Below are 57,414 nucleotides of genomic sequence, written 5' to 3' on the forward strand. Positions count from 1 at the left end.
GGGGGGGGGGGGGGGGGGGGGGGGGGGGGCGGGGGGGGGGGGGGGGGGGCGCCGGGGGGGGGGGGGGGGCGCGGGGGGGGGGGCGGGGCCGGGCCCCCCGCCCCCCCCCCCCCCGCGGCCGCCTCGCTCCGGTCCCGGCGGCCGTCGACGCCGACGCCGCCACCGCCACCGGGCGGGGCCCCGGTACCGCCAAGGCCGACGCCGCCACCGGCACCGGCACCGGTACCGCCACCGGCACCGGCCCCGGCACCGGACGGGGCCCCGGTACCGCCAAGGCCGGCGCCATCGCCACCGCCACCGGTACCGACACCGCCACCGCCACCGACACCGAGCGGGGCACCGGTACCGGGCGGGGCACCGTACCCGCGGCCGCGGCCCGGTCGGCGGCTGCACCGGCCCGCCGCCCCTCCCCGGCGGACCGGCTGCGGGCGTGGGCGGAACTGCTCCGCGTCCCGGCCGTGTTCACCGTGCCCGGGGACGCGCTCGCCGGTGCGGCGGCCGCGGCGGTGCGGCCCGGCCGCCGCACCGGTCTGGCCGTCGCCGCCTCCCTGTGCCTGTACGAGGCGGGCATGGCCCTCAACGACTGGGCCGACCGCGAAGAGGACGCCGTCGCCCGCCCGCACCGCCCGCTGCCCTCGGGGCGCATCCGCCCCGGGGCCGCACTCGCCGCCGCCGGCGCGCTCACCGCGGCCGGCCTCGCCCTGGCGGCCCGGGCCGGCCGGCCCGCCCTGGCCGTCGCCGCGCCGCTGGCCGTGACCGTGTGGGCGTACGACCTCAAGCTCAAGCACACCCCGGCAGGCCCCGCGGCCATGGCCGCCGCCCGCTCCCTGGACCTGCTGCTCGGCGCGGCCGCCTCGGCGGGCACCGTACGTCCCGCCCTGCGCCCGGCGTTGCTGCTCGGCGGGCACACGTACGCCGTCACCCAGGTCTCCCGCCGCGAGGCCGAGGGCGGTTCCACCGCCGCCCCCCTCGCCGCACTGGCCGCCACCACGGTGCTGGGCGCCCTGCTGGGCCGTGGCCCTGGCCCTCGTCGGACGCAGGCCGCCGCCACGCAGGCCGCCGGCACGATGGCCGCTGCCACCTCGGCGATCGCTCCCACCCCCGCTCCGACGGCCCACGCGCAGACCTCGGTCGCGCGGACTCCGATGCACGCCGCGCAGGTCGCGTCGGCTACCGGACGGACCGCGCCGGCCTCCGCGCAGACGTCGGTTCCCGCACCGACCCCGACGCCCGCCCCGCAGGCCGTGCCGGATCCCGTGTCGGCCCCGGTGGGCGCCGGGCGCGGGCCGCAGGGGGAGCCGGTACGGGTGACGGGCCGTCGGTTCGGTGCGGGCGACCGCCCGGGCGGGTCCGGCCCGCTCCGCCCAGCGGCCGGCGACCTCATACGCGTCGGACTGGCGGCCGCCTACTGGCGCGGGTTCGCGAGGCCGCTCGGGCACGCCGTGCTCAACCCGTCGCCCGTGCTCACCCAGCGGGCCGTCGGAGGCGGCATCCGGGCGATGATCCCGCTCCAGGGAGCGCTCATGGCGGGAGCCGGGGCGCCCCTCGCGGGAGTCGCCACCATCGCGCTCGCGCCCTTCGCCGCGCGGCTCGCCCGGAAGGTGAGCACCACGTGACGCACGGACTCCGACTCGGCTACGGCACCAACGGGCTGACCGACCTGCGCCTGGAGGACGCCCTCGCCCTCCTCGCCGACCTCGGCTACGACGGCGTCGGGCTGACCCTCGACCACATGCACCTCGACCCCTACGCCCCCGACCTGGCCGCCCGCACCGCCCGCATCGCCCGCCGCCTCGGCGAGCTCGGGCTCGCGGTCACCGTCGAGACGGGCGCCCGCTACGTGCTCGACCCGCGCCGCAAGCACGGCCCGACCCTGCTGGAGGCCGACGCCGGCGACCGCTGGTCCCGGATCCGGATGCTGGTGCGGGCGGTGCGGATCGCCGCCGACCTCGGTGCGCACGCCGTGCACTGCTTCAGCGGGATCCTCCCGGCGGGCGAGAGCGCCGACGACGGCTGGAAGCGGCTCGCGGACGGCCTCGGCGTGGTCCTCGACGCCGCCGAGGAGACCGGCGTACCGCTCGCCGTCGAGCCCGAGCCCGGCCACCTCCTCGAGAGCCTCGCCGACTTCCACCGGCTGCGCGCCGACCTCGGCGGCCCGGCCCCGCTCGGCCTGACCCTCGACATCGGGCACTGCCAGTGCCTGGAGCCGGCATCGCCCGCCGACTGCGTGCGCGAGGCCGCGCCCTGGCTGCGGCACGTGCAGATCGAGGACATGCGCCGCGGCGTCCACGAACACCTGCCCTTCGGCGAGGGCGAGATCGACTTCCCGCCGGTGCTGGCGGCCCTCGTCGACTCCGGCTACCGGGGGCTGACCGTGGTCGAGCTGCCCCGCCACTCCCACGCCGGCCCCGAACTCGCCGCGCACTCGGTGCGGTTCCTGCGCAACGGAGGCACCCGATGACGACCGCCCCCACGACCGCCCCCACGACCGGCGCCGGCCGCCCCGAGCTCGACGCGCTCGCCGACGCCCTGGACGCCGAGGGCCGTGACTGGCTGGCGGCCGCCCGCGCCGACGCGGCCTGGGAGCGGCGCTTCGCAGAGGCCGGCCGCCGCACCGGCGCCCCCGACGAGGCCCGCATCCTGCTCCTGGTGGCGGTCCGACCCGCCGACGGAACCGTCGTCCGCCTCTACCGCCAGGGCAGCGCCGCCGAGCGGCGCGCCGTCCTGCGCGCCCTGCCGTACCTCGACCTCGACCCCGCCCAGGGGGTGCCGCTGGTGGAGGACGCGCTGCGCGCCAACGACACCCACCTGGTGGCCGCCGCCGTCGGTCCGTACGCCGCCCGCCACCTGACCGCCCACACCTGGCGTCACGCCGTCCTCAAGTGCCTCTTCACCGGCGTCCCCCTCGCCGTCGTCGCCGCCCTGGCCGACCGGGCCCGCGGCGACGCCGAACTGGCCCGCATGCTCACCGACTACGCCGCCGAACGCACCGCCGCCGGCCGCACGGTCCCCGCCGACCTGCGCCGCGCCCTGGCCCTGACCGAGGAGCAGTAACGTGCGCATCTTCGACCCGCACATCCACATGACCTCGCGCACCACCGACGACTACGAGGCCATGTACGCCGCCGGGGTGCGCGCCGTCGTCGAGCCGTCCTTCTGGCTGGGCCAGCCCCGCACGTCGCCCGAGTCCTTCCACGACTACTTCGACGCGCTCCTCGGCTGGGAGCCGTTCCGCGCCGCCCAGTACGGCATCGCCCACCACTGCACCATCGCGCTCAACCCCAAGGAGGCCAACGACCCGCGGTGCACCCCGGTCCTCGACGACCTGGACCGCTTCCTCGTCAAGGACCAGGTCGTCGCCGTCGGCGAGATCGGGTACGACTCGATGACGGCCGCCGAGGACACGGCCATGGAGCGCCAGCTCCAGCTCGCCGCCGACCACGGCCTGCCCGCCCTCGTGCACACCCCGCACCGCGACAAGCTCGCGGGGCTGCGCCGCACGATCGACGTCGTGCGCGCCTCCGCCCTCGACGTCGGGCACGCCCTGCTGGACCACCTGAACGAGGCCACCGTCAAGGAGGCCAAGGACAGCGGCGCCTGGCTCGGCTTCTCCGTCTACCCCGACACCAAGATGGACGAGGAGCGCATGGTCGCCGTCCTGAAGGAGTACGGCCCGGAGAAGGTGCTCGTGAACTCGGCCGCCGACTGGGGCAGGAGCGACCCGCTGAAGACCCGCAGGGTCGGCGAGGCGATGCTGGCGGCCGGCTTCGACGAGGACACCGTGGACCGGGTGCTGTGGCGCAACCCCGTGGCCTTCTACGCGCTCAGCGGCCGGCTCGGGCTCGGCACCCCGGTGGCCGCCCCGGCCGCCACCCACGAGGGCAACTCGATCCTGCGCGGCGCGCCGAAGGACGCCCCGGAGGACGCCCCTGAGGCCCCCGCGGGAGTCGCGTCCGCCGCGCCGCCGCGCGAGGCGGCCGGGCCCGCGGCCGTCCCGGGCCGGCCCGCCCCCGTCCCGCCCGCCCCCGTCCGGGCCCGGGTGTAGCCCCATGCGCTTCCGCCACCACGACGGCACCACCGTCCACCTCGCGTACTGCACCAACGTGCACCCCGCCGAGACCCTCGAAGGGGTCCTCGCCCAGCTGAGCGCCTACTGCGAGCCGGTACGCCGCCGGCTGGGCCGGGAGCGGCTCGGCATCGGGCTGTGGCTGGCCGTGGACGCCGCCCGCACCCTCGACGCCGACCCCCGCGCCCTCGCCGCCCTGCGCGCCGAGCTCGACCGCCGGGGCCTGGAGGTCGTCACCCTCAACGGCTTCCCGTACCAGGGCTTCGGGGCCGAGCGGGTCAAGTACCGCGTCTACCACCCCGACTGGGCCCACGCCGACCGGTACGCGTACACCCTCGCCCTCGCCCGGATCCTGGCCGCCCTGCTGCCCGAGGACGCCGAGGAGGGCACCGTCTCCACCCTCCCGCTGGCCTGGCACACCGTGTACGACGACGAGCGCGCCGCCCGCGCCCGGGCGGCCCTGACCGAGCTCGGCCACCGTCTCGACGACCTCGCCGAGGACACCGGCCGCTCCGTGCGCATCGCCCTGGAGCCCGAACCCGGCTGCGCCGTCGAGACCACCGCCGACGCCATCGCGCCGCTGCGCGCCATCGGCCACGACCGGATCGGCATCTGCGTGGACACCTGCCACCTGGCCACCTCCTTCGAGGAGCCGGGCCCCGCGCTCGCGGCCCTGGCCGCCGCCGGCGTCCCGGTCGTCAAGAGCCAGCTGTCGGCCGCCCTGCACGCCGAGCACCCCGGCCGGCCCGAGGTCCGCGCGGCCCTCGCGGGCTTCGACGAGCCCCGGTTCCTGCACCAGACCCGCACCCGTGCCGCCGGCGGGCTGTGGGGCTGCGACGACCTCGGCCCCGCCCTGGCCGGCGGGGTGCTGCCCGAGACCGGGCCGTGGCGCGCCCACTTCCACGTACCGCTGCACGCGGCCCCCGCCGCACCCCTGACCGCCACCCTGCCCGTCCTGGACGAGGCGCTGGAGCACCTGGTCGGCGGCGAGCGCCCGCTGACCCGTCACCTGGAGGTGGAGACCTACACCTGGGAGGCCCTGCCGCCCGCGCTGCGCCCGCGCACCGCGGACGACCTCGCCGACGGCATCGCCGCCGAACTCACCCTCGCCCGCGACCTGCTGACGGCCCACGGCCTGAAGGAGCTGCCATGACCACCGCCCCCGCCGCACCGGCTGCTGCCGGCACGCCGACGGCTCCCGTGCCCGGGCGGCCCGTCCCGCTCCTCGTGCTGGACGTCGTCGGCCTCACGCCCCGCCTGCTCGCGCACATGCCGCACCTCGCCGCCCTCGCCGCGGACGGCTCCCGGGCGGCCCTCTCGACCGTGCTGCCCGCCGTCACCTGCTCCGTCCAGGCCACGCTCCTGACCGGCGCCACCCCCGCCGAGCACGGCATCGTCGGCAACGGCTGGTACTTCCGCGAGCTCGGCGAGGTGCTGCTGTGGCGGCAGAGCCACCGGCTCATCGAGGGGGAGCGGGTCTGGGACGCCGCCCGCCGCCGCCACCCCGGCTACACCGTCGCCAACATCTGCTGGTGGTACGCGATGGGCGCCGACGTGGACTGGACCGTCACGCCCCGCCCCGTCTACTACGCCGACGGCCGCAAGGAACCCGACTGCTACACCCGCCCCGCCGCCCTGCACGACGAACTGACCGGGCGCCTGGGCACCTTCCCCCTCTTCACCTACTGGGGGCCGGGCGCCGGCCTGCCCTCCTCCCAGTGGATCATCGACGCCACCCGGCACGTCATGGCCACCCGTGAGCCCGACCTCACCCTCGCCTACCTGCCCCACCTCGACTACGACCTCCAGCGCTTCGGCCCCGACGACCCGCGCTCCCACCGCGCCGCGGCAGACCTCGACGCCGCCCTGGCACCGCTGCTGGCCGACGCCCACGCACAGGGCCGCACCGTGGTCGCCCTCTCCGAGTACGGCATCACGAACGCCCGCCGCCCCGTCGACGTCAACCGGGCGCTGCGCCGGGCCGGGCTCCTGGAGGTGCACACCCAGGACGGCATGGAGTACCTCGACCCGCACGCCTCGCGTGCCTTCGCCGTCGCCGACCACCAGATCGCCCACGTCTACGTGCGCCGCCCCGAGGACCTGCCCGCCGTCCGCGAGGCCCTCGCCGGCCTGCCGGGCCTCGCGCGGCTGCTCGGCGAGGAGGGCAAGCGGGCCCACGGCCTGGACCACCCCCGCTCCGGGGAACTCGTCGCCCTCGCCGAGCCGGACGCCTGGTTCACGTACTACTACTGGCTCGACGACGACCGCGCCCCCGACTTCGCCCGGCTCGTCGACATCCACCGCAAGCCCGGCTACGACCCCGCCGAGCTGTTCATGGACCCCGAGGACCCGTACGTACGCCTGACCGCCGCCACCGCGCTGGCGCGCAAGAAGCTCGGCATGCGCTACCGCATGGCCGTGGTGCCGCTGGACCCCGCACCCGTGCGCGGCAGCCACGGCCTGCCGCCCGCCGACCCCGCCGACGGGCCGGTGCTGCTGTGCTCCGCCCCCGGTGCCGTCGCCGGCACGGTGGCGGCCACCGACGTCAAGGCACTGCTGCTCGACCTCGCCGCGGCGGGCACGGCACCCGCCGCGCACCGCGCACGGGCGGCCGCCGCGCGGTGAAGGGCGGACCTCAAGGATCGCTTGAGCGATCCTGCGGTCCCGCTGCACCGCCCTTCGACCCCCCTGGTCTTCCCTGGTGATCAATCGTCTGTATGGAGGAATCGAAATGGCAAAGAGCGCGATCATCGTGGGCGCCGGGCCGGTCGGTCTGATGCTCGCAGGTGAGCTGCGGCTCGGCGGCGCGGACGTCGTCGTCTACGACAAGCTGCCCGCCCCCAGCGGCGAGTCGCGCGGCCTCGGATTCACCAGCCGTACCGCGGAGGTCTTCGACCAGCGCGGACTGCTCGGCAGGCTCGGCGACATCCGCTGGGGCAAGCAGGGCCACTACGGCGGCGTCCGCATCGACTTCTCCCTCCTGGACGAGAGCCACTTCGGCGTCATGGGCCTGGCCCAGTCCGTCACCGAGGACATGCTCGGCCGCTGGGTCGAGGAGCTCGGCGTCGAGGTGCGGCGCGGCCACCAGCTGACCACCCTGACCGAGACCGGGGACGGCGTGGTCCTCGGCTTCCAGGGCCCCGACGGCTACACCGAGGCCACCGCCACGTACGTGGTCGGCTGCGACGGCGGCAAGTCCACCGTGCGCACCCTGGCCGAGATCGACTTCCCCGGCGACGAGGCCACCCGCGGCATGTACCTGGCCGACGTCGTCGGCGCGGACGTGCGCATGCGGCCCATCGGCGAGCGGATCGAGGGCGGCGGCATGGTCCTGTCCGTCACCCTGGAGCCGGGTGTGGACCGCATCGTCATCCACGAGGCCGGCGTCCGCCCGCACCACGGCGAGGGCGAGCTGGAGTTCGCGGAGCTCGCCGACGCCTGGCAGCGCCTGACCGGCGAGGACATCCACGGCGCCTCCGCCTCCTGGATGTGCGCCCTCACCAACGCCACCGGCCTGGCCACCCAGTACCGCAAGGGCCGCGTCTTCCTGGCCGGCGACTCCGCCCACGACCACGCCCCGCTCGGCGCCCAGGGCGTCAGCGTCGGCCTCCAGGACGCCGTCAACCTCGGCTGGAAGCTCGCCGCCGTGCTCGGGGACCGCGCCCCCGAGTCCCTGCTCGACACCTACCACGCGGAGCGCCACCCGATCGGCGAGCAGCTCATGCGCGACGTGCACTCCATGTCGCTGCTGTACCTCGCCGGCGAGGAGATGGAGCCGCTGCGCGCCGTCGTGCGCGAGCTCGTCACCCTGCCCGAGGCCGCCCGGCGGCTCGCGGGCCGCGTCTCCGGCCTGCACATCAAGTACGACCTGGGCGACGGGGGCCACCCCTCCCTCGGCACGCGCCTGGCGCCGCACCGGGCCGTCGAGCGCACCGACGGCACCCGGGCGAAGGTCGCCGAGCTGCTGCACGGAGCCCGCGGCGTGCTCATCGTCACGGACGGGGACGGCGCCCCGGCCGAGCTCGCCGCCCGCTGGGCCGGCCGCGTGGACGTCGTCACCGGCACCTGGGCCGACCAGGAGGCCGGCCACCAGGACGCCCCGGGGGCCGTGCTGGTCCGCCCCGACGGCTACATCGCCTGGGCGGCGCCGGACGGCGGCGACCTCGAAGCCGCCCTCACCCGTTGGTTCGGGGCGCCCGCGGCCGCCTGACGCCCGCCGCACGACACCCCCTCCGGCCCCACCCGCAGTTGAGGAGTAGGACATGGCAAAGGGCGCGATCATCGTTGGCGCCGGGCCGGTCGGGCTGATGCTCGCCGGCGAACTGAAACTGGGCGGCGTGGACGTCGTCGTCTTCGAGAAGCTCCCCGCCCCCAGCGGCGAGTCCCGTGGCGTGGGCTTCACCCGCCGCGCGGCCGAGGTCTTCGACCAGCGCGGTCTGCTGGAGCGCTTCGGCGACGTCGAATGGGCCCAGGGCCACTTCGGCGGGGTCCACATCGACTTCTCCAAGCTGGACGACAACCACTTCAGCGTCCGCGGCATCCCGCAGTACCGCACCGAGGAGATCCTCGAGGGCTGGCTGACGGAGCTGGGCGTCGAGATCCGCCGCGAGCACGAGGTGCTCGGCTTCCGCGAGACCGAGGACGGCGTCGTCGTCGAGTACGAGGGCCCCGCCGGCCGCGGCGAGGAGAGCGCGGGCTACCTGATCGGCTGCGACGGTGCGCGCAGCATCGTCCGCCGGCTCGCCGGCATCGACTTCCCCGGCTGGGAGCCCACCCGCGGGATGTACATGGCCGACATCGTCGGGGCGGACATCCGCCAGCGCCCCATCGGCGAGCGCGTGCCGGGGGGCATGGTCATGGCCTTCAACCTGGAGGACGGTGTCCACCGGATCGTCATCCACAACGAGTCGCTCCGCCCGCCGGAGGACAAGAGCGGCCTCACGTTCGAGACCATCGCCGACGCCTGGCAGGACATGACCGGCGAGCGACTGCACGACGCACAGGTCCGCTGGATCAGCTCCTTCACCGACACCACCCGCCAGGCCGCCCAGTACCGCAAGGGCCGGATCTTCCTGGCCGGCGACGCCACCCACATCCACATGCCGGCCGGCGCGCAGGGCATGAGCGTGGGCGTGCAGGACGCGGTGAACCTCGGCTGGAAGCTGGCGGCCGAGGTCACCGGCTGGGCGCCCGAGGGCCTGCTCGACACCTTCCAATCCGAGCGGCACCCGGTCGGGGAGCTGCTCATGCGCAACACCCGCGCCCAGACCAAGCTCTACCTCTCCGGCGAGGAGATGGAGCCGCTGCGCGCGGTCATGCAGGAGCTCGTCCAGGACGTCGCGGTGGCCCGTCACCTGGCCGGCCAGGTGTCCGGCCTCGACGTCCGCTACGACATGGGACCCGGCAGCCACCCGCGGCTCGGCCTGCGGCTGCGCCCCGACACGCCCCTCAAGCTCACCGACGGCAGCCCCGCCACCGTGCGGGACCTGCTCAAGCCGGCCCGCGGCGTGCTGTTCGTGACGCCCGCGGCGGCCGACTCCGACGCGCTGCGCGCCACCGCCGCGCGCTGGGCCGAGCGGGTGGACACGGTCACCGGCGACTGGGCCGAGGGCGAGGCGGACGCGCCGGACGCGCCGCACGCGCTGCTGGTCCGCCCCGACGGCTACATCGCCTGGGCCGCCCCGGACGAGGCCGGCCTGCAGGACGCGCTGGAGCGGTGGTTCGGGACCGTCTGAGCCGTCCGACGCCTCCGCCGGGTTCCGGCCCGGAAGCACCCCTCGCGTGGCGCGGGGGGTGCTTCCGCGTGTCACGGCGCCGGCACGCGGATCCACGGCGCCGTACGGGGACCCGGCGCCGGTACGCGGGACCCAGGGCGCCGTACGGGGACCCGGCGCCGGTACGCGGGACCCAGGGCGCCGTACGCGGTCCCGACCGGTCCGGAAGGCACCCGAAACCGGTCCAGGACGGGTCTTCCACCCGTATCCGAGCCCTGGTTGAGCGGCGCGACCGACCGTTGGCCGACACCACCCTGACCCCTGGGGAGCAGGCCGGACCGGCACACCGGCGGGGCCGACGCGGCGGCGCCGCGGTCCGGCCGTCCCCCGTCCCCTGAGCGGAGTGCTTTGTGAGCAGCGGACGTTTGGAAGTGTGCCTCGTCGGCGCCGGACCTCGCGGGCTGTCCGTCCTGGAACGGCTCTGTGCGCAGGAGCGCAAGTCCCCCCGCTGGGACCGGCTGACCGTCCACGTCGTGGAACCGGACCCACCGGGCTCCGGCCGGGTCTGGCGCCCCTCCCAGTCCCGGCACCTCCTGATGAACACCGTCGCCTGCCAGGTCACCGTCTACACCGACGCCAGCGTGGCCATCGAAGGGCCGCTGGAGGAGGGCCCGAGCCTGTACCAGTGGGCCAAGGCGCTGGGCCCCAGCGCGCTGACGCCCGGGGCGGGCACCCCGTACGACGACGAGACCCTCGCCGAGGCCCGGGACCTCGGACCGGACACGTACCCCACCCGCGCCCTGTACGGCCAGTACCTGACCTGGGTGTTCGGCCGGGTGACCGCCAGCGCGGCCGCGCACACCACCGTCCGCGTGCACGCCTCGCGCGCCGTGGCCCTGGAGGACGACGAGCCCGGCGCGGGCCCCGGCGGGGCGCAGACCGTGGTCCTGGAGGACGGCACCCGGCTGACCGGCCTGGGCGCCGTGGTGCTCGCGCAGGGCCACGTGCAGGTGCGGCCGACCGACACGGAGCGGGAGTTCGCCGCGTACGCCGCCCGGCACGGGCTGACGTACATCGCGCCGAGCAACCCGGCGGACGTCGACCTGTCTGCGGTCGCCCCCGGCGAGACGGTGCTCCTGCGCGGCCTGGGCCTGAACTTCTTCGACTACATGGCGCTGTTCACCCACGCACGCGGCGGGCTGTTCGAGCGCATCGACGGCCGCCTGGTGTACTGCCCCTCGGGCCGCGAGCCGCGGCTGTACGCCGGCTCCCGTCGCGGCGTGCCGTACCAGGCGCGCGGCGAGAACGAGAAGGGAGCGCACGGCCGCTACCACCCGCGGCTGCTGACCACCTCCTTCGTGGCGGCCCTGCGCGCCCGGGTACGCGGCGGGGAACCGATCCGCTTCGGCGCCGAACTGTGGCCGCTGGTCTCCAAGGAAGTGCGCACCGTCTACTACGAGACGCTGCTCGCGCAGCGCGCGGCGCCGGCCGCGGTGGCCGCCTTCGCGGAGGCGTTCCTGCGGGCGCAGGACGACGGGGCCGAGGACGTGCTGCTCACCGCGGCCGGCATCGGCGACGACGAGCGCTGGGACTGGGACACGGTCGCGCGGCCGTACGGCGAGCAGGTCTTCCGGGACCTGACCTCCTTCCGCGGCTGGCTGCGCGGCTACCTCGACGAGGACCTGCGCCGGGCCCGCGAGGGCAACGTCAGCGGCCCGTTCAAGGCGGCCCTCGACCTGCTGCGGGACCTGCGCAACGAGCTGCGCCTGGCGATCGACCACGGCGGCCTCGACGCCGACTCCCACCGCGACGAGCTCGACCGCTGGTACACACCGCTCAACGCCTACCTGTCGATCGGCCCGCCGGCCTCCCGCATCGAGGAGATGGCCGCCCTGATCGACGCGGGCGTCCTCGACGTCACCGGTCCCGGGCTCCAGGTGACCGCCGACCCCCTCGACCCCGAGGGCCCGGCCTTCGTCGGCACCTCCCCGGACGTCACCGGCCTGCGGGTGCGGGCCACGGTGCTGATCGAGGCCCGGCTGCCGGAGATCGACGTGCGGCGCACCGCCGACCCGCTCATGGAGCGGCTGCTGAGCACCGGTCAGGCCCGGACCCACCGCATCGCGGGCGCGGACGGCTCCTCGTACGAGACCGGCGGCCTGGCCGTCTCGGAGCGCCCCTACCACCTGCTCGACGGCCAGGGGGTGCCGCACCTCAGGCGGTTCGCATACGGGGTGCCCACCGAGGCCGTGCACTGGGTGACCGCGGCCGGCATCCGGCCGGGCGTGGGCTCGGTGACCCTGGAGGACTCCGACGCCATCGCGGCGGCGGTGCTGGCGCTGCCGGAGCCGCGCCCCGCGCTGCGGCGGCCCGGGGCGGCGGCGGTCGCGGCCGGCCCGGCGCTGTCCGGCAACGCGGGTGCGGGAGCGGTCGCGTGAGCCGTGCCGCCGACCGCCCCGCCGGCCCGGACACGGGGCTGCTGTCCCCGGTCCGGGCCGGCACCCCCGTCGAGGCCGCCGTCGCCGACGGCGCCTGGATCCAGGCGATGCTGGACGCGGAGGCCGCACTGGCCCGCGCCCAGGCGCGGTGCGGCACGGTCCCGCCCGCGGCCGCCGCCGCGATCACCGCCGCCGCCCGGGCCGCGGACTTCGACGCCAGGGAGCTGGCGCTGGCCTCGCGCGAGACCGCCAACCCGGTGGTGGGCCTGGTCGCGGCGCTCACGGCGCGGGTCGCGGCCCGCGCGCCGGAGGCCGCCGAGTACGTGCACCGCGGCTCCACCAGCCAGGACGTCTTCGACACCGGCGCGATGCTGGTGGCGACCCGGGCCCTGCGGCTGATCGTCGCGGACCTCGGGGCGGTCGCCGACGCCCTCGCGGGCCTGGCCGCCGGCCACCGGGACACGGTGATGGCCGGACGCACCCTCGCCCTGCACGCCGTACCCACCACCTTCGGGCTGAAGGCGGCCGGCTGGCGCCAGCTGGTACTGGAATCCGCCGAGCGGCTGGAGCGGCTGGCCGACGGCGGCCTGCCGGTCTCCCTGGGCGGCGCGGCCGGCACGCTGGCCGGCTACCTCCAGTACGCGGGCGACGACGCCGACCCGGCCGCCGTCCTGGCCGAGCTGACGGCCGCCTTCGCGGACGAGACCGGCCTGGCCGCACCGGTGCTCCCCTGGCACGCGCTGCGCACGCCGGTCGCCGACCTCGGCGCGGCCCTCGCGCACACCGCAGGGGCTCTGGGGAAGATCGCCGCGGACGTGCTGGTCCTGGCCCGCACCGAGATCGGGGAGGTGGCCGAGCCGGCGGCGGCCGGACGGGGCGCCTCCTCGGCGATGCCGCACAAGCGCAACCCGGTGCTGTCGACGCTGATCCGCTCCGCCGCCCTCCAGGTGCCGGCGCTGGCCGCCGTCCTCGCGCAGTGCCTGCCGCACGAGGACGAGCGGTCGGCGGGTGTCTGGCACGCCGAATGGCAGCCGCTGCGCGAGGCCCTGCGGCTGACCGGCGGGGCCGCGCACACCGCCGTGGAACTGGTCCGCGGCCTCACCGTGCACCCCGGGCGGATGGCGGCCAACCTGGAGGCCACCGGCGGGCAGCTCGTCTCCGAGCGGGTCTCCGCCGTCCTCGCCCCGCGGCTCGGCAAGGCGGCCGCCAAGGAGCTGCTGACCCGGGCGTCGCTGCGGGCGGCCGAGACCGCCCGCCCGCTGGCCGGCGTACTCGCGGAGTCCGACGCACTGCGGGGGGTGCTCACACCCGCGGAGCTCACCGCGCTGCTCGACCCGGCCGGTTACACGGGTACGGCCGGCGCGCTGGTCGACCGCGCGCTGGCCGCCGGCCCCGCCGGGGCCCGGCCCGAACCGAAGGACCGCCCGGACCCGGTGCGGTGACCGGACGCGCCTCGGGCACCCCTCGCGACGCTGCGAGAGGTGCCCGAGGGGTTGGGGAGGGACGGGGCGTCAGACGGTGCCGAGGCGGAAGCCGACGCCCCGGACGGTGACGATCCAGCCGGGGTGGCCCAGCTTGCCGCGCACGCTGCTGACGTGGGTGTCCACGGTGCGGCGCGACCAGGAGTCGCCCCACACCTGCTGGAGCAGCTGCCGGCGCGGGACCACGGCGTCGGGATGCTGCGCCAGCAGGCGCAGCAGGTCGAACTCCTTGCGCGTCAGGGCGACCGGCACGCCGTCGACGGTCACCTCGCGGGAGCCCACGTCGATGTGCAGCCGGCCGTGCCGGATCTCCTGGGCCGGTCCCGCGGCGGCCGCCGACTGCCACTGGGTGCGGCGCATGACGGCCTCGATCCGGGCCATCAGCTCCCGCATGCCGAAGGGCCTGGTGACGTAGTCGTCCGCGCCCGCCTGGAGCCCGAGCACGCAGTCGATCTCGGACTCGCGGGAGGTGACGATGATGAGCGGCACCCGGCTGACCGACCGGATCGCCCGGCACACCTCCAGCCCGTCCAGGTCCGGCAGTTCGAGGTCGAGCAGGACGAGATCGGCGCTGCCGTAGGCCTGTAGCGCCGCGCCGCCGTGGGGCGCCCTGGTGCAGGTGTGGCCGTGCCGGCGCAGCTGGTGCGCCAGCCCGTCCCCCGCGTCGGCGCCCACGACCAGGATGCGCCGCCCGGAGACCGCGGGCGCGGTCCGGGGGGCGGCCCCGCCCAGTACGTCCCGCAACGACGTGTGGCCGAGGTCGCCCGGTCCGGGGGCGCCGCCGAACGCGTGCTGGCCGGGGGGCCGGGAGTCGACGGGGCACGGCAGCCGCGCCCCCCGGACCAGTGCGGTGGCCCGCGGCCCGTCGTGCTCGGGGTGCGGAGTGGACGTCTGGTGCTCCAGCAGTGCCTGCGCCTGAACCTGACTCATGCCTCCCCCGGGGGGTCGTGGCGGGTCCGGACCGGTCCGGCCGCCCTCCGCGCCGACGCTAGCGGCGTGCGGTCGAGGCCTGGTGCAGCGCCGGTCCAGGTGCCGCCCCCGGGCGCGCCCGCCGGTCAGCGGCCGGCGCCCCCTACACCGTGAACACCTCGGTGGCGGCGTGGTTGGGGTCGCCCGCCCGCAGGTGCAGCTCGCCCTCGCCGGGCAGCATGACCACGGAGGCCACCGTCCGCTCCAGGCGGAAGATCCCGTGGTCGGGGATGCACACCGGCGGCCGGGACAGCACGGCGAAGTGCTCCTCAGGACCGGCCTGCGGGCCGAGTCCGGCCAGGCCCTTCGTCACGGCCTCCAGCCGCTCGTCGGAGTTGACCCGGTCGGGAGCCGACTGCCGGTCGTGCGGGACGAAGTCCGCGTGCAGGTAGTGGTTGGTGTGCGCGGCCTCCCGCTCGGCCGGCTCGGTCACCCGCAGCTCGGTCCCGCACAGTTCGGCGTACACCGCGCGCCGCCGGTCGCACAGCACCAGGTTGCGCGAGCTGGACAGGGTGAGCCCGGCCAGCATCTCCAGGGCCTCGTCCACGCTCCCGGCCCCGTCCAGCAGGTGGCGGATGGCCAGGTACGGGGTGAGGCCCGGCCGCCACAGGCCGTCGGTCACCAGGTTCAGCCCGATCGCCAGGCCGTCGCTGTTCATGCCCAGGTAGCCGAGCAGGCCCGCGAAGCTGAGCACCGTCACCCGGCGCGGCGCTCCCGCCCGGGCCAGCGACAGCACCGCGATGTGGCTGTCGACGCCCGCGTTGAGGTCCACCGTCTGCGCGAGGACCGGCCGGGCGGCCGGCCCGGTGCGCGCGTACGTCGTGCAGTCCCCGGCGGTCGGCACCCCGGTGTAGCCCATCACCTCGCGGCGCAGCTGCAGCAGCCACGCCTCGTCCTCGGAGATCCCGGCCCCGGCCGCCAGCCCCGCCACCTCCTCGGCCAGGTCCGGGACCGCCGCCGTGATCTCCGCACGGTACGCGGAGACCGACGGCAGCAGCCCCGTGAACGTCAGCGGCCGGTCGGTGAGGCGGCCCAGCCGTGCCAGGCCGTCACCGAGGAAGGCGCGCAGCGGGCCGGCGAGTGCCGCCCCGTGGGCGCGGCCCAGCTCGAAGGGGGTGCCGACGGCCTCGACGTACGCGGTGCTCATGCGGAGCCGGATGCCTTCTTGGGGCCCTGGGAGAGGGCGGCGAGGACCTGCGGCCACTCGGCTCGCAGGATGCTGTAGAAGACCGCGTCCCGGCGGCGGCCGCCCGGCATGTAGTTGTAGGAACGGGCGGTGCCCTCCTCGGTGGCGCCGATGTTGCGCAGGCCCTTGCGGGCCTGGACGTTGAGCTCGTCCGTCTTGAACTCCACGCGCTCGGCCTCCAGCACCTCGAAGCAGTGCTGGAGCAGCAGCAGCTTCGCCCAGTGGTTGATGCCCTTGCCGCGGAAGTCGTGGCCCAGCCAGGACGCCCCGATCTCCAGCCGGCGGTCCTTCTCGGCGAAGCTCAGCAGGCTCATGCTGCCCGCGACGCGGCCGCTCTTCTTGTCCCGGATCACGTAGACGGCGCGGCGGCCGGCCGCGTGCTCGGCGAGGTTCGAGTCGAAGAACGTCTCGAAGTCCGCGTCGTCGCCGACGACGACGGTGAAGTAGCGCCAGATGTCGGGGTCCATGGCCACGGCGCGGATGTCCTCGCGGTCGGGCGCGCAGAGCGGGGTCAGCAGGACGTGCTCGTTCTCCAGGTGGGTGGAGACCTTCTCGGACCAGCTCATGGGGGAACTCCTGTGGGCGAGTAGCGAAGAGGGGGGAAGGTCAGTGTGGACGGCCGGGGGAGACCGTTCCAAGATCAGACGGTGCTCACTCAGCCAGCTCGCGAAGCTTCTCCAACCGGCTGTGCACCACGCCGTGGTTGACGAGGAAGTCCTCGGGCTTCCGGGGGCTGCTCTCGACGCCCTCCTCGGCCAGGGCCTCGCCGAAGTTCTGCCCGTACTCCGCGGTCCGCTTGGCCGCCGCCTGCACCGCCCGGTACGCCTGGTCGCGCTCGACGCCCGCCTCCAGCAGCTCCACCAGCACCGACGACGAGCACACCAGCCCGTGGGTGGCGGCGATCGACTCCCGCATGCGGTCCGGGTCGATCCGCAGGTTCTCCAGCAGCTCCGTGGCCTTGACCGTCTGGAAGTGCGCCACGGTCAGCGCGTCCGGCAGCAGCACCTTCTCGACCGCCTGGTGCGCCAGGTCCCGCTCGTGCCACAGCGCCACGTTCTCGAGCGCCGTGTTGGCGTACCCGCGCAGCAGCCGCGCCAGCCCGCACAGCAGCTCGCTGCCGGTCGGGTTGGCCTTGTGGGGCATGGCGCTGGAGCCCTGGTACGCCTCCACGCGCTGCTCCTCCACCTCCCGCACCTCGGTGCGCTGCAGCAGCCGCAGTTCCAGCGCGATCTGCTCGATGCAGGCGCCCAGCGCGGCCACCGCCTGGAGCAGCTGCGCGTGCCGGTCGCGGGCCACGACCTGGCTGGGGGACTGCTCCACGCCCAGGCCCAGCTGCTCGCACACGTACTCCTCCACGGCCGGGTCGATGAGCGAGTACGTGCCCACCGCGCCGGAGACGGTGCCCACCGCGACGGCCTCGCGGGCGGCCGCCAGCCGCTGCAGGGACCGCTCGATCGCGAACGCGAAGCCGCCCAGCTTGTGGCCGAACGTGGTGGGTTCGGCGTGCACGCCGTGGGTGCGGCCCACCGTGACCGTGTCCCAGTGCTCGAAGGCCCGCTCGACCAGCACCGCGCGCAGCCGCTGCACCGCGGCGGCGAGGACGTCCGAGGCCTGCGCCAGCGTGAAGCCGAGGGCCGTGTCGACCAGGTCGTAGCTGGTCATGCCGAGGTGGACCCAGCGGGCCGAGGACTCCGGCATCTGCTCCGTGTAGGCCGTCAGGAACGAGATCACCTCGTGGTCGCGTTCCTTCTGGATCTCCACGACCCGGGACGGCAGCGGGGCCGTGGCCGCGCGCATGTCGTCGAGGACCGCGGCCGGTACGCGGCCCAGCCGCACCTGCGCCTCGGTCGCGAGGATCTCCACGCGGACGTAGGTCTCGTACCGGTGCTCGTCCGAGAAGAGGTTCGCCATCTCGGGCAGGGTGAAACGAGGAATCATGGGACAGCCTTCTCGCTGGTGGTGGTCGGTGGGGCGGCGGACGGTGGGGCCGGTGGTGCGCCCGCCCCGCGGGTCCGGGTGCGGGGCGTCAGAAGGCCGCGAAGTACTCGCGCTGCTCCCATTCGGTGACCTGGCCCGGCACCGGCGCGGCCTGCAGCGCCCACGCCTCGTACCGGCGCACCTCGCTCTCCTTGAGCCTGGCCAGACAGACGGCCAGCGGTTCGCCCAGCAGCCGGGCGGCCCGGCCCGCCGTGAAGGCCTCCAGCGCCTCGCGCAGCGACTGCGGCACGATGTCGCGGCCGGGCTCCCGGACCCCGGTCCCGGCCGCCCCGGCACCCGGTCCGGACGCGCCCTCCCCGCCCTGCGCACCCTCCAGGGACTCCAGGCCCTCCAGGCCCGCGAACAGCTGGGCGGCGATGTTCAGGTACGGGTTCGCGCTGGGCTCGCCGATGCGGTTCTCGATGTGCGCGCCGGCCCCCGAGCCGACCACGCGCAGCATGGCCGTGCGCGACTCCAGGCTCAGGCCCACCCGGGTCGGGGACAGGGCGTGCTGCGTGCCCAGGCGCTGGTAGCCGTTGACCGTGGGCACCGACAGCAGGAACAGGTCGCGCAGCCAGTCCTGCAGGCCCTCGGCGTACGCCTTGCTCGTGGGGGAGAGCCCCACCGAGAGGCCCTCGGCGCTGAAGACGTTGCGGCCGGTGGCGGTCTCCAGGACGGACTGGTTCAGGTGCCAGCCGCTCGGGTCCGCCCCGGCGATCGCCGGCTGCGACATGAACGACGCGTGCAGGCCCCGGGCCGCGCACCAGCGCTTGGTGAAGACGCGGAAGAACAGCATCGCGTCCGCCGTGTCCAGCGCCGACATGGGGTCGAACGTGGTCTCCACCTGCCCCGGGCCCATCTCGTGCTCCATCGACCGCACCGGCAGCCCCAGGCCCAGCAGGGCCAGGGCCAGCGGGTCGGTGACCGGCGCGACGGTGTCGTACGCGGCGTCCAGGTTGAACTGGTAGCCCGCGTTCATCGCGGCCACCCGCGGGGCCGGGCCCTGCAGGCCGAAGCCGTTGCCCTCGTTGCCCGGATCGTCGTCCAGGCGGCGCGCCAGGTACCACTCGACCTCCAGGCCGAGCACGGGGATCAGCCCGCGGCCGGCGTAGCGGTCCAGCACCCGGTGCAGCACGTGCCGCGAGGACAGCGGGTGGGGGCGGCCGTCGCGCAGGTACTCGTCGCCGATCACCCAGGCCGTGCGCGCCCCCTCGCCGGGCAGCACCAGGAAGGTCAGCGGGTCGGGCACCAGCACGAAGTTGCCCAGGCCGGCGATCTCGTCGACGCCGATGCCGTGCTCGCCCCGGTAGTCCACCGCGGTGGTGCAGGCGGTGTCCTTCAGGAACGGACCGGGGCTGTAGTTCATGCCGTTGCGCAGCACTCCGCGGAAGGTGCGGGCGGTCAGCGTCTTGGAGCGCACCAGGCCGTGCGGGTCGCCCCACACCAGGCGGACGAGGTCGACGTCGTCCAGTCCCGCCTCGATGCGCTCGGCAGCCGCCAGCCGGGCGTCGTCCCACAGCCCGTGGTCGGCGACGAACCCGTGGCTCCCGACGCTGCCCTCCGCTGCGGGGGTCGACCATGACCTGGAATACATGACGGGGAGGGTCCTTTCGTCAGAGGGGCGGCTCGTCAGACGGCCGACAGGGGTCCGACCCGGGGCCGGGCCGGCTCCGTACCGGCCGCCTCGACCGGGGTGCCGGTGACGGACCGCCAGTGCCAGCCGGAGTCGAAGGCCGTGACCTCGGCCTGCTCCCCCTGCTCGGCGAGCACGGCCGCCTGCTGCGTCATCCGGGCGATGAAGGCGGCCACCTGGTGCGCCGCGAGCATCTCCTGCTCGGTGTACGGCTCGCCGTCGGCGCGGACGATGCGCAGGTCCATGAACCCGTTGAAGGGGCGTCCGCACACCTCGACCGCGTGGGGGCTGCGGATCGTGAACCGCACCATGTTGTTGACGTGCCCGTGGTGGTGCTGGTCGGAGTAGTGGGCGATGTCGGGGATGGTGGGCGGCACGAAGTGGTCGCGCTCCAGGACCTTCTCGGTCCGCGGCAGGTTGCCGGCGATGAAGTGCCAGGAGTTGTACTGCATGCGCGAGGACATCGCCCAGGCGGTGTCGGCGAGCGTGGCGAGCGAGTCGCCGTAGTGCCGCCGGGCCTCCTGCGCGGGGACCACGCAGCAGAAGAAGTCGGTGATGCCCCAGGTGGTGATCTCGTCCCAGGACTCGGCGCGCAGCGCGCGGACCAGCTCCGGCAGCGACCGGATGCCGCGGCTCATCGCGAAGTCGGCCGAGAACGCGGCGGTGGTCGCGGCGACCGCCTCGTACACGGCCGCCTCCAGACCGGTGCCGAACTCGCCGTAGGGGCGGGCCAGCCAGGCCGTGTCGGTGCCGTCGGCGAGCCGCAGCTCGGCCAGCCGGTCGCCGGTCACGGGCAGCGTGGCGCGCAGGTGCTCGGTGACCTGCCGGTCCCGCTCCGCGGCCACCTCGCCGTACGGGGCCGCGACCTTTTCGACCTTGTGGATCAGGGCGCCGTGGATCTCGCGGTACAGCTGGACGGTGCGGGCCACCTCGGGGCGGTGCAGGCCCAGCGCCGTGGCCAGGGCCATCAGCGCGTCGATGCCGGCGTCGGGGCCGGCCGCGGGGATCCGCTCCCCGCCCAGGGCGTCGTTGTAGTTGCGGCGGGTGCGCTCCAGCAGGCGGCCCACGTTGTCCGGGGTGAGCTGCGAGCCGTTGGCCTCCTCGATGCGGCCGTACCCGGCCGAGCGGATGAGCAGGGTGATGCCCACGACCAGCAGGGCGTCGTGGTCCGACCACAGCTCCAGCGGCAGGCCGGTCAGGCTGCCGAACACGCAGTCCGGGTGGCCCGGCCACAGGGTCTTGCCCACGACCGTGTTGGTGTCGCGGAAGTTCGTGTACTGCTTGTCCTCGACGTAGAGCATGAACGGGGCGGTGCGCTGCGCGGCCTCGGTCAGCTGCGCGAGGAGCGCCCCGCGGCCCTCGTCGCCCTGCTCCGCGAGCCAGCGGCGGCTGTCGGCCGCGTACCGGTCGAACCGCTCCTGAGCCCTCGTCACCTCGTGCCGGTACTCGTCCAGGTGCCGCTGGGTCCACGGCACCCGCAGCACGCCGGCGACGAGCGTGTGCTGCTTGGCGAGCGGCTGCTGGGAGGGGACGCGGACGACGACCCGGCCGCCGGTGGTCAGGCCGATCTCGCCGAGGAACGCGGTGCGCTCCGCGGGGTCGGCGACGGCCCCGGCCGGCTCCCGGCCGTCCAGGGACAGCCCGGCGACGACCTTCAGCGCGGCGGCGTCCGCGGTGCGCAGGCCGCCCGCCTGGACCTCGGCCGGCACGTATCCGTCGAGCGTGAGCAGGGTGTCCAGGGCCGCGTGCAGGTCGGGCGCGGCCGAGGCCTTGCGCCACACCCGGGCCAGCAGCCCGGGGAACCCGGCGTCCTCCTCGCGCACCCGGTCCGGCTTGGGCGTGGCGCCGGCCGCCAGGCCCAGGCGGCTGGGCCGCCGGCTCTGGCGCTTGCGTGCGTTGGCGGCTCTGCGGGAGCCCTCGCGGTCCACGGGCGCGGTCATGCGGCACCTTCTCCGGTGAGTGCGATGTGGCTCCACATCGCGTCGTCGGTGGGCGTCCAGTCCTCGTCGACGTAGATGCAGTCGACCGGGCACTCCAGGACGCAGACGGGGCAGCCCGAGCACAGCTCGGGGATGATCACGACGTCGAGTCCGCGGTCGAAGATCGCGCCGAACTTCTCCGGACAGCTGCGCAGGCAGGTGTCGCAGGTGATGCACTCGGACTTCTCGATGCGGCGTGGGGGCTTGGTCCAGTTGCCCGCGCGGCTGCGCGTGGCGATCCTCATGGCTCGGTCGGACGTGGCATCCGACGGAGCGTTGTTTTCCACGGGCATGGGACCCCTTAGACGTCGTGTCGATGACGGCTCGAACGGACGCTCCGAGCATCCGGGGTTCCTCTCGACCAACTCCGGAACCGGGGTCGGGGCGTACTGGAGCGCCCGGGCCCGCGGCGGCGGGCCCGCCCCCGCACCGCGGCGTGCGGTGCGGGGTGCGGCGGTCCGGAGGTGTGCCCGGAATGTCGGCTCCGGATCACTAGCGCCACTCGAGCCCAGCGCGATGCGGGCACCTCAGGCTGCTGGCCGGTCTACACGTAGCGAGGTGCGTATGGATACGGCGGTGGAACGGGCGGTCTCGTGTATTCGGGAGCATTACGGTGAGCCCCTGGCCCTGGCACGGATCGCGGAGAGCGCCCTGCTCAGCCGGTTCTATTTCGCGCGGCTGTTCAAGGAGGAGACCGGGCTGACCCCCGGCAGGTTCCTGGCAGCGGTCCGCATCCACGAGGCCAAGCGGCTGATCGGGACCACCTCGATGAGCATCACCGACGTGTCCTGCGCGGTCGGTTACAACAGTCTCGGCTCGTTCACGAACTGCTTCACGGCCGGCGTCGGGGTGTCCCCCGGCCGGTTCCGCCGGCTGGTGCGGGACGGCGGGACGGGGCTGCCCGTACCGGTTCCGGAGCCCGACCCGTGGTCGGGACGGGGCACGGTCGGCGGGACGATCAGCCTGCCCGCGGGCCACGGCAATGCCCGGGTGTTCCTGGGCGCCTTCGCCACGCCCGTCGTCCAGCACCCGTGCGTCGCCTCCGCCGTCTTCGACGTACCGAGCGGCCGGCCGTCCTGCTACTCCCTGAAGGACGTCCCCGAGGGGAACTGGCACCTGCTCGCGGTGGCGGTGGCCGACGGCCCCGGGCCCGACGGCGCGGCCCGCCGGACCCCGCTCGTCGGCGGGCGCGGCGTGCTGCCCGTGATGGTGACCGCCGACGGCGTCACGAGCACGGCGGTGCGGCTGCGCCCGGAGCGGCGGACCGATCCGCCGGTCCTGCTGGCGCTGCCCGAACTCGTGCCCCCGGCCACCTTCGTACCGCCCCCCGGGTGCCCCTCCACCGCGCTCCACGACACCGGCGAACGGCGCCCGGCCGCGGGCCGGCTCCGGCTGGTGCCCGCGGCACCGGTGCCGTGACGGGTGCGCCCGCGGGCCGGGTCACGGCATCAGGTCCTGCTTGGTCTTGAGGCGCTCGGCGAGCTGGCTCCACTCCGCGCCGATGCGCTCGGCGATCGGGGCGATGACGCCGAGCCAGTGGGCCGGGACCGCGTCGACCAGCTCCCGCCAGCCCTCGTCCGGCTCGGTGGCGTGCAGCTGCATCCAGCGGAGGAACTCCCGGCCGCCCGCGGTGTAGCGGATGGCGGGATCGGTCGCCATCTTCGCCGCCACCGTCGTCCAGGCCGGCACCTCCTCGGTACGGTTCCTGCGCTGCGGCGCGCTGCCGACGGCCGGTGCCACGCGCAGCGGGACACGGGCCGGGCCGGCGGGATGCGCACCGCCGGCCGTCGCCGGCAGGGCCCGCGGCGGCTCCCCGGCCGGCCGCACGGGCTCCACGGGCGGGACGGACCGCAGGGGCCCCGGCGCCGCGTCGGGCGTCCGGCGGCCGCTGCGCTCGGGGCTTTCGCCGCGCCGCAGCCGGGCGCTCACGTCGTGGACCGTGCCGAGCGACACGTCGGTCTCCCTGGCCACCTGACGCAGCGGGGCGTTCGGGTGCGCGGCGATGTACTCGGCGGCCCGCCGCCGGCCCTCGCCCGGACCCACCGGACGCCGCCGGCCGTCCCGGCCGATGCGCTTGCCGTCGAGCGGCGTGCCCTCCGCCGGCTTCTCGCGCATCGACGCGATCGTCTTCGCGCTCAGTCCGGTGATGCCGGCGACGGCGCGGTCGGACCAGTCGGGGTGGGAACGCAGGACGCGCTGGGCTCCGGACACGCGGTCGGCCTTCGACAGCGGCAGTCCGTGCGTGCCGTTCGCCTTCATGGCGATGACGAGCGCCTCGGAGTTCGAGCAGTCGACGAAGCGGGCCTTGATGCTGCTGTCACCGCGCAGCCTGGCGGCCTCCAGGCGGTGCAGGCCGTCGATGACGCGGTAGCCGTCGATCTGGACCAGGATGGGCGGCAGCTCCGTCGAGCCGGCGGCGTCGACGAGGTGCTGGAGGTGCGCGGCGTCCATGCCGCTCTGGCGCAGAGGGGCGCCCGCCGAGAGGGCGCCGACGGGGACGTCGTGGGCCGGAATCTGCTCGAAGTGCTTCAGGTCGAATTCGCTGCGGCCCGACGCGTCGACGGTCTCCGTGCTGACGGAGCCGAACGCGTTCGTGATCAAGATGGCCTGGGCACTGCTCGGAGCCATTCCTTCACTTCCTCTCTGCTGCCGCTGCCGACGAGCGTCGCAGGAGGGGCTCCAGCAGCAGTCGAGGGGGGATTGACGTTCCCTGGAAATGCGCTGTAGGGGCCTCTTTCTGTGGTACCAGAAAGGCCGTTCCGTTCAGTAGGTGCCGGGCCGCCGGGTTCTGAACCGTGGCCGCCGCTTCACGCACACGGTTACTTTGGCCGTGCTGGCCGTTCGTGGCAGCGGTTGTTTCATCTGCCCAATTTCCTCAGTTGAACCCGGAAATCCGTGAAGGTGGTTATGGAATCGGTCATGAATGGTTCGGCGAGCACGGGGCGGCCGGTGATCGGGATCTGTGCGCGGACCGCGCCGGTCACGTTCCAGGGCAGCGACATGGTCGTCAGCTTCGCGCTCCAGGCCCACCTGGGCTTCCTGGCCGCGGCGGGCTGCACGCCCCTGCTGCTTCCGCTGCTGCCCGGCGTCGAGGCCATGGCGGACCGGATCGACGGCCTGCTGGTCCCGGGTGGCCCCGATCTGGATCCGGCGCTGTACGGCGAGGAGCCGCACCCCGGCACGTGGGCGGCGACCCCGGACGCCGACCGCGTCGAGCTGGGCCTGATCCGGGCGGCTCTCGACGCCGGGCTGCCCGTACTCGGCATCTGCCGCGGCATGCAGCTGCTCAACGTGCTGCACGGGGGCTCGCTGCACCAGCACCTGCCCGAGGTCACCGGCCACGACGGCCACCGCCCGGACACGCCGTCCTTCACCCTCGGCACCCAGCCGCTGAAGCTGGAGCCGGGCAGCCGGATCGCCGCCGTCCTCGACGAGGACGAGCCGGTGACGGCCTGTCACCACCACCAGGCCGTCAACCGGCTGGGCACCGGCCTCACCGCCACCGGCTGGGCGGCGGACGGGACCGTCGAGGCCATCGAGGTCACGGACCACCCCTTCGCCGTCGGCGTGCAGTGGGAAGCGGGATTCACCCCCGACCGGCGGCTCCACCAGGCACTCGTGAGCGCCGCCGGACGCCGCTGAACCCGGGCGTCAGCCCCGCAGGGTGGCGATGGCCTTGTCGATGCGCCGTTGCCGCGTCTCGGGCAGCTTCGCGCTCTCGATGGCGCGCACGTGCTCGCGCTTGCGGCTGTGCGTGAGGTTGTCGTAGGCGGCGCGGGCGGCCGGCTCGTCGTCCAGGGCCTGCGCGAAGTCCGCGGGCTCGACGACGACGCGCGGCTCGGTGTCGAGCTCCAGCTCGACCTCGATCTCCTCGCCGATCTCGACCTCCGAGGCCCGCCGGTTGGCGTGGCTGAGGCCGATCAGGTGGCGCCCGCGCAGGTAGGCGACCCGGCTCTGCCAGGAATGCCCGTTGATCGTGATCGTCACCGGCGGCCGTGAGCCCTCGCCGAGTGCTTCCACCACCTCGGGCGGAACCAGCAGCCCGCGCATCGGCTCGGGCGGTTCCACGATGGACCGAAACTTCAAGGTCTTCTCCTGTTCATCCTGCCGGGTTCACCACGGATCCCGGCCGTCCGGGACGGAAGCGGCACGCGCCCGCCGTCCCGGACGGACCGGGACGATGGCCGCGGTTATTCGGCGTACGGCTGGTCGTCGCCCTGGGCGCTGTAGCCGAGGCTCCAGATGTAGCCCTCCGGGTCGGCGAACGTACCGCCGTACCCGCCCCACGGGAGCGCGCCGGCGGGCTTGAGCACCTTGGCGCCGGCGTTCTGGGCCTCCGCCATGACCTCGTCGACCCGCGCCTCGCTGCGGACGACGTAGGTCAGCACCAGGCCGCTGAAGCCGCTGCCCTCCTGGTCGGTGCCCACCTGGGCGGCCAGGCCCTCGCGGCCGTAGAAGCCTACGGGCGAGGCGCCGTCCGATGCGAAGAACACCGAGATGCCGTAGTCGTTCTTGATCTTCCAGCCGAGCCCCTCGGTGTAGAACCGCTTGGCCCGGTCCATGTCCCGGACACCAAGAAGGATCGAGCTGACGTGCGCTTTCATGCCTTGCTCCTCGAACTGTGGGTGATGCGTGCCGAAGGCCCTCGCTCAGCAGGCTAGGCGCGGCTCCGTGAGCCGCGCTTCTCGATTCCTGATCGATCCGGACCGCAACGCCGACGCGCCCCGGACGCGCCCCGCCCCGTCGGCCGGCCCTCCGGATTCCAGCCGCATTCCGGCGAAATTACCGGAATGGAGCTTATCGGTTCGTGTCGACTCCAGCAGGTTTTGAGCCAATTTCGACCTTTGCCGAAGAGCCCCTTGCCACCCTGTGACCGCCGTGCATTCAGAAGGGGAATCCATGAAAAAGCTCGCACTGGTCACTGCGGTGATCGTGACCGGCCTGTCGCTCCCGGCCGTCACCCCCGTGGCAGTGGCCGAAGAGGCTGCCGCGCCGGCCGCCGGAACGATCGCCTGGGCGCCGTGTCCCGACGCCGACCCGAACCTCGGCGCGTTGCTCAAGGGCCTGGAGTGCGGCTCGCTGGAGGTCCCGCTGGACTACGCCCAGCCCGACGGCCAGAAGATCAAGCTGGCGCTGACCCGCGCCAAGCACACGGTCCCCGACGACCAGTACAAGGGCGTCGTGCTGCTGCACCGCGGCCAGTGGCCCGGCCCGATCAGCCGCGACATGCCGACCCGGTACGCCAAGGGCACGAGCGGGCTGGCCAAGGACGTCGGCCCCATCTACGACTGGATCGGCATGGACCCGCGCGGCGTCGGGGCCAGCGAGCCCGCCCTCGTGTGCGACGCGTCCTACATCAACCCGCTGCTCCCCGACCCCGTGCCGCAGACGGCCGCGGACGAGCAGGCTTCCGTGGCCCGTGCCCAGGCGTACGCCAAGAGCTGCGGCGACAAGTACGGCGACACGCTCAAGCACTTCACCACCAAGGACTCCGCGCGCGACCTCGACCGCATACGGATCGCCCTGGGGCAGGAGCAGATCAGCTACTACGGCATCGACTGGGGCGCCTACCTCGGCTCGGTCTACGCGTCGATGTACCCGGCCCGGGTGAAGCGCATGGTGCTCGACAGCGTGCCCAGCCCCAGCGGCTTGGGCTACCAGAACCAGATGGCCAAGAACTTCACGGCCGAGCACAGCGGCGGGCTCTTCTTCGCCTGGGTCGCCAAGTACGACTCCGTCTACCACCTGGGCACGACCGCGGAAGAGGTCGAGGACAAGTACTACGAGGCCCTGGAGACCCTCCGTGCGACGCCCGTCGACGGCAGGATCGGACCGGGCGAGTGGACGAACGTCTTCGAGCAGGTCGTCTACCGCAGCTGGACCTGGGTGAGCCGCGCGAAGATCTTCTCCGACTTCGTGGTGCGCGGTGACGCGACGGCGCTGCGGGCCGACTCCCCGACCCCGGGCTTCCCGCAGCAGAACCGCGTCGCGATGACCAGCGCGGTCAACTGCTCCGAAGGCCCGTGGCCGAAGAACTGGAACGTCTGGAGCGCCACCCTGGCCGGCCAGTACGCCGCCGGCAACAAGCTCCTGACCTGGAGCAACGCCTGGTACAGCGCGCCGTGCGCCTTCTGGCCGGTCCAGTCGCAGACCCCGGCCCAGGTCGGCAACAGCAGCGTCAACATCCTGCTCGTGCAGCCGCAGTACGACCCCTCGCACGGGTTGTTCGGCGCCCTCGACATGCGCGTCCGGTTCCCCAACTCCCGTCTCATCGTGGAGCTGGGCGGCCACAACCTCGGCTCGACGCTGACGGCCAACAACAACGCCTGCCTCAACACGTACGCCAGTGACTACTTCCGGGACGGCACCCGTCCCACCTCGTGGTGGGGCATCGACGCCACCTGCCAGGCGGCCGCGGACCCGGTTCCGCCGACCACCTGATCCTCCGTCGCAGCGGGCCCCGCACGGTCACCGTGCGGGGCCCGCCGCATGTCCCTCAGCGCGTCGCGGAGACCGGCCGGTGGGCGTCGGCCTGCGCGGCCTGCCCGGTCTGCTCCGAGTACTCCGTCTGCTCGGCCCGCTCGGTCTCCCCGGCCTGCTCCGTCTGTCCGGCCGGCTTCGCCCGCCAGGACCGCCGGGTGTCCGCGGTCGCGGCGGTCACCAGGACCGTGATGCCGGCGACCACGAAGGCCGCGGCCAGCGGGCCGGCGAGGTCGGACAGCGCGCCCATGACGAGGATGGACACCGCCACGCCCGAGGGCAGCAGCGTGGCACGCAGCGTCACCACCGACGGGAGCTCCTCGTCGGACGCCGAGGCCAGCAGCTTGTTGTTGTAGTGGACGAACGCCACCTCGAAGAGCACCAGGAACAGCGCGTACAGCACGATCGTCGGCACCGTCCGGCCGACCGCCACCGCGGCCAGCAGGGGCACGAGGGGCAGCAGCACCCAGGTGGTCGAGGGCACGTGGGCGAGGTACCGCTGGGCCGGCAGGGCGGCGAGCGAGCCGGCGAAGACGGCGACCGCCGACACCGCGACGAAGATGCCCACCAGGCGGGTTCCGCCGCCCAGCACGTGGAGCGGGATCACGGTGACGGCCACCGTGTGGAACCCCTGCCAGAACGCCACCAGGAGGAACCGGGCGAAGAGCCTGCGCAGCACGGGGTCCTGGACGCGCAGCCGTGCGCCGGTCCCGGAATCCGCGCCGTTCTTCGCGCCGGCCGTAGCTCCCCCGGGGGCCGACGGCAGGGCCCAGGCGAGGAGCGCCGAGACCGCCAGCGTCGCCGCGTTCACGGCGACCAGGCCCCGCAGCGACAGGACCGACGAGAGCGGCCCGGCCAGTGCCGCCCCGACGCTGACACCGGTCAGCTTGCAGATCTCGGCGACGGTGTTGGCCTGGTCAAGCCGTTCCGACGGGACTATGTTGCGCAGTACGACCGACGTGGCGGAGCGGGTGACCGCCTCGAAGAACCCGCGGGCGACCACGAGCGAAGCGGCCACCGCGAGCAGCGCCCCGCCCGGCGCCAGCAGCGCGGCCACGGTCACCGCCAGGCTCGCCGCCTCGGCCAGCCGGACGAGGACTTCCGGGGGACGCTTGGTGAGCAGCCGGTTGAGCGGGGCGGCCAGCAGCAGCGCGGGGAGCCACGGCGCGCTGAGCACCGCCCCGGCGAGCAGTCCCGACCCGGTCGTCGAACCCACGTGCGTGGACAGCGCCACGAGGACCAGGAAATTGCCGCAGGTATTGACGAACAGCAATGCGGGCGTGAAATGCGGCGAGCGAATCCTCGCCAAATAAGATGTCATCGGCTCATCCTCCAGGCTCGGAGGATGGCAGAGCTGAACGGATTTCGGCGAGCGGTGGCCCTGTCTATGTTGAACTCATGACAGCAGACAATCAGAGCAACCCGTGCATCGTGATGGTCGACGCCTACGCCGCGGTCCGTTCGCTGGTTCTGAAATTCCTGGAACAGGGCTGTTCCATCGTGCGCGTGCAGAGCACGCGTGAGGTTCCGTACGTTTACCGCGCGGCGCCGTACGTCCCGGACGACTTCATCGCCGACATCGTCCACGAAGGAGACCTGGACGCCACGGCCGAAGCCGTCGCGGCGTTCTCCCCGATCGCGGTGATCTCCGGCGGCGAGCTCGGGGTCGAGCTCGCGGACCTCCTCGCGCAGCGGCTCGGGCTGCCCGGCAACGGCACCGAACTCAGCGCCGCGCGGCGCGACAAGCACCTCATGGTCGAGACCGTGCGCGCCGCCGGGCTCCGCGCCGCCCGCCAGTTGCGGGCCACCGACGCCGACGAGCTCGCCGCCTGGCACCGCGAGCTGGGCGGCCGCGTCGTCCTCAAGCCGCCGCGGAGCGCAGGCAGCCAGGGCGTCTCCTTCTGCGACACCCCGGAGGAGTCCGTCGCCGCGTTCCACGCCCTCGCCCCCGCCGACGACGTCTTCTCCCAGCCCAACAACGGGGCCGTGGCGCAGGAGTACCTCCCGGGCACCGAGTACATGGTGAACACCGTCAGCCGCGACGGCCGGCACCACCTGTGCGACGTCTGGCGGACCACCCGCGTCAGCGCCAACGGCGTCGTCGACCTCTGTGACGCCCTCCTGCTGATCGACTCGGGGGAGCGGGTCGTGGACTCCCTCAGGGAGTACGCGTTCCAGGTCCTGGACGCCCTCGGCATCCGGCACGGCCCCGCGCACGTGGAGATCCGGATGACCCCTGCCGGGCCCTGCCTGGTGGAGGTCGGCGCCCGGATAGCCGGCGGCGGCATCCCGGCCGGTGCCAGCCTCGGCATCGGCGCGTCGCAGCTGGAGTGGACCGTGGACGCGTACCTGCGCCCCGAGCGGTTCCACGCCCGCGCCGGAACCCCGTACGAGGTGCGGAAGTTCTGCGCGATCGTCGGCATGGTCTCGCCGGTGGAGGGCGTGCTCAGCGAGTACCGCGGCATCGAGGAGATCGAGCTGCTGGAGGGCTTCCACACCCTGATCACCCTCACGAAGCCCGGCCAGGAGATCCGCCGGACGGTCGACGACCTCACCTACCCCGTCATCGTGACGCTGCTGCACGACCTCGAAGAGGTCGTGCAGCGCGACCTGAACACGATCCGCCACCTCGACGGCACCGGGTTCTACGTCCTCGACCGGGGGGCGGGCTGACGGAGCTCAACGTTCGACTGAGGAACCGCCGCGGTCGAACGTCACGCCGCAACCGCGGCCGGCTCCAGCCGCGACCACGACGTCCGCGGCACCTTGTAGACGAAGCTGACCGCGGTACGGGGCTCCGACGCCGTGGTGTTGGGCGCCGAGCGGTGCACCACCAGGCCGTCGAACATCACGGCCGAACCGGGTCCGAGGGGCACGGCCACCGGTTCGGCCGTACGGGGCAGGTGCGCGTCCGCGATGTGCGGCTCGACCGCCTTCGCCAGCCGCTCCTCGCCCGCCAGCCGCTCACGGTCCCCGCTGTGCGGGAACAGCCCGAGCACGTGGGACCCGGGGATGAACTCGAGGCAGCCGTTGCGCGTGGTCGCCGGCTCGAGCGCGATCCAGACCGTCACGATGCCGTGCTCCTCCGCGTCGAAGGCGGGCGGCGCGAAGGCGATGTCCTGGTGCCAGGGCTTGGCCGAGCCCACGACGGGCGGCTTGGCCCACAGGAACGAGTTGACCAGCTCGCCGGGGGCGCCCACGCCCCGCGCGACCGGCCCGTCGGCCAGGCCCAGCGAGCGCTCCACGTCGCCGAACTCCGGGACGTGCTCGTGGATCCGGTCGGCCGACCGGAGCACCCCCTTGAGGGCACCGGTGCCCTGCTGCCAGGCCGCCCACCCGCCGACGCCGGGCGCCTCCAGGACGAACTCCCCGCCCGAGGCCGTGCGGTCGGCGGCGAGCTCCTCGATCCGGCCGACCGCGCGCCGGAGCCGGGCGAGCGCGTCGCCGGACGCGAGCCCCGGGAGCTGCGTGAACCCGTACTCCCGTATCTCCCGGGAAGCGGTGTCAACCATTCTTTTCCTCCTTCTCCGAACGTCCTTCTTGAACGCCAAGATCGCGATCAACCTACTCGGAGGTTATCGAGGAATGCTCTTTTCCTGGTTCACCGTTGCGGCTCCCTCCGCGGCCTGCGTTACTTGAGTCGTGAGGCCGACCGGCCGCACAAACGCGGACTCGGGAATCCCGACACCTTGGGAATCCCCGAATGCAGAAGGGAGATGAAAATGAGCGACCGTGACTTCATCGAGACCCGTGACGCCAAGCAGGAGTGCTCCAAGTGGTAACCCGCTGAGCCGCGAATGAGCCGCCCGTACGGAGAAATTCCGTGCGGGCGGCTCGCCGTCCGAGAGAGGTAAAGATGGTAGGTAATCAGGTTTCCGAAGTCATCGAGGTTCCCGCCGACCTGCTGGCGATCGACGAGTCCACCGACGCCCGTTACTGGGCTTCGGTGCAGCGCGTCATCGACCTGGCCGAGGAGAAGGGTCGCGCCGCCGACGGCATACCGCTGCTGGCGAGCCTCGTGGTCGCCCACCCCGAGTGGCCGGTACGCGCCGGCGCGGTGCGGCTGCTGGCCGCGCACCACGCGGGCGACGCCGCCGCCGACACCGCCGTCGCCTCGGCGACGCACGACACGGTCGACTGGGTCGCCTTCACCGCGCTCAAGGTCATCACGGAACACCGGATCGCCGCCGCCGTCCCCGACCTCATCCGCATCTCGGGCTGGCCCAGCAACTTCACCCGCCCCGACTGGGCACGCAAGCCCGTCGGCTGCGGAGCCGCGCTCACCAAGCGCGCCCTGATCGCCATCTTCGGCACGCGTGACCCCGCCGAGCTCCGCCGCCTGGAGGACGAGTACTTCACGGACATGCGGGCCCGGGTCGACGCCGTCCGCACGCGCCCCCGGCGCAACGAGGACGTCGTGCTCGTGCCGGCCGGTCCGGCGATCATCGGTGCGGACGAGCAGCCCGACGCGTTCCGCATGGCGCAGGACGACACCACGCTGCGCGCGGTGGACGTGCCCGCCTTCCTCATCGACCGCACCACCGTGACCAACGCCCGCTACCGCGAGTTCCTCGAAGAGGTGGGCGACTCCGGCGAGTTCGACCACCCCGACCAGCCGCTCGGCGGATCCCACCGCCCCGCGCACTGGCACGACCCCCGCTTCAACGCGCCCGACCTGCCGGTCGTCGGCATCGACTGGTACGACGCCCACGCCTTCGCGAAGTGGGCCGGCGGCGCGCTGCCCAGCGAGGTCCAGTGGGAGAAGGCCGCCCGTGGTGTGGACGGACGCCGCTTCCCCTGGGGCAACGACTGGGACCCCGACCGGGTGAACTACGTGGAGCGGTCGTTCGGCCAGGCCGTCGCCGACCTCGACTCCCTCGAAGCGCTCCTGGTCACCATCGAGCAGGGGGAGAACCCCGCCGACCCGGTGCTGGCGGCCGACGCGCTCCCGGCGGGCGCCAGCCCGTACGGCGTCCTGCAGATGTCGGGCAACGTCTGGGAGCTGACCCGGACCAACTTCTACACCGGCGAGGACATGGACCCCTTCTTCCGGGGACGCCACCCGCTGGACTTCATGAACCGCAAGGAAGCCTTCCACGTGCTGCGCGGCGGCACCTTCACCTCGCCCCCCGCCTGCCTGACCACGTTCTACCGCGGCAAGGACCTGATCACCGACCGCCACATGGAGGTCGGCTTCCGCTGCGTGTACGAGGGGAACCTCTGATGCGACTGACCTCCCTCGGCCACGCGGCCGTCCTCATCGACACGGGGACGGAGCGGATCCTCTTCGACCCGTGGCTCACCCAGCGCCTGGACCGCTTCTGGGAACACCACCCGCCGCTGCCCGACGACCTGGTCCGCACGGTGCTCGACGAAGGCGTCGACTACGTGGTCCTCAGCCACCACCACTACGACCACCACCACTTCCCCTCCCTGCTCCGCCTGGTCGACGGCGCCGACGTCGACTTCGACGACAGCCCCCGGCAGAGCTCCGAGGTCACCTGCGTCTACCCGGCCGGACCGGTCCCGCCCGTGCTGACCGCCTCCGGACTCGGACACCAGGCGATCTCCTGGACCCTGCGCCGCTTCGGCTTCGAGCGCCTGCGCCCGGTCACCCCGGGCGACACGCTCACCACCCCGGGCGGCACGGTCCTGCGGACCTTCCCCTCGGCCGTGTCGTTCCCCGAGATGAGCGTGCTCGTGCAGACCGCCGACGCGGCCGTCATGCTGTGCGGCGACGCGCTCCTCCACGACGACACCGTCGAGGCCTTCGCGCGCGACGACGCGCCGCGGGTCGACGCCGTGTTCGTCCCCGCACACAGCATCTCGCCGCCCGGCGTCCTCACCGAACGCCGCCCCCTGACCGACGCCGACGCGATCCGCGCCCGCGCCGTCGCGAACTTCGACCGGTACATCGCCTCGATCCCCGCGACCGTGACCGTGCCCTCCTCGTTCGGCTGGCGCATCAGCGGCGACGGCGAGCGCGACTACTCCTGGTGCAACAAGACGATGTTCCCCTTCACCCCGGCCCAGGCCCTGCGCCGGCTGGACGAGCTGGGCCGCGACGGCCTGCTGTGGGGCCCCGGACAGGTGCTGGAGGTGGCACACGGCAAGGCCGCCCTGGTCGACGGTCCGGTCGCGCCCGACGCGTACGACTTCGACGAGGTCTACTCCGCGATCACGCTCGACCCGGCCACGCACGTGCCGGCCTTCGACGCCTCCCTCGACCGGTACGGCGTCCAGACCCGCAGCAGCGAGGACATGCTCCGCGAACTGCTGGACCGCCTCGTGGCGACCGACTACTGGTACCGCGCCCTGGACGACGGCGCCGGACGGCACGTCGTCTCGCTGTACGAGGACGACGGCACCGAGACCTCGTTCCTCCTCGACCCGGTCGCCGACCGGGTGGTACGGCTCGGCCCCGGCACCGCCCGCGGCCACGTCACCGGCGCCGAGGGCTGGACCGAGATGGCGGCGAGCACCCTGGAGGCCATGCTCGGCGCCGACCTGCTGATCGGCAGCTCCTACAGCCTGTGGGCCAGCGACGGCCTGCTGCTCTCCGCGGTCTTCCACCACCCGTCCTTCTACACGCGCCACGTGGAGCGCACGCTGCGGGAGGCGAGCGAGGCATGAGCAGCCCGGTCGTGCTGGAGCACGAGAGCACCAGCCTGCGCGGCAACCCCCTCGGCGACCCCCACCGGCGCCGCATCGAGGTGCACCTGCCGCCCGGCTACGACGGCGTCCGGCGGTTCCCGGTCGTGTACTGGCTGCCCGGGTACGGCGCCAACCCCAGCCTCGCCGGCAAGGCGCTCGCCTTCGGCGCGTCCGTCGCCGACCGCCTCCGCGAGGCGATGACGGACGGCCGCGTGCCGCCCGCGCTGCTCGTCGTGCCCGACTGCACGACCGCCTACGGCGGCTCGCAGTACATCGACTCCGCCGCCTCCGGCGCGTACGCCGGCTACCTGGCCGAGGTCGTCGCCGAGATCGACGCGCGCTTCGCCACCCGCGCGGAACCGGCCTGGCGCACCATCGGCGGCAAGTCGAGCGGCGGCTACGGCGCCCTCGTCGCCGGCATGACCTCCGACCTGTTCGGCTCGGTGATCGCCTGCTCGCCCGACGCCGGGTTCGAGCACAGCTACCTGCCCCTGCTGCCCCGTACGCTCGACACCGTCCGGGCCGCCGGCGGCGTCGAGGCCCTGCTGGCCCGCCGCGACACCGGCCCGCACGACGTCCCCTTCATGGTCGCGATGAGCATCATCGCCATGGGCATGTGCTACGCCGACGACCCCCGGACCACCGCGTCGGACGCGCTGCCCTGCGACCCCGTGACCGGTGTGTTCCGCGACGAGGTGTGGCAGCGCTGGCTCACCCACGACCCGGTGCGGATGCTCCCCGCGTACGCCGGCCGGCTCGCCGGACTCGGCCTGCTCCACCTCAGCGTCGGCCAGCGCGACGAGTACGGCATGCACTGGGGCGCCCGCGCCCTCCACGCAGCCCTCGACGCCCACCGGGTCCCCCACCTCTACCGCGAGCACGAGGGCGGTCACCAGGGCATCGAGCACGTCTACACCGAGGCTCTGGCGGAGCTCTGGAAGGTGTGGGGGGAACCGGAGGGTGACGCATGTGCGGCATAGCGGGCTTCATCAGCTTCGAAGGACGGCGCGATCCCGGCTGGCTGGACGCGCTCGGCCGGACCATGACCGACGCCATGGCACACCGCGGCGAGGCGGCCTGCGCCCCGTACGTCTCGCCCTGCGGCACCGTCATGCTCTGCGCGACACGGCTCGCCATCCGCGACCGCAGCCACGCCGGCGACCAGCCGATGACCGACCCCGACGGCCGGATCGTGCTGGTGCACAACGGCGAGGTCTACGGCTCCCGTTCGCCCGCGCCGCCGCTGTGGCCCCGCCGCACCACCTGTGACACCGAGTTCGTCCTCCAGCAGGTCTGCCGCGAGCCCGCCGACCCGGCCGCCGCGCTGCGGCCGCTGGACGGCATGTTCGCGCTCGCCTGGCACGACACCTGGACCGGACGCGTGGTGCTGGCCCGGGACCACTTCGGCGTGAAGCCGCTGTTCTACGCCTTCACCGACGGCGGACTGCTGTTCGCCTCCGAGCAGGGGGTGCTGCTCGCCACCGGCCTCGTCACCCCCGAGGTGGACCGCGAGGAGTACCTGCTCCGCTCCTGGATCCGGATGGACGCCGCGGACGACCGCACCTGGCTGCGCGGCATCGAGACCCTGCCGCCCGCCGAGTACCTCGTCATCGACCGGCCCCGCACGACCAGGCACCGCTACTGGCACCCCGTGGCGGTGGACCGTCCGATCGAGGCCGAGGAGATCCGGGCCGCCTTCGACCGGGCGATCGAGCAGCGGTCGGTCTCCGACGTCCCCCGGGCGGCGGTGCTCAGCGGCGGCGTCGACAGCACGGCCGTCGTCGCCGGCCTGACCCGCCACGGGCTGCCGGTCGACGCGTACGTCCTGCGCTACCAGGACGGCATCGGCGGCTCGGGCGACGACGTCGCGCACGCCACCGAGGCCGCCGAGCACCTGGGCGTACCGCTGAAGGTCCTCGACCTGGACCGCGACGCCGCCGCCGAGCTGCTGCCGGTCCTGCCCACCCGGCTGCACCGCCCGCTGCTGCACGGCGCCGAGCTGGCGATGCACCACCTCTACCGGTCCATCGCCGCCGACGGGAACGTGGTCGTCTATTCCGGGCACGGAGCCGACGAGCTCTGGGGGTACCAGGCCGGCCGGTACTTCCCCGTCGTCGACCCCTACGCGCCCACCTTCATCCACGGGCGCCACTACCTGACACACCGTCTCCACGCCGACGAACGCCCGGTCTGGGCCCGGCTCGTCGAGTGGATGGCGCACGAGCTCGACGTCGACATGACGACGGTGACCGACATGGTGTGGGAGCGCACCATGGCCGAGTACCGGGCGCTCAAGACGGCATCGCCGCTCAAACGCGGCAGGCACCACCTGATGCGGCGCTTCCTGGTCTACGTCAACGACATGGTGGACGCCACCTCGTCGACCTTCACCCTGGAGGACCGGCCCGTCTTCCAGGACGTCACCCTCGCCGAACTGGCCTTCCGCTGCCCCGAGCACCTCAAGGACAGCAACCAGCCCGGCACCCACAAGGGACTGCTGAAGGCCGCGCTCGCCGACCTGCTGCCCGAATCGATCCGCAACCGCCGCAAGCAGGGCTTCCCGACCCCCACCGACCCCCGCTACGTCCGCCAGCTGACCGACCTGGCCGACGGGCTCGGCACCCCCTTCGGGCTGCCGCAGCTGCCGGCCGGACTCCGCGCCGAGCTGGGCGTCGGCGAATGGATGTTCCTTGCCTCAACCTCCGCCTGGCTCGACCACCTCGCGGAGCTCCGAACCCACCCGAGGAGTCACGGTGAGCAGTCCCGTCCCCCACTGGCGCTGGCACATCCTGGACAGCGCGGCCGAGCTTGACCCGCTGCCGCCGGTGATCACGGAGGAGCTCGCCCAGGACGGGTGCAACTTCGTGGTGTGGCGGCCGTCCGAGCTGCCCGGGGGATGCGACACCAGCACCGGCACGATCCGCCGCGAGGCGCCCCCCGGCCGCGTCGAGGCCGAGGGCCGCAGCCCGTGGAGCGACGCCAACCCGTCCGGCTACCGCACCGAGATCTCCGGCGGCGGACGGCGGCTGCGGCTGAAGCAGTTCCTGTACGACTGGGCGTTCCCCGCCGCGGACCACCCCTGCCTGTGGGGCAGCGACACCCGGCCGTACGAGATCGGCGAGGGCCGGGTCGTCTGGCTCGGCACCGACTACATGGGCCACCGGGCCGCCAGCGCCCGGATGGCGCGCACCACGGTCGAGCTCTCGGTGCTGGAGGGGGAGTTCACCGACGAGGAACTCGTCGCGCTCTACGCCGCGTTGCGGCCCGCCGTACCGGAGGCCGTGCCGAGGGTGCTGGCCACCCCGTTCGCCGAGCTGAGCTACTGGGCCCGGCAGCCGGCCGAGATGGTCTCCGTGCCCACCGGCGTCTTCTCCTTCCACCGGCGCGACCGGCAGCACGAGGGCGACTGGGTCGCGTCCGGGGAGCTCACCGCCTTCCTCACCGGACAGGGGGTGCCGCCGTCCGTCGGCGGGTACCGCGCCGACAGCGCCGCGACCTTCGGCGACGGCGCCGCCGTCCGCGAGCTCGACGTCGTCTACGCCTCCGCGTCCGGCGGCGAGCTGCGCCTGACCGCGCAGCGCACCGGCGGCGGACGCCTGGTCTTCCCGCCGGAGCGCGACAAGCACCCCGCCACCGCCGAACTCCTCGACCTCGGCGGCCGCCCGCTGCACCTGGGCTACTCCGACGCCCGGTACGGAGCCTGCGACGCCTGGTGGCAGCACCCCGACGGCTACGAGCTGCGGCTGCTGGGCAGCGCGGGCGCGGGCCTGGGACGGGACGCCTTCGTCGCCCTGGTCACCGAACTCGACGCCGGACTCCGCCTGGGCGGCCGCGCCGGGACCCTGGGGTGACCGCGGTGGGACGCCCGGTCCTCGACCCCGCCACCGGGCTCGCCTTCGACCACGTACCGGACACGTCCGGTCCCGGCGTCGGCGACGCCGTGGCCCGGGCGGCCGCGGCGTTCCACGACGGCTGGGCCGACACCTCCCCGGCCCAGCGCGCCGGCCACCTGCGCGAGCTCGCCGCCCTGCTGCGCGACGACCGCGACACCCTCGCCGCCCTGGAACGGCGCAACGCGGGCAAGCCCACGGCACGCGCCCTCGGCGAGGTCGAATTCGCCGCCCAGGCCGTCGACTGGTTCGCCGCGGCGGCCCGCTACCCCGTGGGCGAGACCCACCCGGCCGGCCCCGGCATGCGCACGTACACCGACCGCGTGCCGGTCGGGGTGTGCGCGGCCATCGCCCCGAACAACTACCCGCTCCTGCTCGCCGTCTGGAAGATCGCCGCGGCGCTCGCGTACGGCAACACCGTCGTCGTCAAGCCGGCGCCCGAGACCCCGCTGTCGACCCGCCGGCTCGTCGAGCGCGCCGCCGAGGTGCTTCCCGAGGGCGTGCTCACCGCCGTCTACGGCGGAGCCGACACCGGCCGGCTGCTGTGTGACCACCCGGACGTCGGCATGGTCTCCTTCACCGGCTCGACGGCGGCGGGGCGCGACGTCGCGCGCCGCTGCGCCGACGGCCTCAAGCCCGTCTCACTGGAGCTCGGCGGCAAGAGCCCCGTCGTCGTCTTCCGCGACGCCGACCTCGACGCGGCCGCCCGCGCCGTCGTCACGGGCTTCACCGGCAACACCGGCCAGATGTGCGTGGCCGGTACGCGCCTCGTCGTCGACCGTGCCGTGCACGCCGAGTTCACCGGCCGCGTCGCCGAGCTGGCGGCCGAGCTCCGCGTCGGAGCGCCCGAGGACCCCGCCACCGACCTCGGCCCGCTGATCAGCCGGGCGGCCGTCCGGCGCGCGGCCGAGATCGTGGACGAGGCGGAGCTCCGCGGGGCGAAGGTCATCGTGCCCCCCGGCCGGTCCGGGATCCTGCACGAACGCGGCGGCGGCTTCTTCGTCAACCCGGTCGTCCTGGACGGCACGCCGTCCGACAGCCGCGCCTGGCGCGAGGAGATCTTCGCCCCCGTGCTGTCCGTGACGGCGTTCGACACCGACGCCGAGGCGCTGTCCCTCGCCCACGACACGGCGTACGGCCTGTCCGCGTCCGTGTGGACCGCGGACGCCCACCGGGCCGAGAGCTTCGGCCGGGCCCTGCGCGCCGGCATGGTCTGGGTCAACACCTGGGGCGACACCGAGGAGACGGTCAGCGTCTCGGGTCTCGGCCAGTCCGGGTACGGCCGCGAGCTGGGCATCCACGCGGTGGAGGGCTACACCAGGCCCCGCGCCGTCTGGGTCGCCCACCGGGCGCGGGGGTAGGCCGTGACGCCGACGACCGACCCCCGGCTCGACTTCCGCAGCGACACCCGCACCGTGCCGGACGCGCGCATGCGCGCGGCCATGACCGCGGCCGAGGTCGGGGACGACGTGTACGGCGACGACCCCACGGTCGCCCTCCTCGAAGCACGGGTGGCCGGGCTGCTCGGCACCGAGGACGCGCTGCTCACGCCCACCGGCACCATGTCGAACCTGCTCGCCGCGCTCGCCGCGGCCGGTGCCCCGGGACCGCGCGGCGCGCCGCTGCTGGTCGTCGGCGAGGACACCCACATGGCCTTCCTCGAAGCCGACGGGCTGCGCCAGTTCGCCGGGATCGAGCTGCTGCCGGTGACGCAGCGGCCCGACGGCCTGCCCGACCTCGACGCCGTGGACGCGGTGCTCGCCGCCGGGGCCGGCCGGCCCGCCGTGGTCTGCCTCGAGAACACGAGCATGATGCGCTCGGGCAACGCCCTCGACGCCGCGGCCACCCGCGCCCTGGCCGACCTGGCCCACCGGTACGGCGCCCACGTCCACCTCGACGGTGCCCGGCTCGCGAACGCGGCCGTGGCGCTCGGGGTCCGTCCCGCGGAGCTGGCGGAACCCGTGGACAGCGTCGCCTTCTCCGTCTCCAAGGGACTCGGCGCGCCGGTCGGCGGGCTGCTGTGCGGGACGCACGCGTACGTCGCACGCGCCCGCGACGTACGGTCCGCGCTGGGCGGCTCCATGCACCAGGCCGGCGTCCTGGCGGCGCCCGCCCTCGTGGCGCTGGACCGCCTGCCCGAGCTGGCGGCGGACCACGCCACGGCCGCCGCGCTCGCCGCCGGCTTCGCGACGGTGCCCGGCGTCGGACTCCTGCGCCCGCCGCGGCCGACCAACATGGTCATGGCACGCGTCGCCGGGCTGACCCCGGAGGAATGCGCCCGCCGCCTCGCCGGACACGGGGTGCGTGTCCTGCCCCTGCCCAACGGCTTCGTGCGCTTCGCTGTGCACCGGGCACACGACATGATCGGTGTGCGTGCGGCCGTCGGGGCGCTGGCGGCCGTCGCGGCCACCGCGCCGGTGGCCCGTACGAAGAGCGAAGGAGCCCCCGCCGGCCGGGGACTCACCACGACTACTTGGACGGAGGAATCTTGACGTCCTCGCCGCCCTGGCGGGCGGGGATTCCCGCCTGCCGGCCGGTGGTGACCGGCTGAGGCTTCGGGTGGGTTCCCCGTTCGACGGGCCGTGCCTGGCGTGGGATTTCCACGCCAGGGCTTACCGGCCCTCCGGGGGCGTTTAGCCTCTCCGCCCGTCCGGCGGCGAGGATCACTCGCGACGCATTGAGGTCACGATCATGTTCCGTACCGCAGCACTCGCACCGCCAGGTGCGCACGTGCAGCGGCTTCCTTCCGTCCACGGTCCAGCACACGTGGCAGGTCTGGGAGGACGGCAGCCACCGCGACACGATGCCGACGTGTCGGCCGTACCTGGCGGCCTTCTCCTCCAGGATGCGGCGGAACATGCCCCATGCGGCGTCGTGGACGGACTTGGCGAGGCGGGTGCGTGCCAGAGCGGAGACCGCCAGGTCTTCGAGGTAGACCGCTTGGTTGTCGCGGATCAGCCTCGAAGCGGTCTGGTGGCACCAGTCCTTGCGCGCGTCGGCCGCCCGGGCATGGGTACGGGCGACCTTGACCCGGGCCTTGGCCCGGTTTTTCGACCCGTTCGCCTTCCGGCTCAGGTTCTGCTGAGCCTTGCGCAGCCGGCGCTCGGCACGGCGCAGGAAGCGGGGGTTGTCGATCACCGTGCCGTCGGACAACACGGCGTAGTGGGTCAGACCCAGGTCGATGCCCACCTCGGCGTCTACCGGGGGCAGCGCCTCAGTTTCGACGTCCAGGACGAAGCTGGCGAAGTACCGGCCCGACGCGTCCTTGACCACCGTCACCGACGACGGGGCACAGGGCAGGGGCCGGGACCAGCGGACCCGGACGTCACCGATCTTCGCGAGGTTGAGCCGGCCGTTCTCCCGCAGCCGGAACCCGTTCTTCGAGAAGCGGACCGACTGCCGACTGCCCTTCTTCGACTTGAACGCGGGCAGACCCATCCGCCGGCCACGGCGCTTGCCCGCCACCCAGGCGAAGAAATTCGTGTATGCGCTGTCCAGGTCGCGGAGGGAGGACTGCAGGGCGTCCACGGACACCTCCGCCAGCCACGCCCGCTCGGGTGTCTTCTTCGCATCGGTGATCACCCGCTTCGCCAGAGCCCCGGTCGGGATCCTCGACCGGTCCGCCTGCCAGGCCTCCTTCCGGACGGCCAGCGCATCGTTGAAGACCACCCGAGCGCAACCGAACGTCCGTGCCAACGCTATGCGCTGACTGGGAGTCGGCTCGATCCGGAACGAGTACCTCAGATGCACGCGCGTAACCTGACAACCGCCACTGACAACGCCGCTCCGCCCGAGGGCCGAACCGGCATTGGGCGGGTCTTCGCTCCTCCCCTAGCGGATGCCGGGGGCATACCCGAAAGGACTCCGATGACGGTGCCACCGCGTGGGCTGGAAGAACGGCTGGAGGACACTCGCAAGAGACTGGAGAACGACGTCGATCTCTGGGTCTCCTCGGCGGGTGACCCGGGCGGTCCCTACCTCATCCCGCTCTCCTTCCTCTGGGACGGGACCGCGTTCCTCGTCTCGACGCCGCGCTCCTCCGTCACCGGCCGCAACCTGCTGGCGGACGGCCGGGTGCGCGTCGCCCTCGGCCCGACGCGCGACGTGGTGATCGTCGAGGGCACCGCGGAGCCGGTGGACGTGGCGGAACTGGGCGCCACGGCCGACGCCTTCGCGGCCAAGACCGGTTTCGACCCGCGCGAACTGACCCAGCCCTACCAGTACTTCCGCATACGGCCCCGCCGCATCCAGGCCTGGCGGGAGGCCAACGAGCTGTCCGGACGCACGCTGATGAGCGACGGCGTCTGGCTCGGCTGAGCACCTGGAAGAACACCGGAGGGACCCCTTCCCCCGAGACGCGCAACCGGCCGGTCACCCGTGTGACCGGCCGGCGGCCTTTCGGAGTCCAGTCGTCCTTGACCAGGGTTACGGACGACGTTGTCAGGCTGTGCGGGAGAAGCCATCTGAATTCTGGAAGGGCGAACATGACGTCTATCGAGGTTCCGGTCCTGATCGTGGGCGGCGGCGGGTGTGGCCTGTCCGCCTCCGTCTTCTTCTCCGACCAGGGCGTCGAGCACCTGCTGGTGGAGCGGCACGCGGACACGTCGAGGGTGCCGAAGGCGCACTACCTCAACCAGCGGACGATGGAGATCTTCCGCCAGCACGGGATCCGCGACGACGTCCTCGCCGAGGCGGCGCCGCTGGACAAGTTCGGCAAGGTGCGCTGGGCGACCACGTTCGCCGGTGACGGCCCGCTGGACGCCCGCCAGATCCACGAGATGGACGCCTTCGGTGGCGGCGAGCTGACGGAGAAGTACGCGGCGGCCGGCCCGGAGCTGCCCTCGAAGCTGCCGCAGATGTGGCTGGAGCCGATCCTGCGCCGTCACGCGGAGGAGCGGAACCCGGGGCGGATCCTCTTCAGCCACGAGGTCGTCGACTTCTCCGACGAGGGCGACCACGTGGCCGCCGAGGTGCGCAACCTCGAGACCGGCGAGACCATCACGGTCAAGGCGAAGTACCTCCTCGGCGCCGACGGCGGCCGCTTCGTCGGCTCCAAGGTCGGCATCCAGATGCAGGGCCCGCCCAGCGACGTCAACACCACGACCGTGTACTTCTCCGCGGACCTGTCGCAGTGGTGGGAAGAGGGCACGCTCATCACGCACTACCTCAGCCCGGAGGACCCCGACCTGTCGGTCAACCTCATCGAGATGGGTCCGAGCTGGGGCAAGGCCTGTGAGCAGTGGGGCCTGCACATGGCCCCCGGCCCGGCCGGCCGCTGGAACAACGAGACGGTCGTCGACCGCATCCGCGAAGTGCTGAAGGTGCCGGACCTGGAAGTGACCGTGCACAAGGTCACGGACTGGATCGTGAACGCGATCCTCGCCGACAAGTACCGGGTCGGCCGGGTGCTGATCGCCGGCGACGCCGCGCACAAGCAGCCGCCCGCCGTGGGCCTCGGCCTCAACACCGGCATCCAGGACGCGCACAACATCGCGTGGAAGCTGGCCGCGGTGCTGAACGGCAGTGCGCCCGAGAGCCTGATCGACACCTACGAGGCCGAGCGCCGGCCGATCGGCCGCGAGAACGTCGACTGGGCGGTCTCCGCCGCCCAGCACCACCAGGTCGTCATCGACGCCATAGGCGGCGGCCACAACATCCCGGCGGGGCGCCGCGGCCAGCGTCTGGCGGCGTACTTCGACCCGTCCCCGCTCGGCGACACCGTCCGCGCGCGGGCCCTCGAGGTGTTCCACACCCACCGCGGCGGCTGCCAGTCCTTCGACATGGAGATCGGCTTCGCCTACGAGCAGGGCGCGGTCATCTCCGACGGCACCGAGCGTCCGGCCCGTCCGCCCATGCGCGACGAGCACGTTCCGACGTCGCGCCCCGGCCACCGGCTGCCGCACGCCTGGATCACCCGGGACGGCGAGCGCCAGTCCACCCTCGACCTCACCGGCCGGACCGGCTTCACGCTGATCACCGGCCCGGAGGGGACCGCCTGGACCGAGGCGGCCGCGCGCGTGGCGGAGAAGTTCTCCGTCCCGGTCAACGCGGTCCGCATCGGCGAGGGCGGCGAGTACGCCGACGTGGACGGCGGGTGGGAGGCCGTCCGGCAGATCACCGGTGCCGGCGCGCTCCTGATCCGTCCCGACCAGCACGTGGCCTGGCGCAGCACCGGCGCCGCCGAGGACGCGGAGCAGGCGCTGACGGACGTCTTCGCCACCATCCTGGACCGCTGATCCGGCCGGAGACCCCAACGGGAATCCGACCGGGAATCCGACCAGAGGTCCGACCGGAGGATCCGGCCGGCGAGCCGATCGCCGACCGGATCCTCCGGTTTCCGCTGCGCGGGCCGCCGGCCCGCGACGCGGAACGCGCAGCACGAGCAGGGGCCGTGCCCGACCGGGCACGGCCCCTGCTGTGTGCCGGGAAGCCGGCGCGCGAACGCCGGATCCCCCTGGAGCGGCCGCTTCGGGTCGCTCCAGGGGGATCCGGACCGGGGCTCGGACGCGGGCTCAGACTCCGACCGAGACCGAGGAGGCCGCGGCGGCCGCCTTCCGTACGAAGGGGAGGATCTGGTCGACGGCCCGGCGCGAGGTCATCATGCAGACGCCGACGCCCACGCCGTCGTACACCGCACCACACACCGCGAGTCCGGGCTGGGTCGCCACGGCCTCACGGATCTGCCGCACCCGCTCGACGTGGCCGACGGTGTACTGCGGCAGGGCGCTCTCCCAGCGGCTCACGCGGGTCGCCACCGGGGCACCGGACACGCCGGTGGCCTCGGCGAGCTCGGCCGTCGCCAGCTTGACCAGGTCGGCGTCGTCGAGCTGGAGCAGGTGCTCCTCGCCGAACCGGCCGATCGAGCAGCGCACGATCTCCACCTCGCCCGCCAGGTGCGGCCACTTCACCGTGGTGAACGTGACCTCCTTGACGGCCTTGCCCTCCTCCGCCGGCACCCGGTAGCCGGCGTAGCCGCGGCCCGTGAGGCCGCCGGGGAACGCCGTCTTCGGGAAGGCGAGCGTGACCATGGCCACGCTGGAGTACGGCACCTCGGAGAGCGCCGAGACGGCGGAGGCCGTGCCGGGGACGCCGGCGAGCAGGCTGCCCGTCGGGCCGGCCGGGGTGGCGATGACGACCGCGTCGGCGTCGATGACCTCCGCGTCGGCACCCGACCCGACGGTCACGCGCCAGCCCTCACCGTTGCGCGCCAGCTCCCGGACGGAGGCGCCGGTGCGCAGGGCCGTGTCCGGCGCGGCGTCCAGCACCTGCTGGATGATCGCGGCGGGCAGCGTGCCGAAGCCGCCCTCGATGGTGGCGACGCTGATGGGCGGGAGCTTCTCGCCCTCCTGGAGCTGCGGCACCAGCGAGCCGGCCGCGTCCGCGAGCGAGATGTGGTCGCGCGAGGCACGCGCCAGCGGGGTCAGGGTCGCCTCGAACGACAGGTCCGCGGCACGCCCGGCGAACACACCGGCGAGGAACGGCTCGACGAGGCGGTCCACGACCTCCTGGCCGAACCGGCCGCCCACGAAGGACGCGACCGAGACGTCGCCCTCCAGGTCGAACGAGGGCAGCACGAGGTCCTGCCGCGCCCGCTCCACGCCCTCGGCCGACAGCACGCCGGACCGGGCGAGGTCGTCCATGTCGCAGGGCACACCCATGAACTGACGGTCGGGCTGGTGCTTGATCGCACCCTGGGTCCAGATCGCCGACGCGGTGACCGGGCCCGCGGACACGATCTGCTCGCCGAGCCCCGCCTCCTTGATCAGGCCGGTGGTCTTCTTCCGGTTGGCGTACAGCGACTCGGCGCCCTCGTCGACCGGGACCCCCGCCACGTCGGAGACCAGCAGCTTTCCGCCCAGCCGGGACGAGCTCTCGAGGAGCGTCACCCGCACCGGCTCGTTCCGCAGGTGGAACGCCGCCGCCAGTCCCGAGATACCGCCACCGACGATGACCACGTGGGGCTTACCGCTCGCCTGAGCCTGTTCGCTCCCAGTCATTCCACCAGCTCCTTCATGGTTACGGTGTTGTAAGACCTGCTCCCGGACGACGACGGTCGGCGCCGACACAGGCGTGGGCAGTCTGGCCGGGCGTCCCGGATCCCGGCTGGAGGCCGCCTCGAAAGGCGGGCCCGTCCCTCGCAATTGCGCGCCGGCCGGCCGTTCAACTGCGGACCCGCGGCGTTTGAACACGGCGTTTACGGCGGCAGCACCGCCGGGCGCCCGGGCGTTTGCGTTTCATACCGTGAACGTATTAATTCGTTCCTCGAAAACCGGGCGCACGACGTTCCGCTCGCCGCCTCTTCGTATCCGGCGAAGTGGCGTTCCGGGGGCAGTGCCACCTGGACCTCACGAAAGGAAAAGACGTGCCGGTCGAGAAGATCGCGCTCATCACGGGCGCCAACAAGGGCATCGGATTCGCCATCGCGCGACAGCTCGGCGAGCAGGGGATCACCGTTCTCGTCGGCGCCCGGGACGAGGTGCTCGGCAAGCAGGCCGCCGACGCGCTGGCGGGCGACGGCATCACGGCCCTGCCGCTCCGGCTCGACGTGACGGACCCGGCCTCCGTGGCGGAGGCCGCCCGCGAGATCGAGAGCCGGTTCGGCCGCCTGGACATCCTGGTCAACAACGCCGGCATCGCGGGCAACTTCACCGGGACGCCGAGCGAGGCCACCGCCGCCGACCTGCGGGAGGTCTACGAGACCAACGTGTTCGGGGTGGTCACCGTGACCCACACGATGCTGCCGCTGCTGCGCCGTTCCCCGGCCGGCCGCATCGTCAACCTGTCCAGCCACGTGGCCTCGCTGACGCTGGGCTCGGCCCCGAGCGGCCCGCTGGCGGGCGTCAGCATGATCGCCTACCAGTCCTCGAAGACCGCCCTGAACGCGGTGACCCTCGCGTACGCGAAGGAGCTGCGGGAGACCCCGGTCAAGGTCAACGCGGCGCTGCCCGGAGTGGTGGCCACCGACATCAACGGACACCGCGGGTTCCGGTCGCCCGCCGAGGGCGCGGAGATCGCCGTCCGGCTCGCCACGCTGGCCGAGGACGGCCCGACGGGCCAGTGCCTGGCGGACGACGGCCCCGTCCCGTGGTAGCGCGCGGCGTCACCACGGAGAGGACGCCCGGCGGCCAAGAGCCGGCGGCCTGATCCCGCGAGGGACCGCGGCCGTTCGCGGCCATCACACCGATCGCCGGGCCGGGCGAGACCCGGCGGGCACACGACATGGAGGCAGACAGTGGCGGATGCACAGACGATCCTGGTGACGGGCGGCACCGGCCGGCAGGGCGGGGCGGTCGCCCGCGACCTGCTGCGGCGCGGTTTCCCCGTACGCGCCCTGGTCCGCGACCCGCAGAAGGCGGAGGCGCGGGCGCTGGAGGAGGCGGGCGCGGTCCTCGTCCGCGGTGACATGGAGGACGCGGCGTCGCTGGACGCGGCGATGGAGGGCGTCCACGGCGTCTTCAGCGTGCAGACCTTCCGGGGCCCCGGCGGCGTCGAGGCCGAGATCCGCCAGGGCAAGGCGGTGGCCGACGCCGCCGTGCGGGCCGGGGTCAAGCACTACGTCTACAGCTCGGTCGGCGGTGCGGACCGGGACACCCGCGTCCCGCACTTCGAGAGCAAGCTGGTGGGCGAGCAGTACCTGGCCACGCTGGACCTGCCGACCACGATCCTCCGGCCGGCGATGTTCCACGACATCCTGCTCGACATCAAGCCGCGCCCGGTGCAGGGCGAGCTCGTCCTGGCCATGTGGCTCGACCCCGAGACCCCGGTGCAGGTCATCGCGACCAGCGACATCGGCGCGTTCGCCGCGGACGCCTTCGAGAACCCGGAGGCATGGCTCGGCCGGACGGTCGACATCGCCAGCGAGGAGCTGACCGGGCCGCAGATGGCCGCGGCGTTCGAGGCCGCCTCCGGCGTCCCGACCCGCTTCCAGCAGCTGCCCATCGAGCCGCTGCGCGCCGGCCGCCCGGACCTCGCCAACATGTTCGACTGGTTTGAGCGGGACGGCTTCCAGGCCGACCTGCCCGAGCTGCGCAAGGGCCGGCCGAACCTGCTCTCCCTGGAGGCCTGGCTCAAGGACAACTGGACCCCGCCGGCGGTCGCGGCCCGCGGCTGACGCCGGCGCCGGCCGCGGGCCGGCCGGGGACGGAACCGGGACTCAGGCGAAGATCGGGTCCCGGGTCCGGGTGCGCTTGAGCTCGAAGAACCCGTCGGTCTCGGCCACGGCGAGCACACCGTCCCAGAGCTTCACCGCGGCCTCCCCGCGCGGCGTGGGCGTCACGACGGGGCCGAAGAAGGCCACGTCCCCCACGGCGATGACGGGGGTGCCGACATCGGTGCCGACGCGGCCGATGCCCTCGTGGTGCGAAGCACGCACCGCGGTGTCGAACGCGTCGGACCCGGCGGCGTCGGCCAGGGCGGTGTCGAGGCCGGCGGCGGCCAGGGCCTCCGCGTAGGTGACCCGGTCCTTGGGCGCCTTCTCCAGGTGGAAGCGGTTGCCGAGCTCGGTGTAGAGCCGGCCCAGCACACCGGGTCCGTACTCCCGCTCGGCAGCGGCGCAGACCCGTACCGGCTCCATCCGCAGCGCCAGGTTCCGGTGCCAGCGCTCGTCCAGGTCTGCGCGGCCCTCGTTGAGCACCGTCAGGCTCATGATGTGCCAGCGGATCTCCAGGGGCCGTCGCTCTGCGACCTCAAGGACCCATCGGGAAGTCATCCAAGCCCAGGGGCAGGTCGGGTCGAACCAGAAATCCACCGGGGTCGGGGTGTCGTGCGCCAACGTCGGCCTCCTCAAGGCGACTGCAAGGTCGCGGTCGGCACAGCCTGACAAGCGGGCTCGGATTCCCGGTCGAGCGTCAATAGAGGTGGGCTCCGTTCAAACGCGAGAATTCCCCGTGCCGGACATTCACGTCAACGATTTGAGAAAATCGGCCGGTTGCGGCGGGGAGAAGCGCCGACCTATCGTCTGGAATCCGTGAAAAGACACTCCGAGGGGAAATCGATGTCCGCATCGGCCGAGGTCCGCGACCAGTCGGATTCCTACGCGCTGCTCGATCTGATTCAGGGTGCCGTCATCACCCAGGCGATCTCCGTCGCAGCCAGGCTCGGCATCGCGGACGTGCTCGCCGACGCGCCGCTGTCCGCCGAGGACATAGCCCTGCGGGTCGAAGCCGACCCGGGGGCCACCCACCGGCTCCTGCGCGCGCTGTCCGGCCACGGGGTCTTCGCGGTCCGTCCGGACGGCCGGTACGAGAACACCGCCCTGTCCGACAAGCTCCGCGAGGACGCACAGGACTCGATGCGGAAGTTCGCCGTGCTGATGAGCGACCCCCTGCTGCACGAGGAGTGGGGCCACCTGCTCACCACCGTGCGGACCGGCGAGGCCAACCTCCCCAAGCTGCGCGGCATGAGCACGCTGGACTTCTTCCACGCGAACCCCGCCTACGCCGCCACCTTCTTCCAGGCGTTCGGCAAGGTCTCCGAGTCGGAGACCGACCCGGTGCTGGCCGCCTACGACTTCTCGCAGTTCCGCACCGTCGTGGACGTCATCGGCGGCCGCGGCTACCTCCTGGCGGCCGTCCTCCAGCAGGCGCCGGACGCCAAGGGCGTGCTGTACGACTTCGAGATCGCGACCGTGGACTCGGCCTCGCTCTTCGAGGAGGCCGGCGTCGCGGACCGCTACACCATCGAGCACGGCAGCTACCTCGGCAAGCTGCCCAAGGGCGCGGACGCGTACCTGTACAAGCGCATCATCCACAACTTCTCCGAGGAAGACGCCCTGACCGCCCTGCGCAACGCGCGCGAGGCGATCGGTCCCGACGGCAAGCTGCTCTGCATCGAGTACCTGCTGCCCGAGAACAACGAGCGCCACATCGGCCACACCATCGACCTCTGGCTGATGCTGATGATCGGCTCCCAGGACCGCACCCTCGCGCAGTACACCGAACTGTTCGCCAAGGCCGGCTTCAAGATCACCAGGGCGATCCCCACCGCGTCACCGATCTCGATCATCGAGGCGATCCCGGTCTGACGGCCCCTCCGACGGCCCTGCCCGACGGTCCGTCCGACGTCGTTCCACCTTCCCGCGCACCCTCACCACACAGGAGAACTCCCGATGGCTCCACGGATGGACAACCCCTCCCTGGTCGTTCCCGGCGCCCTGCAGCCCCTGCTCGACCTGTCCGAGGTCATCGGCAAGGTCGGCGTGCCGCAGTCCACCCTCGACTTCATCCGGCTCCGCGTCGCCTCGCTCAACGGCCGCGTCTACACGTTCCCGGCCGAGCCCGCGGACAAGCGCCTGCTCCTGGTGGACGAGTGGCGGACCGAGGCCTCCTTCACCGACGCCGAGCGCGCCGCGCTGGAGCTGGCCGAGGCCGTCACCCTGCAGACCGACGCCGCGAACGCACCCACGGACGAGGTCTGGGGCAACGCCTCGAAGCACTACACCGACGTGCAGCTCGGCGCCCTGGTCATGCACATCAGCCTGGTCAACTTCTGGAACCGGGTGAACGTCGCCACCCACCAGGACGACGCGGTCTGGCGCTGAGGGGGAGGACACCACCGTGCTGAAGCTCATCAACGCCGGCCTCGGCAGGACCGGCACGACATCGCTCCAGGTGGCCCTGGAGCGGCTCGGCCTCGGTCCCTGCTTCCACATGTTCGACGTCGTCGACGACGACGAGCGCCTCGCGCAGTGGGAACGGATCATCTGCGACGGCGAGCGCCCCGACTGGGCCGCGCTGTACGACGGCTACACCTCCGCGGTCGACGGCCCCTCCACCGTCTACTACCGGCAGATCAGCGAGGCGCTCCCGGAGACCAAGGTGGTCCTCACGGTGCGCGACGCCGAGGGCTGGTACAAGAGCACCTACGACACGCTCTACCAGTTCGCGCTGCGGACCAGGCAGAACCCGCCCGAGCCGGGCTCCCGGCAGGCCCGCCTGTTCCGCGTCGTCAACGCCCTGGTCTGGGACGGCCTCTTCGACGGCCGCTTCGAGGACAAGGACCACGCCATCGCGGTCTACCACCGGCACACCGAGGACGTCGTACGCGCCCTCGGGGCGGACAACGTCCTCGTGTACGACGTGAAGCAGGGGTGGGAGCCCCTCTGCGCGTTCCTCGGGGTCGACGTCCCCGACGAGGAGTTCCCGCGCGCCAACAGCTCCGAGGACATGCGCCGGCGCATCGCCCAGGCCACCGGCGCCGCCCAGGCCCCCGCCGCCTGAGCCCCCGCGTCCCGGACCGGGACGGGAAGTAACGGGCCGTGGGGGGGGGGGGGGGCGCCGCCCCCGCCCCCCCCGGGGGGGGGGGGGGGGGGGGGGGGGCGGCGGCCCCCCCCCCCGCCCCGGGGCCCCCGGGCCCCGCCCCCGGCCCCCCCCCCGCCCCCCCCCCCCGCCCCCCCGGGGCCGGGCCGGGGGGGGGCTAGTCCGGGGGGGGGGCCCCGCCCCGGCCCCCGGCGGGCCCCCACGGCGTTGTGCGTCAGTGGTGACCGTGGCCGCCGCCGCCCGCCTGCAGATGGGCGCCCGGCGACACCACGAGGGGCCGCACCATGTGCTGCTCGTGCTCCAGCATGTGGCAGTGGTGGACGCCCCTGCCGACGACGGGGAACCGGACCGCCACGGTGACCAGCTCGCCCACCGTCGCGTTCGGCGCGATCTGGCCGGCCGTGCCCACCCGGATGACGTCCTTCTCCCCGAGCTCGTGTGCCTCCAGCGCCGCCGCGGCCTTGAACGCGATGGGCCGGGACGAGCCGCGGGTGGCCCGGTCGAACCCGCTGATGTCGTAGTTCTCGCGGGACAGCACCTGGAAGTGCGACAGGTGGATGTGCATGGGGTGCGGGGACGCCGCGAGGTTGAGGTACTTCCAGATCTCCGTGCTGCCGTGCGCGACGGTGAACGCGTTGCCGTCGTCGTACGCCATCGCCGTCCTGCGCAGCGTGACGACGGCGCCCTCGGCGTCCCGGACCTGGACGACCCCTGCGGCCGGGAAGGTGAGCCCCGCCGGGTCGACCTCCTCCATCTCCCACAGCTCGGGAACGTTCGTCGAGCCGGGGCCGACCACGACCACCCACCGGGGGGCGCGGTCGTGCGGCACGTCCTCGTGGGTGAGCCGCTTGAACGTGGGCGAGAGGGTCTCCGGCAGCACGAACCTGCCGGACGGCCGCTGGTCCGCGACGCGGAACTGCATCACGTCGGGCTCCAGCAGGTCGTTGAGCTTGTTGGAGGCACCGGGCGCGATGCCCTCCAGCGTGTTGACCAGCTTCAGGGCCTGCCCCCGGAACGCGCTGAAGTCGACCAGGACGTCGACGCGCTCGCCGGGGGAGAGGTTGAGCGCCCCGTCGACGGCCAGCGGCTTGTCGATCAGGCCCTGGTCGGTCCCGATCACCTTCAGCGCCCCCGGGACGGGCTTGCCGTCCGCCAGCAGCATCAGCCGGTACATCCGGGAGTTCGCGGCGTTGGCGATCCGGAACCGGTACCAGCGCGGCGCGACGTCCAGGTACGGCCAGACCACCCCGTTGACCAGGGTGTACGGGGCCGCGTGGGCGCGCATGAGCTTCTGCGGGCCGATCATCTCCACCTTGTGGACCAGCCGGCCGACGAGGGCACCGGACTCGTCCACGTCGAAGTTGCGGTCGCTGAGGACCAGCGGCACGTCGCGGGCGCCCTCGGGCAGCCCGAGCGCTTCCTCCTCCTCGTTGTGGGAGAGGAACAGGCCCGCGAGGCCGGCGTACACGCTGAAGCGGCTCACGTGGTGGGTGTGGTCGTGGTACCAGAGCGTCGTCGCGGCCTGGTCGTTCGGATAGGCCGAGAGCTGCACGTCGCCCGGGCCGATGAGGTTCTCCATCCAGCCGTCGTTGCCGCCGCCGGTCAGCATGCCGTGCATGTGCACCGCGGCCCAGGGCTCCAGGCCCGCCACGCCGGCGACCTCCTGGGTCCCCGCCGTGCCGGGGTAGTTGGTGAGCGGGTCGGGCGCGCGGCCGGTGGGCGAGGCGAAGTCGACGGCCTTGACGGGTATGTTGCCCGACAGCCGGTTCTCCCAGACGACCCGCAGCGGACGTCCGCTGACGGTCTTGATCGTCGGGCCCGGGAAGACGCCCTCGTACGTCCACATCGTCACCGGCGGCATCTCCGAGTGCACGGTGACGTCCGCGGTGCGCATCCGGACGGTCAGCTCGTCGTAGCTGCCGCGGTCGCGGGGGCGCAGTACCGGCGGTATTCGCAGCGGGTCCCGGAACTTGGTCAGCTTCAGCTCGGGCGCCGACGGCTCGGGTCCGCCGGCCCCCGCGGCGACGGCGACCGCGCCTTGTGACTTGAGGAGGGGGGCGGCGGCCACCAGGGCGCCCAGGCCGGCCATGGTGCCGCACCGCAGCAGCGCGCGGCGGTTCAGCCCGGAGGGCTCGAATGCTTCGGAAGCTGTGGGTTCCATTCCCCCGACGCTAGGGGCGGCCGCTCTCGACGGACTCGAACTCGGCTCCAGACCGACGGGGTCGGTCCGTGGAGCCGGGCCCGGGTCCGTCGGGCGGCGTCAGACCGCGATCGGCTCGCTGTCCCGGTTGACCAGCGTCGCGTAGTGGCCGGCGCGCAGGAGCAGCTCGTCGTGGGTGCCGCGTTCGGAGATCCGGCCGCGGTCCAGCACGATGATCTCGTCGGCGTTGCGGACGGTCGAGAGCCGGTGGGCGACCGTGATGGTCGTACGGCCCACGCTCGCCGCGTCGATGGCCTGCTGGACGGCCTGCTCGGTCTGGGTGTCCAGGGCGCTGGTGGCCTCGTCGAGCACCAGGATCGGCGGGTCGCGCAGGATGGTGCGGGCGATCGCCAGCCGCTGCTTCTCACCGCCGGAGAACCGGTACCCGCGCTCGCCGACCACCGTGTCGTAGCCGTCGGGCAGCAGCATCAGGTAGTCGTGGATGTGGGCGATCCGCGCCGCCGCGTACAGCTCCTCGTCGGTCGCGTCGGGCTTGGCGAACCGCAGGTTCTCCGCGACGGTGGCGTGGAAGAGGTACGTCTCCTGGGCGACCACGCCGACCGCCGACGTGAGGGTGTCGAAGGACATGTCGCGCACGTCGACCCCGTCGATCGTGACCGAGCCGGACGTGACGTCGTAGAGCCGGGGGATGAGGTAGCTGAGGGTGCTCTTGCCCGAGCCGGTCTCGCCGACGATCGCGAGGCTGCGGCCCGCGGGGACGGTCACGTCCACGCCGGCCAGCGTCGCCTGGTCCGCACCCGCGTAGGAGAAGCCGACCCCCCGCATCCGCACCTCGCCGCGCAGGGCGGCCGGCTTCACCGGACGCTCCGGCTCGGCGATGTCGACGGGCAGGTCGATGTACTCGAAGATGCGGCCGAAGAGTTCCAGGGAGCCCTGGATCTCGATGCCGACGGTCAGCAGGCGCTGCGCGGGACGGAACAGGCTCTGCTGGAGGGAGGTGAAGGCCACCAGGGAGCCGATGGAGATGGCCATGTGGCCGTTGTTGGACGTCAGCCCCGCGACCCAGTAGATGACCGCCGGCATCGAGGCGATGACGACCCAGATCGTGGACTGGTACCACAGACCCGCCGTGGTGACGCGCACCTCGACGTCGGTGAGCTTGCGCGACTGCCGCGCGAAGTTGTCGGTCAGGGAGCGGGAGCGGCCCATGGTGTGGCTGAGCAGGATCCCGCTGATGGACAGCGACTCCTGCATGGTCGAGGACAGCTCGGCGAGCCGGTTCTGCCGGTCGCGGGTGATGTGCCGCCGCTCGTTGCCGACGCGCCGGCTCACCAGCGCGAACATCGGCAGCATCAGCATCGACGCGAGCGTCAGCCGCCAGTCGAGCATGAACATGGCGGTGGTCGCGGCGATGACGATCGTGATGTCGGACAGCAGCGCCGTGGCGGTGGTCGTGATGGTGACCTGCATCCCGCCGATGTCGTTGGCGATGCGCGACTGCACCTCGCCGGTACGCGTGCGGGCGAAGAAGGCCAGCGACATCCGCTGGAGGTGGGCGTACACCGCCGTGCGCAGGTCGTGCATGACGAGCTGGCCCACGGTGGCCGAGATGTGCGTCTGCCAGACGTTGAACGTGCTGGTCGTGACGGACACCAGGATCATGCCGAGGGAGAGCAGGGACAGCAGACCGAGCCGGTCCTGCGGCAGCGCCACGTCCATGATCTCGCGGATCAGGAACGGGTTGACCAGGGCGATCAGAGAGGAGCCGGCGACCAGCAGCACGACGGACAGCAGCTTCCTCCGGTACGGGCGGAACAGCCCGAGGACGCGTCGGATCTCGCCTTGTTTCAGTGCCTGGGGACGCGTGGTGCCCGAACTGGCGCGGCTCACCCTGGCCTCCTTCTCTCTTGGGTCGGTTCCGGTCGACGGAACGCAGGACGACAGCGGAGTCGAAGCCGCTGGAGGGCGCCTATCGCAGTTGCCTGACCAGCGCCGCCCACTGGGCTTGCTCCTCCCGCGACAGCGCCGGCGGGAGCGGCTCGTCGGCAGGCGGGGCGGTGGCTTCCTCCCATGCGCAGGGAGGACACAGGCCGTTCCACGCGAACCCCGTCCACATGAGGCCCTCACCGAACTTCTTCCATACGGATCGCATAGCGGACCTGGGCCGCGTGCCCATCTCGGTCTCCATTCGCTGGGGAACGCCCGACGTCATCCTTCGCAACGCGCCTCGACGGGACATCGGGACCGTGTCGAGTGCCGCTGGAGGCCGCCTCAGCGCGCGGCCAGGAGCCCGCGGCTGCGCAGCACCCGGCGCTCCAGCGGGGAGAAGAACAGCAGGTCGATGGCGACGCCGACGACGAAGATCAGGAGGATGCCGAGCATCACACCCGGCATGTCGGAGAACTCCCGCTGGTTCTGCAGGAAGCGGCCGAGGCCGAGTCCCAGCTCGGGGGAGGAGGCGATGAGCTCGGCGGCCATCAGCGACCGCCAGGAGAACGCCCAGCCCTGCTTCAGACCGGCCAGGTACCCGGGCAGCGCGCCGGGCAGCAGCACGTGCCGGGCGCCGCGCAGACCGCTCGCGCCGAGCGTACGGCCGGCCCGCAGGAACAGGGGCGACACCTGGTCGACCCCGGCGATCAGGCCGTTGGCGATCGAGGGCACCGCGCCCAGCAGGATCACGGCGTACATGGCGGAGTTGTTGATGCCGAGCCAGATGACGGCGGCCGGCACCCAGGCGACCGAGGGCAGCGACTGCAGGCCGGCCAGCACCGGCCCGATGGCGGCCCGCACGGGTTTGATCTGGGCGACGATCAGACCGATCGGCGTACCGATCGCGACGGCCGCCACGAAGCCCGAGACACCGCGCCAGAGGCTGGTCCAGATGACGGAGAACAGGGTGCCCTCGCCCCAGAGGGTGGTGAACGAGTGCCACACGTCGGCCGGACTCGGCAGCTTCTCGGGGCTGGTCAGGTGCAGGCTGTAGGCGAGCTGCCAGAGACCGACGACCAGGAGCACGCCCAGGACCGGCGGCAGCACCTTCGCCCTCAGCACCTGACGGTACGAGGTGCGCTGCACGGGGCCGGTCTCCAGCGCGTCGAGACCGGCCCCGAGCGTGTCGAGCCCGCCCCCCACGACGTTGCGGCGGACGGCGCGGTCGCTCGCCGCGTACAGGGTGTCAGTGCTGGACATGGCGGCGGATCTCCCCACGCAGGTGCTCGGTGATTTCGATGGACAGCTCCGCGACCTCGCGCGACTCGCCCCGCAGCGAATGCGGCAGGTCGACGCGCCACTCCCGGGAGATCCGGCCGGGCCGGGACGACAGCAGGACGACCCGCTGGGCGAGGCGCACGGCCTCTCTCACGTTGTGGGTGACGAACAGGACGGTGAGCCGGCGCTCGTTCCAGATCCGGGTGATCTCCTCGTGCAGGACGTCCCGCGTGATGGCGTCGAGCGCGGCGAACGGCTCGTCCATCAGCAGGACGGTGCTGCCCTGGGCGAGCGCGCGCGCCATGGCCACGCGCTGGCGCATG

General features: G+C 73.4%; 47 protein-coding genes (1 of these 47 only partly in view). 28 read left to right on the top strand and 19 right to left on the bottom strand.

Annotation, left to right across the window (positions count from 1 at the left end; translation table 11 throughout):
• The first annotated feature begins 458 nt into the window (after positions 1 to 458).
• From ACIQUQ_RS29760 to pcaB, 10 genes are all read left to right on the top strand, one after another.
• Positions 459 to 1,616 carry an SCO3242 family prenyltransferase gene (locus ACIQUQ_RS29760; RefSeq protein ID WP_403982017.1) on the top strand — a complete coding sequence of 386 codons (1,158 nt, stop codon included), beginning with the start codon at positions 459 to 461 and terminating at the stop codon, positions 1,614 to 1,616.
• Entirely contained in the window at positions 1,613 to 2,461 is an 849-nt protein-coding gene (locus ACIQUQ_RS29765) for a sugar phosphate isomerase/epimerase family protein (protein WP_403982020.1), read from the top strand. Before ACIQUQ_RS29760 ends, ACIQUQ_RS29765 begins: the two co-directional genes overlap by 4 nt.
• Positions 2,458 to 3,054 carry an EboA domain-containing protein gene (locus tag ACIQUQ_RS29770; RefSeq protein ID WP_403982022.1) on the top strand — a complete coding sequence of 199 codons (597 nt, stop codon included), beginning with the start codon at positions 2,458 to 2,460 and terminating at the stop codon, positions 3,052 to 3,054. Before ACIQUQ_RS29765 ends, ACIQUQ_RS29770 begins: the two co-directional genes overlap by 4 nt.
• A 1-nt stretch (position 3,055) precedes the next feature.
• A complete protein-coding gene (locus ACIQUQ_RS29775) occupies positions 3,056 to 4,045 on the top strand; it encodes a TatD family hydrolase (protein WP_403982025.1) in 990 nt (329 codons plus the stop codon).
• A 4-nt stretch (positions 4,046 to 4,049) separates the two neighbouring features.
• Entirely contained in the window at positions 4,050 to 5,219 is a 1,170-nt protein-coding gene (gene eboE / locus ACIQUQ_RS29780) for a metabolite traffic protein EboE (protein WP_403982026.1), read from the top strand.
• Positions 5,216 to 6,691 (top strand): nucleotide pyrophosphatase/phosphodiesterase family protein, encoded by a 1,476-nt coding sequence (locus ACIQUQ_RS29785; RefSeq protein WP_403982027.1) that lies wholly within the window; start codon positions 5,216 to 5,218, stop codon positions 6,689 to 6,691. The genes eboE and ACIQUQ_RS29785 overlap by 4 nt, the downstream gene beginning before the upstream one ends.
• Before the next feature lie 106 nt (positions 6,692 to 6,797).
• Positions 6,798 to 8,276, top strand: a complete 1,479-nt coding sequence (locus tag ACIQUQ_RS29790) for an FAD-dependent monooxygenase (RefSeq protein WP_403982030.1) — start codon at positions 6,798 to 6,800, stop codon at positions 8,274 to 8,276.
• Positions 8,277 to 8,328: 52 nt separating this feature from the next.
• Positions 8,329 to 9,801, top strand: coding sequence for an FAD-dependent monooxygenase (locus ACIQUQ_RS29795; RefSeq protein ID WP_403982032.1), 1,473 nt, complete (start codon positions 8,329 to 8,331; stop codon positions 9,799 to 9,801).
• A gap of 389 nt (positions 9,802 to 10,190) precedes the next feature.
• Positions 10,191 to 12,218 carry an FAD/NAD(P)-binding protein gene (locus ACIQUQ_RS29800; RefSeq protein ID WP_403982035.1) on the top strand — a complete coding sequence of 676 codons (2,028 nt, stop codon included), beginning with the start codon at positions 10,191 to 10,193 and terminating at the stop codon, positions 12,216 to 12,218.
• Positions 12,215 to 13,660, top strand: coding sequence for a 3-carboxy-cis,cis-muconate cycloisomerase (gene pcaB / locus ACIQUQ_RS29805; protein ID WP_403982037.1), 1,446 nt, complete (start codon positions 12,215 to 12,217; stop codon positions 13,658 to 13,660). Before ACIQUQ_RS29800 ends, pcaB begins: the two co-directional genes overlap by 4 nt.
• 69 nt (positions 13,661 to 13,729) lie before the next feature.
• Here pcaB and ACIQUQ_RS29810 read toward each other — a convergent pair whose 3' ends face one another.
• From ACIQUQ_RS29810 to ACIQUQ_RS29840, 7 genes are all read right to left on the bottom strand, one after another.
• Positions 13,730 to 14,629 (bottom strand): response regulator transcription factor, encoded by a 900-nt coding sequence (locus ACIQUQ_RS29810; protein ID WP_403982040.1) that lies wholly within the window; start codon positions 14,627 to 14,629, stop codon positions 13,730 to 13,732.
• A gap of 142 nt (positions 14,630 to 14,771) precedes the next feature.
• Positions 14,772 to 15,815, bottom strand: a complete 1,044-nt coding sequence (locus ACIQUQ_RS29815; protein WP_403982043.1) for a C45 family autoproteolytic acyltransferase/hydolase — start codon at positions 15,813 to 15,815, stop codon at positions 14,772 to 14,774.
• Positions 15,812 to 16,420, bottom strand: coding sequence for a GNAT family N-acetyltransferase (locus tag ACIQUQ_RS29820; RefSeq protein ID WP_403982046.1), 609 nt, complete (start codon positions 16,418 to 16,420; stop codon positions 15,812 to 15,814). Before ACIQUQ_RS29820 ends, ACIQUQ_RS29815 begins: the two co-directional genes overlap by 4 nt.
• A gap of 85 nt (positions 16,421 to 16,505) precedes the next feature.
• On the bottom strand, positions 16,506 to 17,792 hold the full coding sequence (gene purB / locus ACIQUQ_RS29825; protein ID WP_403982048.1) for an adenylosuccinate lyase: 1,287 nt from the start codon (positions 17,790 to 17,792) through the stop codon (positions 16,506 to 16,508).
• 88 nt (positions 17,793 to 17,880) lie between these two features.
• Positions 17,881 to 19,425, bottom strand: coding sequence for a glutamine synthetase (locus tag ACIQUQ_RS29830; protein ID WP_403982051.1), 1,545 nt, complete (start codon positions 19,423 to 19,425; stop codon positions 17,881 to 17,883).
• Positions 19,426 to 19,460: 35 nt separating this feature from the next.
• On the bottom strand, positions 19,461 to 21,404 hold the full coding sequence (locus ACIQUQ_RS29835) for a hypothetical protein (RefSeq protein ID WP_403982053.1): 1,944 nt from the start codon (positions 21,402 to 21,404) through the stop codon (positions 19,461 to 19,463).
• Positions 21,401 to 21,688 carry an ATP-binding protein gene (locus tag ACIQUQ_RS29840; RefSeq protein ID WP_403670431.1) on the bottom strand — a complete coding sequence of 96 codons (288 nt, stop codon included), beginning with the start codon at positions 21,686 to 21,688 and terminating at the stop codon, positions 21,401 to 21,403. The genes ACIQUQ_RS29835 and ACIQUQ_RS29840 overlap by 4 nt, the downstream gene beginning before the upstream one ends.
• Before the next feature lie 319 nt (positions 21,689 to 22,007).
• Here ACIQUQ_RS29840 and ACIQUQ_RS29845 point away from each other — a divergent pair, with 319 nt between their 5' ends.
• Positions 22,008 to 22,862, top strand: coding sequence for a helix-turn-helix transcriptional regulator (locus ACIQUQ_RS29845; RefSeq protein ID WP_403982055.1), 855 nt, complete (start codon positions 22,008 to 22,010; stop codon positions 22,860 to 22,862).
• A gap of 21 nt (positions 22,863 to 22,883) precedes the next feature.
• On the opposite strand, the gene ACIQUQ_RS29850 is transcribed toward ACIQUQ_RS29845, so the two are convergent.
• Entirely contained in the window at positions 22,884 to 24,071 is a 1,188-nt protein-coding gene (locus ACIQUQ_RS29850) for a ParB N-terminal domain-containing protein (protein ID WP_403982057.1), read from the bottom strand.
• 291 nt (positions 24,072 to 24,362) lie between these two features.
• On the opposite strand from ACIQUQ_RS29850, the gene ACIQUQ_RS29855 reads away from it, so the two are divergent.
• Positions 24,363 to 25,085: a gamma-glutamyl-gamma-aminobutyrate hydrolase family protein gene (locus tag ACIQUQ_RS29855; protein WP_403982061.1), complete on the top strand. Its 723-nt coding sequence runs from the start codon at positions 24,363 to 24,365 to the stop codon at positions 25,083 to 25,085.
• A gap of 9 nt (positions 25,086 to 25,094) precedes the next feature.
• On the opposite strand, the gene ACIQUQ_RS29860 is transcribed toward ACIQUQ_RS29855, so the two are convergent.
• Together ACIQUQ_RS29860 and ACIQUQ_RS29865 are read right to left on the bottom strand one after the other, a co-directional pair.
• A complete protein-coding gene (locus ACIQUQ_RS29860) occupies positions 25,095 to 25,529 on the bottom strand; it encodes a YdeI/OmpD-associated family protein (RefSeq protein WP_403982063.1) in 435 nt (144 codons plus the stop codon).
• Positions 25,530 to 25,633: 104 nt separating this feature from the next.
• Entirely contained in the window at positions 25,634 to 26,047 is a 414-nt protein-coding gene (locus ACIQUQ_RS29865) for a VOC family protein (protein ID WP_403982065.1), read from the bottom strand.
• A 295-nt stretch (positions 26,048 to 26,342) separates the two neighbouring features.
• On the opposite strand from ACIQUQ_RS29865, the gene ACIQUQ_RS29870 reads away from it, so the two are divergent.
• Positions 26,343 to 27,884, top strand: coding sequence for an alpha/beta fold hydrolase (locus ACIQUQ_RS29870; protein ID WP_403982067.1), 1,542 nt, complete (start codon positions 26,343 to 26,345; stop codon positions 27,882 to 27,884).
• Positions 27,885 to 27,939: 55 nt separating this feature from the next.
• Here ACIQUQ_RS29870 and ACIQUQ_RS29875 read toward each other — a convergent pair whose 3' ends face one another.
• Entirely contained in the window at positions 27,940 to 29,196 is a 1,257-nt protein-coding gene (locus ACIQUQ_RS29875; protein ID WP_403982069.1) for an MFS transporter, read from the bottom strand.
• Between the two features lie 125 nt (positions 29,197 to 29,321).
• Between ACIQUQ_RS29875 and ACIQUQ_RS29880 the strand changes: the two genes are divergently transcribed.
• Positions 29,322 to 30,596: an ATP-grasp domain-containing protein gene (locus tag ACIQUQ_RS29880; protein ID WP_403982071.1), complete on the top strand. Its 1,275-nt coding sequence runs from the start codon at positions 29,322 to 29,324 to the stop codon at positions 30,594 to 30,596.
• 41 nt (positions 30,597 to 30,637) lie between these two features.
• Here ACIQUQ_RS29880 and ACIQUQ_RS29885 read toward each other — a convergent pair whose 3' ends face one another.
• Positions 30,638 to 31,435 carry a phytanoyl-CoA dioxygenase family protein gene (locus ACIQUQ_RS29885; protein ID WP_403982074.1) on the bottom strand — a complete coding sequence of 266 codons (798 nt, stop codon included), beginning with the start codon at positions 31,433 to 31,435 and terminating at the stop codon, positions 30,638 to 30,640.
• A gap of 344 nt (positions 31,436 to 31,779) precedes the next feature.
• Here ACIQUQ_RS29885 and ACIQUQ_RS29890 point away from each other — a divergent pair, with 344 nt between their 5' ends.
• The 7 genes from ACIQUQ_RS29890 to ACIQUQ_RS29920 are packed head-to-tail and all read left to right on the top strand — an operon-like array spanning position 31,780 to position 40,959.
• On the top strand, positions 31,780 to 33,147 hold the full coding sequence (locus ACIQUQ_RS29890) for a formylglycine-generating enzyme family protein (RefSeq protein WP_403982076.1): 1,368 nt from the start codon (positions 31,780 to 31,782) through the stop codon (positions 33,145 to 33,147).
• On the top strand, positions 33,147 to 34,556 hold the full coding sequence (locus ACIQUQ_RS29895) for an MBL fold metallo-hydrolase (RefSeq protein WP_403982078.1): 1,410 nt from the start codon (positions 33,147 to 33,149) through the stop codon (positions 34,554 to 34,556). The genes ACIQUQ_RS29890 and ACIQUQ_RS29895 overlap by 1 nt, the downstream gene beginning before the upstream one ends.
• Positions 34,553 to 35,557 (top strand): alpha/beta hydrolase-fold protein, encoded by a 1,005-nt coding sequence (locus tag ACIQUQ_RS29900; RefSeq protein ID WP_403982080.1) that lies wholly within the window; start codon positions 34,553 to 34,555, stop codon positions 35,555 to 35,557. Before ACIQUQ_RS29895 ends, ACIQUQ_RS29900 begins: the two co-directional genes overlap by 4 nt.
• Entirely contained in the window at positions 35,545 to 37,389 is a 1,845-nt protein-coding gene (locus tag ACIQUQ_RS29905; RefSeq protein ID WP_403982082.1) for an asparagine synthetase B family protein, read from the top strand. Before ACIQUQ_RS29900 ends, ACIQUQ_RS29905 begins: the two co-directional genes overlap by 13 nt.
• On the top strand, positions 37,331 to 38,428 hold the full coding sequence (locus ACIQUQ_RS29910) for a hypothetical protein (RefSeq protein WP_403982084.1): 1,098 nt from the start codon (positions 37,331 to 37,333) through the stop codon (positions 38,426 to 38,428). Before ACIQUQ_RS29905 ends, ACIQUQ_RS29910 begins: the two co-directional genes overlap by 59 nt.
• A 5-nt stretch (positions 38,429 to 38,433) precedes the next feature.
• Positions 38,434 to 39,828 (top strand): aldehyde dehydrogenase family protein, encoded by a 1,395-nt coding sequence (locus tag ACIQUQ_RS29915; RefSeq protein ID WP_403982086.1) that lies wholly within the window; start codon positions 38,434 to 38,436, stop codon positions 39,826 to 39,828.
• 3 nt (positions 39,829 to 39,831) lie between these two features.
• On the top strand, positions 39,832 to 40,959 hold the full coding sequence (locus tag ACIQUQ_RS29920; protein ID WP_403982088.1) for a threonine aldolase family protein: 1,128 nt from the start codon (positions 39,832 to 39,834) through the stop codon (positions 40,957 to 40,959).
• On the opposite strand, the gene ACIQUQ_RS29925 is transcribed toward ACIQUQ_RS29920, so the two are convergent.
• Positions 40,937 to 42,217: an RNA-guided endonuclease InsQ/TnpB family protein gene (locus tag ACIQUQ_RS29925; protein WP_403982090.1), complete on the bottom strand. Its 1,281-nt coding sequence runs from the start codon at positions 42,215 to 42,217 to the stop codon at positions 40,937 to 40,939. The genes ACIQUQ_RS29920 and ACIQUQ_RS29925 overlap by 23 nt on opposite strands.
• A gap of 117 nt (positions 42,218 to 42,334) precedes the next feature.
• Here ACIQUQ_RS29925 and ACIQUQ_RS29930 point away from each other — a divergent pair, with 117 nt between their 5' ends.
• A complete protein-coding gene (locus ACIQUQ_RS29930; RefSeq protein ID WP_403982092.1) occupies positions 42,335 to 42,784 on the top strand; it encodes a pyridoxamine 5'-phosphate oxidase family protein in 450 nt (149 codons plus the stop codon).
• A gap of 167 nt (positions 42,785 to 42,951) precedes the next feature.
• On the top strand, positions 42,952 to 44,703 hold the full coding sequence (locus ACIQUQ_RS29935; protein WP_403982094.1) for an FAD-dependent monooxygenase: 1,752 nt from the start codon (positions 42,952 to 42,954) through the stop codon (positions 44,701 to 44,703).
• A 276-nt stretch (positions 44,704 to 44,979) separates the two neighbouring features.
• Here the strand turns inward: ACIQUQ_RS29935 and hemG are convergent, their stop codons facing one another.
• Entirely contained in the window at positions 44,980 to 46,464 is a 1,485-nt protein-coding gene (gene hemG / locus ACIQUQ_RS29940; protein ID WP_403982097.1) for a protoporphyrinogen oxidase, read from the bottom strand.
• Between the two features lie 365 nt (positions 46,465 to 46,829).
• Between hemG and ACIQUQ_RS29945 the strand changes: the two genes are divergently transcribed.
• On the top strand, positions 46,830 to 47,558 hold the full coding sequence (locus ACIQUQ_RS29945) for an SDR family oxidoreductase (protein WP_403982100.1): 729 nt from the start codon (positions 46,830 to 46,832) through the stop codon (positions 47,556 to 47,558).
• 141 nt (positions 47,559 to 47,699) lie between these two features.
• Entirely contained in the window at positions 47,700 to 48,578 is an 879-nt protein-coding gene (locus tag ACIQUQ_RS29950; RefSeq protein WP_403982102.1) for an NmrA/HSCARG family protein, read from the top strand.
• 42 nt (positions 48,579 to 48,620) lie between these two features.
• Here the strand turns inward: ACIQUQ_RS29950 and ACIQUQ_RS29955 are convergent, their stop codons facing one another.
• The gene (locus ACIQUQ_RS29955) at positions 48,621 to 49,238 is read right to left on the bottom strand and encodes a DsbA family protein (RefSeq protein WP_403982105.1); all 618 of its coding nucleotides are present in this window, start codon (positions 49,236 to 49,238) and stop codon (positions 48,621 to 48,623) included.
• 222 nt (positions 49,239 to 49,460) lie between these two features.
• Between ACIQUQ_RS29955 and ACIQUQ_RS29960 the strand changes: the two genes are divergently transcribed.
• The 3 genes from ACIQUQ_RS29960 to ACIQUQ_RS29970 all read left to right on the top strand — a co-directional run bounded on the left by ACIQUQ_RS29960 (position 49,461) and on the right by ACIQUQ_RS29970 (position 51,684).
• The gene (locus ACIQUQ_RS29960) at positions 49,461 to 50,489 is read left to right on the top strand and encodes a methyltransferase (RefSeq protein WP_403982107.1); all 1,029 of its coding nucleotides are present in this window, start codon (positions 49,461 to 49,463) and stop codon (positions 50,487 to 50,489) included.
• An 84-nt stretch (positions 50,490 to 50,573) separates the two neighbouring features.
• The gene (locus tag ACIQUQ_RS29965; protein WP_399954886.1) at positions 50,574 to 51,005 is read left to right on the top strand and encodes a carboxymuconolactone decarboxylase family protein; all 432 of its coding nucleotides are present in this window, start codon (positions 50,574 to 50,576) and stop codon (positions 51,003 to 51,005) included.
• 16 nt (positions 51,006 to 51,021) lie between these two features.
• Positions 51,022 to 51,684, top strand: coding sequence for a sulfotransferase family protein (locus tag ACIQUQ_RS29970; protein ID WP_403982110.1), 663 nt, complete (start codon positions 51,022 to 51,024; stop codon positions 51,682 to 51,684).
• 253 nt (positions 51,685 to 51,937) lie between these two features.
• Here ACIQUQ_RS29970 and ACIQUQ_RS29975 read toward each other — a convergent pair whose 3' ends face one another.
• From ACIQUQ_RS29975 to ACIQUQ_RS29990, 4 genes are all read right to left on the bottom strand, one after another.
• Positions 51,938 to 53,884 carry a multicopper oxidase family protein gene (locus tag ACIQUQ_RS29975; RefSeq protein ID WP_403982112.1) on the bottom strand — a complete coding sequence of 649 codons (1,947 nt, stop codon included), beginning with the start codon at positions 53,882 to 53,884 and terminating at the stop codon, positions 51,938 to 51,940.
• Between the two features lie 99 nt (positions 53,885 to 53,983).
• Positions 53,984 to 55,774, bottom strand: coding sequence for an ABC transporter ATP-binding protein (locus ACIQUQ_RS29980; RefSeq protein WP_403982115.1), 1,791 nt, complete (start codon positions 55,772 to 55,774; stop codon positions 53,984 to 53,986).
• Positions 55,775 to 56,155: 381 nt separating this feature from the next.
• Positions 56,156 to 57,073, bottom strand: a complete 918-nt coding sequence (locus ACIQUQ_RS29985) for an ABC transporter permease (RefSeq protein WP_403982117.1) — start codon at positions 57,071 to 57,073, stop codon at positions 56,156 to 56,158.
• Positions 57,060 to 57,414, bottom strand: the end of a protein-coding gene (locus tag ACIQUQ_RS29990; RefSeq protein WP_403982119.1) for an ABC transporter ATP-binding protein. The gene runs 452 nt beyond the window's last position; only the last 355 of its 807 coding nucleotides appear in the window; its start codon lies beyond the right edge, outside the window; its stop codon occupies positions 57,060 to 57,062. The genes ACIQUQ_RS29985 and ACIQUQ_RS29990 overlap by 14 nt, the downstream gene beginning before the upstream one ends.

The organism is Streptomyces sp. NPDC101118, assembly GCF_044759445.1.
Lineage (GTDB): Bacteria > Actinomycetota > Actinomycetes > Streptomycetales > Streptomycetaceae > Streptomyces.

What these genes read in the sequence shown, in the direction of transcription:
- ACIQUQ_RS29870 (WP_403982067.1), top strand. Translation starts at nt 26,343, where the DNA reads ATGAAAAAGCTCGCACTGGTCACTGCGGTGATCGTGACCGGCCTGTCG.
- ACIQUQ_RS29845 (WP_403982055.1), top strand. Translation starts at nt 22,008, where the DNA reads ATGGATACGGCGGTGGAACGGGCGGTCTCGTGTATTCGGGAGCATTAC.
- ACIQUQ_RS29900 (WP_403982080.1), top strand. Translation starts at nt 34,553, where the DNA reads ATGAGCAGCCCGGTCGTGCTGGAGCACGAGAGCACCAGCCTGCGCGGC.
- ACIQUQ_RS29850 (WP_403982057.1), bottom strand. Translation starts at nt 24,071, where the DNA reads ATGGCTCCGAGCAGTGCCCAGGCCATCTTGATCACGAACGCGTTCGGC.
- ACIQUQ_RS29855 (WP_403982061.1), top strand. Translation starts at nt 24,363, where the DNA reads ATGAATGGTTCGGCGAGCACGGGGCGGCCGGTGATCGGGATCTGTGCG.
- ACIQUQ_RS29985 (WP_403982117.1), bottom strand. Translation starts at nt 57,073, where the DNA reads ATGTCCAGCACTGACACCCTGTACGCGGCGAGCGACCGCGCCGTCCGC.
- ACIQUQ_RS29770 (WP_403982022.1), top strand. Translation starts at nt 2,458, where the DNA reads ATGACGACCGCCCCCACGACCGCCCCCACGACCGGCGCCGGCCGCCCC.
- ACIQUQ_RS29975 (WP_403982112.1), bottom strand. Translation starts at nt 53,884, where the DNA reads ATGGAACCCACAGCTTCCGAAGCATTCGAGCCCTCCGGGCTGAACCGC.
- ACIQUQ_RS29830 (WP_403982051.1), bottom strand. Translation starts at nt 19,425, where the DNA reads ATGTATTCCAGGTCATGGTCGACCCCCGCAGCGGAGGGCAGCGTCGGG.
- ACIQUQ_RS29810 (WP_403982040.1), bottom strand. Translation starts at nt 14,629, where the DNA reads ATGAGTCAGGTTCAGGCGCAGGCACTGCTGGAGCACCAGACGTCCACT.
- ACIQUQ_RS29905 (WP_403982082.1), top strand. Translation starts at nt 35,545, where the DNA reads ATGTGCGGCATAGCGGGCTTCATCAGCTTCGAAGGACGGCGCGATCCC.
- ACIQUQ_RS29885 (WP_403982074.1), bottom strand. Translation starts at nt 31,435, where the DNA reads ATGGTTGACACCGCTTCCCGGGAGATACGGGAGTACGGGTTCACGCAG.
- ACIQUQ_RS29865 (WP_403982065.1), bottom strand. Translation starts at nt 26,047, where the DNA reads ATGAAAGCGCACGTCAGCTCGATCCTTCTTGGTGTCCGGGACATGGAC.
- ACIQUQ_RS29930 (WP_403982092.1), top strand. Translation starts at nt 42,335, where the DNA reads ATGACGGTGCCACCGCGTGGGCTGGAAGAACGGCTGGAGGACACTCGC.
- ACIQUQ_RS29840 (WP_403670431.1), bottom strand. Translation starts at nt 21,688, where the DNA reads ATGAGGATCGCCACGCGCAGCCGCGCGGGCAACTGGACCAAGCCCCCA.
- ACIQUQ_RS29960 (WP_403982107.1), top strand. Translation starts at nt 49,461, where the DNA reads ATGTCCGCATCGGCCGAGGTCCGCGACCAGTCGGATTCCTACGCGCTG.
- hemG (WP_403982097.1), bottom strand. Translation starts at nt 46,464, where the DNA reads ATGACTGGGAGCGAACAGGCTCAGGCGAGCGGTAAGCCCCACGTGGTC.
- ACIQUQ_RS29795 (WP_403982032.1), top strand. Translation starts at nt 8,329, where the DNA reads ATGGCAAAGGGCGCGATCATCGTTGGCGCCGGGCCGGTCGGGCTGATG.
- ACIQUQ_RS29820 (WP_403982046.1), bottom strand. Translation starts at nt 16,420, where the DNA reads ATGAGCTGGTCCGAGAAGGTCTCCACCCACCTGGAGAACGAGCACGTC.
- ACIQUQ_RS29935 (WP_403982094.1), top strand. Translation starts at nt 42,952, where the DNA reads ATGACGTCTATCGAGGTTCCGGTCCTGATCGTGGGCGGCGGCGGGTGT.
- ACIQUQ_RS29890 (WP_403982076.1), top strand. Translation starts at nt 31,780, where the DNA reads ATGGTAGGTAATCAGGTTTCCGAAGTCATCGAGGTTCCCGCCGACCTG.
- eboE (WP_403982026.1), top strand. Translation starts at nt 4,050, where the DNA reads ATGCGCTTCCGCCACCACGACGGCACCACCGTCCACCTCGCGTACTGC.
- ACIQUQ_RS29880 (WP_403982071.1), top strand. Translation starts at nt 29,322, where the DNA reads ATGACAGCAGACAATCAGAGCAACCCGTGCATCGTGATGGTCGACGCC.
- ACIQUQ_RS29790 (WP_403982030.1), top strand. Translation starts at nt 6,798, where the DNA reads ATGGCAAAGAGCGCGATCATCGTGGGCGCCGGGCCGGTCGGTCTGATG.
- ACIQUQ_RS29785 (WP_403982027.1), top strand. Translation starts at nt 5,216, where the DNA reads ATGACCACCGCCCCCGCCGCACCGGCTGCTGCCGGCACGCCGACGGCT.
- ACIQUQ_RS29965 (WP_399954886.1), top strand. Translation starts at nt 50,574, where the DNA reads ATGGCTCCACGGATGGACAACCCCTCCCTGGTCGTTCCCGGCGCCCTG.
- ACIQUQ_RS29815 (WP_403982043.1), bottom strand. Translation starts at nt 15,815, where the DNA reads ATGAGCACCGCGTACGTCGAGGCCGTCGGCACCCCCTTCGAGCTGGGC.
- ACIQUQ_RS29895 (WP_403982078.1), top strand. Translation starts at nt 33,147, where the DNA reads ATGCGACTGACCTCCCTCGGCCACGCGGCCGTCCTCATCGACACGGGG.
- purB (WP_403982048.1), bottom strand. Translation starts at nt 17,792, where the DNA reads ATGATTCCTCGTTTCACCCTGCCCGAGATGGCGAACCTCTTCTCGGAC.
- ACIQUQ_RS29835 (WP_403982053.1), bottom strand. Translation starts at nt 21,404, where the DNA reads ATGACCGCGCCCGTGGACCGCGAGGGCTCCCGCAGAGCCGCCAACGCA.